Genomic DNA, 57,671 nt, shown 5'->3' with positions numbered 1-57,671 from the left:
ATAAGAGTAGATGAGAAACTTACCACGGATTGGAAAATCTTGCACTGTAGACTCTGTAAAAAAGTCTTTAGAGCTTAATTTAAGGGCTTTTAATTCTTCTGGAATCGTATTTAATTCTGTGTAAAATAGAAATAAAGAACTCCTTATTTTAACTTATGTTTGGTAAGCTTAAAATAATCTACTAGTACTACTTCTAATAATTATAATTTAGAAATAGCAATTGAAGTGTCCAAATTAGTAAGAATTAAAAAAACAAAGTTTTTATTTTTTATTCTACTCCACAATTTTTTGTTTTGATTCGGTTTGGAACATTATATTTTATTGTATTTAGCAATTTTTTATGCGCATTGTTGTGGATTGTTTTAAAATATTGAATATCCAAATATTATAGATAGATTCTTATAATCAGAACTCCAGAAATTATATTTGTTTAAAAGTTTTCTATTTGTATGATATCTCAATTCTATACTATATTTTTCATTAAACTTATAACCTAAACCTATAGCTGTGTTTCTAGCTGTCTGAATATTAAATGTATTTAAATTTGAGCCATCTAATCTAGATAGTTCAATTGATGAGTTTAAATTAAGATCAACTATAAAAGAAAAATTAATAAAAATTTTTGAATTTTCATTAACATAAAAATAATGTCTAAGTCCAATAGGAATGTCAATGGATTTATAATCTGAATTTATAATAAGTTTTCCTCCAGAAACATTGTTGGTTTCGATTATTTTTTTAGATATAAAATATTGATATGTTGGTTCTACTATGATAGCCCATTTATTTTTATTGAATGGTAAAATAAACTCAGCTTCAATTCCAAGTCCAAAGTTTAATTTATTATTAAAATTGGTATCACCATAAATAGAGTTAGAATGTTCTAGTGTTAATGAAGAATTATTAATGCTAGGCCTAATATTTAAGTTAAATAAATCCTTTTGTTTCTTTTTGTAAAAATTAACTATTTCCAAGTTATTGTATTTAACAAATAAATTAACCAAATCTCTCTTATTATAATTAATCTTTTCAATATCATTTTTTGAAATGTTTTCAGATTGTAAATTAATCCATAATTGCTGTCTGAATTTATTGTTATTTTTTTTTGCTGAATTATCAGCTAGTAAATAACTTTTGAAAACAAGCGGCTCAATTTTAGAGTTATTTTTTTTATAAAAAAATCGTTTTGAATTTTCGTTTTCAAAATAGTATAAGCATGCTTTCCCCTCAACTAATACTTTTAAAAATAAAAGTTCATCACTAAATATAGGATTTCTATCGTGACTTAAATGCTGCAAGTTTTCCGAGGACTTATCAAGTTTTACATTTTCTCTAATGTGTTTTGATACATTATAAATTGTTACTTCTTTTATGTTATCTATTGTAATTGTTTTAACATTATTATTTTTAGATAATTTAATTTGAAATTCAGTTGGATTATTCATCCAATCAATATTCTTAATTAGACATTCTGTTTTTTGCCCATCATTATTTACATAAAAGCCTTTTTCAAACTTTATTTGAGAGTAGCAATTAAAAGTTAAAATTAAGATATATAGAGTAATTAGATTCTTTTTCATGTAATTTTTAATTATTATTTTCTAACTTATGTATTATGCTTATATAGGTTGACCTTTTTTTAGGTTAATTTATACCGTTCAAACTATTTTTTTAGCCGTTTAGAAGGCAAAAAATATTTTGAACTATGTTTGTTTTTAAATTGTAAGTTCCGTCAAATTTACATTATTTTTTCGATACGATTTGTATTTGATGTTTGGATTTAAATGTACTTCTGCTGGTTTTCTTAAGTCTAGGCTAAAATGTGTTCTTAAATTATTGTAAATATCTACAGCTTGTTTAGCTGATTTTTGAGCAATATGAGTGTTTTTAAGACAGTTTCTAAGTCCGTATTCATATTTCAAAGTTCTATTGATTCTCTCAGCAATAGCGTTTTCATATGTGTCATATTGCTCTGTCATGCTCATTGTTATTCCATTATTTTCAGCAAACTGGGTATATTCAGGGCAACAGTATTGCATACCTCTATCAGAATGATGAATCAATTTTTTTGATGGATATTTTCTGTTTTTTAAAGCCATTTTTAAAGCATCTTTACAGAGTGATACCCTCATATGGTCATCTAATTTATATCCCATAATTTTCTTAGAGTATGCATCGGTTACAATTGCTAAATAGTTGTGTCCTTTTTCTGTTTTAATGTATGTAATATCGCTTACCCAAAGTTGTTCGGGTCTAGTAGGTATTTTGTTTTGAATGAGGTTTTTATATTTTTTAAATAGATGATTAGAGTTTGTGGTAGTTATGTAGTTTTTGAGTTTAGGGACGAGTAAATTATGCAGTCTTAATACATCAAAAAACTTATCTCTACCGATTTTAATTCTTTGTTCTATCAACTGATTTTTAAGTTCTTTATAGAGTTTTTTACCCCCAGTTCTGGAGCTTACTTTTTTACGATATTCTTTGACCATCGTAATTATTTTAGTGTCGTTTATCGCTTTAGTTTGTTTTACTTTTTCTCTTTTGTAAAAGGCTTGTTTACTAATCCCAAAACATTGATAGAGCCATTTTCTTTTAAAATTTTTTTCTTCTTTAGTTCTATCTCTTTTGCTAATGTTTTGGGTAGCGACTTTTTTGACAAATCGACGCCAGTAATGATTTCCATATCAGCAATAATATCTTGCTGAAAGTCCTTTACAAACTCCAGTTCTTCAATACGTTCCTTTAGTTTTTTAATTTCGTCTAGTTTACTCATACCTGCGTTTTGTTGGACTAAAGTACTATATTTTTTGATCCAATACCCAATTGTAGTTCTAGGAACGTCATATTTTTTGGAAGCAAAGTTAGTAGAAATCTGGCCATTTTGAATTTGGTCAACGACAGATAATTTGAGTTCAAGTGTTGCTTTTTGATAGCTTTTTTTTCGCCAGTGTTCTTTTTGTGTTTTCATAAGTGACTATAATTAAATGTTTAATTTTTAGTCAACCTATTTCAGGACGCTTCATTGTTCATATTATTGCCAACGTGTTTCTTTAGTTTGTATTAAATATCTTTATGTAGTAACAGAGGAGAACTATAACGTGTTTTAGATTTGAAGGTCCCTTACACGTACGAGTCCTCTGTTTCTATAAAGTTGCAAAGAACCATTTGGAATACCAGGCGTATAAAACCCCGATAAAGGAAGTAGTTTTTGCAACATATTTAATCATTCTAATTGTAAAAATATGAAAAATTACCAAGAAGTAGTAGGAATTGATGTGTCAAAAAAGACGATTGATGCTTATTGTTATCATGCCCAAGTACACAAAGAGTTTAAGAACGATTTAACTGGTTACAAAAGCCTAATAAAATGGGTTTTAAAAGCAACAAAAGAGAGTGCTGTTTTTTATTGTTTTGAGAATACCGGTTATTATTCCTTAAAGTTGGCACTTTATTTACACAGTAAAAAAGTTATTTACGTAGAGGAGAGTCCGTTAAAAATTAAACGTTCATCTGGCATTGTAAAAGAAAAAACTGATAAGTTAGATGCTCAGGTAATTGCTAGGTATGGTTGGCTTTACCGGGAGGAATTAACTCCAAGTACTGTTAAAAGTAGCGCTCATTTAGAGTTGGGTAGATTGTTAGCTTTAAGAGATCAGTTGGTTAGAAATAATTCAGGTTTAAAAGGTACTTTAAAAGAGATGAAAGTACTTTTAACAAGCTCTACAACAGATTTAGGTTGTATCAGTTTAAAACGAAGTATTGACTATCTCACAAAACAAGTCAAGGCAATAGAAATTAGAATTGAAGAAATAATTTTTGACGATATTTCTATGAGTAAAAACTACGAATTACTTAGAAGCATGAGAGGAATTGGCTTTGTTGTTGCTTGTCAACTTATTTATCATACAGGTAATTTTACGAGGTTTAAAAGCTGGCGATCGTTCTCTAGTTATTGTGGAACCGCACCTTTTGAACATAGCTCTGGAACCAGTATTCATAGGCGAAAACAGTGTCATTATTTAGGAGATAGAAAAATGAAAAGTTTGTTGAGTATGGCAAGTGTTTCTGCTATACAACATGATAGTGAACTAAAGTTATATTATCAAAAAAAATTAGCAGAAGGAAAAGATAAAATGTTAGCGATAAACAATGTGAGAAATAAACTAATAGCAAGAGCATTTGCGGTTGTTAAAAGAGGAACGCCCTATGTTGTACTTCAAAATCATATGGCTTAAAAAAAACTAAATTTTATTAGGATTTGATCTTGGAATACGTGTTATAAAAAGTTGCGGTTTTATGAACGGCAGATTTTCCGCAGGAAAATCAAAGTTTATAAAAATGCAACAAACTTTTGGTTAAGCTAAAATTAAGCAATTTTTTATACACGGTGTTGTGGTGTCGTTTTTTTATTCAATTCTTTTTCCAGTTTTATCAATTTTAAACCAACTTTCGCTTTTAGATCGTAAATGGTTATCTAAATCATAATATAAATAACAATCATAAGTTACTGTAGCAATTCCGTTTTCAAAGCTTGAAGCACATTCAAATTGAGGTTTAATTATAATTTCTCCATTTTCATTTGCAAAACCGATTTTTCCGTTTTTTTTGATTCTGAATAAACCTTCGGAAATATAATCAGGTCCATTGTCGTACATATAGACTTCAAAAATTCTTTGTCCTTTCCGATTTATTCCAATTAAATCATAAGTTTCTTTTTTAAGAACAATTCCGAATGTTGTGATTGTATCTTTAAATGTGTAGTATATTTTTTCAGACGTAATTATAGTATCTCCTTTCCGATTTACAAAAGCAAAATCATCTCCCATTTCATAAAATTGATTTTTCGAAATTCTAAATAATGTGTCTTTTGTATTTAATTCAGTTAGCTCAAAATATTCATTTTCATTTGTCCTTGGTTTGAATCTTTGTGAACAAGAAAAAAATGATAAAGTCAAGACTATAATTATTATTTCCTTCATTTTTTGGGTTCGAGTGAGAAATGCACCACAACGAATTGCGGTATGAAATCGTTGGGGATTGCGGGCTACTTTCCTTTCGAGTTACACCGAACTTGATGCGTGGTAGAATGTTTGAATAACCACCTAAACCCCAATGTTTTATACCGCGTGTTGTGCATTCGTTTTTTGTCAATCTCTATATTTAGGATTCAACTTTGTAGGAATTGGGGCATTAGTATCTTTCCACCATTTTTGTAAATCCTTTAAAAGTTCTTCTACCTTTTCAGGCTTGACTTCTGCTAAGTTGTTTTGCTCTCCAATATCTTCAGACAAGTTAAATAATTCAATGGCATCATCTTCAAAATAGTAATGCATTTTCCAATTGCCTTTGCGTATCACAGAACCAGGCCTTGTTCTAAATAAAGGGTCTCTGTTTTCGTTGTCTTTTCTATTATAAGCCTCCAAATAGATTGGGAAATGCCAAAATAATGGGCGTTCTAGTGTTTCCGTTTTTCCTTCTAGCACCGAAGAGATATTATCTCCATCTAATTCCAGTTGGGTATTCTCAATACCAGCATAATTCAAAATAGTTGGAAAGATATCGAGATTGGTTATTGGTACATCGCTCTTTGTATTCGGTTTAATTTTGTTATTATAAACAAAGAAAAAGGGCTCTCGAATACCGCCTTCGTAATAACTCCCCTTTCCTGCTCGTAAAGGTTTTTGTTTGGTTATTCCATACAAACCTCCGTTATCTGAAGTAAATACAATCAAAGTATTATCAAAAATATTTTTGTCTTTTAATTTTTTGATAAGCACCCCAATATTTCTATCTAGATTATCTACCATGGTAGCATACTCATAGTTTTTTTGACCATTCCAAGGTGCCTTATTCTTATATTTAGGTAACAAGCTATCTATTGGCATTATAGGGGTATGTACTGCATAGGGAGAATAGTATAAAAAGAATGGAGAAGCAATATTATCAACAAATTCTATAGCCTTTTCCATAACCAAATCAGTTAAATATTCACTTTTCCCATTAGCAATATTCACGTTTTTATAAGGCGGGTAGTAACTTTTTGGAAGGCCTGCATGACTACCACCTATATTTATATCAAAACCATCTTCAAGTGGGTTATGACTCAAGTGCCACTTACCTGCATGACAGGTAGTATACCCATTACTTTTTAAGACTTCAGGAATTACAGTGAATTTTGAAGCTAAGAGGTTTGTGTTTTTTGTTGGAATTAATTTACGGTCTTTAGCTTGTCCTCTTTCAGAAGAATTCACCGTATATATTCCATGACGTGGGGTCCACATTCCAGTCATTAAACAGGCTCTACTTGGTGCGCAGTTTGCTGATGCAGCATAACCATTGGTAAATACCATACCTTTGGTAGAGAGCGCATCAATATTAGGTGTTTCGTAATATTCACTTCCCATAAAACCAACATCTTTCCAACCCATGTCATCAATGTTTATAATGACTATGTTGGGCTTAGTCCTATTTTTATCTGTTAATCTAATGCTACAAGAACTAACTGATAAAACCAGAATAATAGAAATGACTATTATTAACCTCTTATTTTTATATTTATCTACACAAAATCTCATATTCTCTTTTTTTAAATGATGCACAACGTTGTTGTATAAGCTTTGTTGCGTTGTTTAAGCAGTGAATTTACTAAATAAAACACGAACGGCGAAATTCCGAAGGAATTTCCCAAGTGAGCAAAAACTAGCAATAAAGTTTATACGGTGTTGCAAGTAGTAGCTTTTTTATATTACAATTTATTTTTCCCATTTTTAGAAATTCAGAGATTGAGTAAATATTCCGCAATTTTAGTTTCTCTATAAACTGACTAATTCAGGTTAATGACAGAATTTGTACTGATTTTATTTCTAATTTTGATTTTCTCGCTTTGAATAAATTCCGTCTTCCAAAATTATAATACTTTATTAAATTTTATTAGCAAGAGAGTGTTCTATTCTTAGATTAATTTCTCTTTTTTATATATAATAAGGTTTCCTATTAGCATAATAAATGAGCTGACTAGCCACATCCAGTAACCAAAGCCATAAAAAATAACTTTTGATTTCGTACTTCCATCATTTACAATAATTTCATCTACAAATAAAAATGAAAGCATAGTAAGAAAAGTTAAAATACTCAGAATAAATGAAATATTTGTATTCTTATAAAATGTTTTCCAAGATATTAAAAGTATTAGGTTAGCAATCCAAGGAAAAGCAGGTAAGTGAAACTTAAATACACCAATCCAACCAAATATTAAGTTTAATAAACCGGAAAAATACTCACAAGTTCCTCCACTTGTACAATAACTTTTTTGAGTTAAAGAAATGATATATATTCCAATACTCAGAAGTAATATTTTTTTTTTCATATTTTATCTTAGTGAATGGAGAATTCTGTAATTCATTCCACCTATTACTTGCAACGTTGTTGTGTTATGAAAAGTTGCGATTAAAATGAACGGCTATTTTCCGTAGGAAAATAGAAGTTTATATAAATGCGACTAATTTTTATTAAGCTAAAATTAAGCAATTTTTTTTACACGGTGTTGCCTAAAGTTGTTTTTTGTTTTTCCTATTTTGGTTATTATTTTCGAGATTTAGCGTTCAAGAGATAATTCCGCCAATATTTTTAATTCCGCAATATTTGGAATTCAACATTTGAGTGTTTTTTCAAGTTTTGACTTACGAGATCTTTCCTAATTTTCAAATTTTGCGTTTGAGTGATAATTCCGCCAAGATTTTCATTCCGCAATAATTGGAAATTCAACATTTGAGTGGTTTCCTTTATTCTTGAAAAACGAGATTTCTCCGCCTTTTAAAATTTTGAGTTTGAGTAAAAATTCCACAAACTTTGTTTTAAGAATCTATATATTTTCAACCTTTTTAATTTTTATAAAAAACTAAATTTTTGACTCGCGAGAGAGTGTCTAACATTTCAAAATTCAAGAGTTTTATTGTTTTTTTTCCAACGGTTTGAGTGGTTCTGGACAATTTTTGGCAACGTTGTTGTGTTATGAAAAGTTGCGATTAAAGTGAACGGCTATTTTCCGAAGGAAAATAGAAGTTTATTAAAAAGCCACTAATTTTTATTAAGCTAAAATTAAGCAATTTTTTTTACACGTTGTTGCCTAAAGTTGTTTTTTGTTTTCCGATTTTGGTTATTATTTTCAAGATTTAGCGTTCGAGTGACAATTCCGCCAACATTTTCAATTCCGCAATATTGGTAATTCAACATTTGAGTGTTTTTTTCATGTTTTGACTTACAAGATCTTTCCTAATTTTTAAATTTTGCGTTTGAGTGAAAGTTCCGCAAAGATTTTCATTCCGCAATAATTGGAAATTCAACATTTGAGTGGTTTCTTTTATTCTTAAAAAGCGAGATTTCTCCGCCTTTTAAATTTTAAGTTTGAGTAAAAATTCCACAAACTTTGTTTTAAGAATCTCTATATTTTCACCCTTTTTAATTTTTATAAAAAACTAAATTTTTGACTCGCGAGAGAGTGTCTAACATTTTAAAATCCAAGAGTTTTATTGTTTTTTTTCCAACGGTTTGAGTGGTTCTGGACAATTTTTGGCAACGTTGTTGTGTTATGAAAAGTTGCGATTAAAATGAACGGCTATTTTCCGAAGGAAAATAGAAGTTTATATAAATGCGACTAATTTTTATTAAGCTAAAATTAAGCAATTTTTTTTACACGGTGTTGCCTAAAGTTGTTTTTTGTTTTTCCTATTTTGGTTATTATTTTCGAGATTTAGCGTTCAAGAGATAATTCCGCCAATATTTTTAATTCCGCAATATTTGGAATTCAACAATTGAGTGTTTTTTCATGTTTTGACTTACGAGATCTTTCCTAATGTTCAAATTTTGAGTTTGAGTGAAAATTCCGCAAAGATTTTCATTCCGCAATAATTGGAAATTCAACATTTGAGTGGTTTCTTTTATTCTTAAAAAACGAGATTTCTCCGCCTTTTTTAAATTTTAAGTTTGAGTAAAAATTCCACAAACTTTGTTTTAAGAATCTCTATATTTTCAACCTTTTTAATGTTTATAAAAAACTAAATTTTTGACTCGCGAGAGAGTGTCTAACATTTTAAAATTCAAGAGTTTTATTGTTTTTTTTCGAACAGTTTGAGTGGTTCTGGACAATTTTTGGCAACGTATTTTTGTATGGAAAGTTGCGATTTTTGTGAACGAGGAATTTCCAACGGAAATTCAGAAGTTTACAAAAATGCAACAGCCTTTGTTTAAGCTAAAAGTAGCAATTTTTTATACAAGTTGTTGGCAAATGCGTGATTTTTTTATTTCGTTCAACTTTTTCATAATTTTCTTTTTTTTCAAAATTCAAACTCTGAGTGAGAATTCCGTAAACTTTATAAATTCAGAGTTTGAGTAAGAATTCCACCATTTTGTTTTTCCGTATTTTGCTAAATTCCGCAAACTTGCTAAATTCAAGGCTTGAGTGAAAATTCCACAATTTTGGATTTTCAGGGTTTGAGTAAATTCCATTTTATTAAATTTTTCAAACTCTCCAATTTTTACAAAATTTCACGAGCGAGAGACTGTTCCATAAATTTTAAATTTCTACATTTTCCGAAATTGGGTTTCGAAAAGAGAGGAAAAGCAAGAAGTAAATTTATAAAACAGACTTTATTTCGGCGCCTTTCCCGAGTTTTTGCCAACGTGTTTGTGTATTGAAAGTTGCGATTTTTATGAACGGCTATTTTCCGCAGGAAAATAGAAGTGAGTAAAAAAGCAACAACTTTTGGTTAAGCTAAAATTAAGCAATTTTTATTACACGTTGTTGTGCAACGTAATTTTATTTAATTTTTAATTCCTAACTTTTCATATCTGTTAATTCTCCGTTCATTAAATTCAAAATAGAATTCTTTCTCTGTTATTTCTTCGTTGATTAAACTTTCAAGATTCTTTACGTTTTCTAATTTATAATAGATTCTTTTATGTTCATTATCTATACCTAATTCAAAACTGTTTTTTGTTTGCGTTAAGATATTTCCTTTGAAATTAGAGTCCATTTTTGAAAAGAAGAATAGTGAATCTTTTTCCAAAATTATATTTCTTGGAAACATCATTAAGACATATTCCGAGCAAATATGAACAGTATCGTTCTTTATAAAAATTTCTGCATAGTCAATTTCTCCATTTTCAAGTTTTATTAAACTACTCGAATACCAGTTTCCATCAATATTCCTTTCCTTTTTAATTCCATTACAGCTTAATAGTATAATAATTGAAAATAATAAAGTCAATTTTTTATTCATTTTCGTATTTCGGTTTATGTTGCACAACGTTGTTGTATATGGTTTGTTGCGTGGTTTAAGCAACTGATTTAGTAAATAATTACCGACCAAGAAAGACAGCGAGGACTTTTGTAAGTAGGCGATAAACCAGCAATAAATTATATACGGTGTTGTATGCCGTTTTATTTATATTTACTTATTAATTTTTTAAAAAGAGCTTTGGGTTTTTTATAATCAATTTTTAAATTCATAATATTCAATGTTATATTGAAAGGAGGTATAAAATCTAAATTGTAGCAATGTTTATTTAATATCTCAAATATTTTTTGAGGATTTTTATTTATATAGCCTTCCATACGCTCTAAGTCACTAATATGAATAATAGATAGTGGTTTTATCTTCAGCTTTCTATCTTTGTAGTCAGTAATTAATTCTTCAAATCTTTTTTGAAATATAATTGACATTAATGGAGTTTGAAGAGCTTTTTCATTGAAAACAATTATTGGATATATTATATAATAGCCTTTACTACTAATTTGATTATCAAACTTGTTAATTTCCGTTCTAAAATTTTTTATAGATTCTACAACTTGATTAATACCGAAATTTTTAAAAAATAAATTTCGATTTCCTTTATAAAAACTATCAATATCTAGAGAATATTTTTCTGCATCATATAAACCTGTAGATTTTACCTCTCCTAGTATTATTTTGTTTTTATTTCTGATATAAATATCAGAGAATTCTTTACCAGATTTTTCTAGATCTTCAAAAAGTTTTATTTTAAACTTACTAGCTTTTTGAAACGAATATTTAATTATACTATCAACATAATTTTCAAAAAAATATCCAACATTTGACCTAAAGTTTGCTATATTATATGTTTTTTTATTTTCTTTTGAAATATTAATTTTTATTTTCTCAAACCAAAAATCATTTATAAACTGAGAGTATGTTTTTTCTAATAAAAAAATATTATCAGTTAATACGTATGTGCTTTTATCAAATTTATAAAATGGATTTTTTCTAATATTTAATAGTTTATGAAAATCATTTGTTTCCATTTTTTCTGATAATTCTTCGAATAAAATTGAACGATGATCTTTTGGGTTTAGCGAATAGTGAAAATCTAACATTTCTTTGGAAGAATTATTAGCAATGAACATACTTAAAATTTCAAAAATAAACTTGTTAGGTTCTAAATTATATTTTTCTTTGATATATTCAGAGACTAATCCTTTGAAATGATCTGTGTTATCTAAATAGTTAAGTAAATGGTAACCTCTATAAGCAATATACATTGGTTCTGAATCAATAATAGATTCATTTAATGGAATAGATTTCGAGTTTAATGTTTCAAAATCTACAATAGATTCTTTTGATTTATCGTCTTCGATTTCAGTTATTGTAGAATTTATTAATAGAATATATCTAAATAAGGCATCCCAAACCTCTACCTTTCTCATTACAAACTTATCGTTGATAGGTATATCTGAGGAAATAATTTCTTCTAAGGCATATAGACAAGTTCGTCGAGTAAAAATAAGGGGGAAATCAGTACTACTATTTGAATATTTTTCTGTAACCTTTAAATAATCATTATATAGGTTTTCATCTATAGGACAGAAGTATTTTAATTCCTTACTTTGAGACTCCAAAGTTTTATCATAAAACAGTCGATTTTTAGGTTTAAGTCTATAGTTAAGTCCTGTAAATTCTGCAATTAAACTTTTTTTATCTATAAAACTGATAATGTCTAATCTATTTTCAGGAACTTCTTCACTAAAAAATTCATTATATCCTAGTATAAGTTGTGGTTTAGGTATCATCTTGGTATATTATCGGATCTTGGTTATAATGGCATACAACGTTGTTGTATATGGTTTGTTGCGTGTTTCAAGCAACTAATTTAGTAAATAATTACCGACCAAGAAAGTCCGCGAGGACTTTCGCAAGTAGGCAAGAAGCCAGCAATAAATTATATACGGTGTTGTAACACGTTTTATTCTGTTATATTATTTTCTGTTTTTATTATAGTATTCCAAATTTCATCTTTATCTGCTTTATTTTCTGCCTCTACTAAAAATTCCATTTCTTCTTTTGTGGCTTTTCTTCCATCTTCTGAAGAAAACTTAATAGTCACTTCAGCTTCTATTTCAAGTTTGTTCAGAGCATAAATATGTTTATTTGTTAGATTTCCAATTCGTGTTTTAATTCCGCTTGGAGTAGGTGGTTTTTCATTATATTCTTGACCATATAAAAATATTTTAATTTTCATATTTTATTTTTTACGAGGTTTTTTAGTTTGATTGATTTCGTCTCTTAGTTTTACTAAAGCATCTTTTTTATCTGTAAAAAGTTGTTCTAACGAATATTCTAAAAGTTCGTAGGCATCTAAAATGTTTTCTTTTGTTATATCAGCATAATGACTTCCTGCATTTCCAATCCATTTGATTGCCAGCAAAAAACCTCCAACTTCTTGATTCGTTTTTTCATAAACTTCAATTCTTTGGTGTAATTGAGTGTCCTTAAGTCCTTTTTTAGTTTGATGCTGTTTAGGAACGTTTAATTCATCTAAAAGTACTTCTACAACAATTCTTATTTTATTGGCACAAGAACTTAAATCCATCCAATATAAGCCGAATGATTTATTTAAGACATTTGAAACAGACTTTGGACAAGATTTTGGAATTGATATAATTTTAGGTGCTGGATAAAAGGAAACTGGCATAAAACTTCTTTGGATTCCAATTTCTTCATCTGAAGGATAATTTTCCTCAGACATTTCTCCAGAAGCTACAACAGTTTCTTTACATTCAGAACATTCATAGTGAATTGAAAAGACATAATCTGAATAATGATATCCTCCATATGAATTCATTTCTTCGGATTTATTCGTTTCATTCCGTAATTGATTGGCTTTATTATTAGATAACAAAACACCTGTTTCACAAGTTGGACAAGGTTTTTTTGTTTTCCAATTCAGCCATATTTTTCTGTTAAATCTCAATGTTTATTTTTAATGTGTTACAACGTTGTTTTGTATGGAAAGTTGCGATTTTTGTGAACGAGGAATTTCCGTAGGAAATTCAGAAGTTGGCAAAAAAGCAACAAGTTTTAGTTTAGCTAAATATAGCAATTTTTTATACAAGGTGTTGGGCACAGTATTTATTTGCATTTTTTTACTTTAATATCTCTTATTGAGTCAAATTTCCGTTCATATTTGAAATTAAACTTTTCTGTCAAGTCACTATAAGTTGATAAGTAAAACTCTGTAAATTTATATTGTTCATCTTCATTTGTCACAATTCCATTTTCGTCCCTTATAATTCCCGAACTTCCTGTTCGTCCGCAATAAAAAACTCCGAGTTTGTCTCTTGGTGGTTCATTAGGATTTTTCTCGGTTGTCCATTCTTCGTTAAAATCTCTGACATCCATTTTCGGTAATTCAGTTTTCTTTCCGTTTTGGTCAATTAAGTAATATTTATGGTCAATAAAGCCATATTTTTGGTCATTACTCAACAGTAAAATTCCGTCATTTGGAATTTCATAAATCAGTCCGTTTTCCGTTTTTTCGAGTAAGATTCCGCAATCTTTTTTGTGAATTATATTGACTCTTCCTCTATAGTCATTCGGTATTAAGAATGTTTCTGGTCCAACAGTATTAATGTTTCTCCAAATTGGCCAAAATGCAATTATTCCGACAATAAAAAGACCAATAGGAATTAATTTTTGTTTCCAAGTTTTTTTTGAAATTAAAATTAGTACAATTCCAATCACAAAAATTGGCAATCCAATTATTACAAAAAACGCAGCAAATGTCAATCCAAATGCTCCGATTGCAAGTAAAGAAATTCCACTGTAAAATAAAATGTTACTTGTCTTAACGTTCATTTTTTATATTGTGCCCAACGTTGTTTTGTATGGAAAGTTGCGTTTTAAGTCGACGGCTATTTTCCGAAGGAAAATAGGAGTTGACAGAAATGCAACAAACCTTTGATTAAGCCAAATTTAGCAATTTTTTATACAAGGTGTTGGCAAATGCGTTATTTTATTTCCATTTTCATATTTCGTTTAATATTCACGTTATTTTTAATTTACAAGTAGTAATTTCATTAAATTCCATTTTTCAGGCATTTCCAATTCCGCAAACTTGATAAATTAAATTCCGAGTAAAAATTCCGCAACTTTGGTTTTCAGCGTTTGAGTGTTTTCCTTTTTTGTAAAATTTAGAAAACTCTCCGATTTTTCAAAATTTTAATTCGCGAGAGAGTGTTTAACTTTTTTCAGAATTCCGATTTACAAACTAAAAAAAAAGCCAAAATTATACTTTATTAAACGACTTGTATTCGGCTCGATTCACCAGTTTTTGCCAACGTGTTTGTATATGGTTTGTTGCGTGGTTAAGCAACTAAGTTAACAAATAAAAACCGAATAGAAAATCCGCGAGGATTTTCGTAAGTAGGCTAGAACCAAGCAATAAATTATATACGGTGTTGTGTGTAGTGCTTTTCTATCCTTTCGTTATTAATACTTCCATCACATATTTTACAAAAGTATCTTTTATGTTTTTGTTCAAATCTCGCATATTTTTAAAATTACTTACATTGATTCTATTCAGGATATCGTTTGTTATATTCCTAGGAAGGTCAACCTCGTAATTTTCATTAAACTTTTCAATTATGTTTTTTATACGAAACTCCACAAATTTCTTTTTGTCACTATAAAATAATGGCATAAAGTAGCCTTTGTAATCAAATCTTGACCTTAATTCAGGTGATATTCTCTTTGGAAAATCTTCTTTACTTATGTTAGATGTGAAAATTATTATAAAGCCATTTAGGTCAATTTCTTCTGCCATAGAGCTTACCATTTTTCCGTTTTCTAAAACATCCAAAAAATAGTTGAAAAGCATTGAATTTGATTTTTCAAACTCGTCAATTAGAATTAAACCAGTATCAGATTCCTTTACTCTTATAAATATTTCTCCTTCATCACTTCCAATATAACCTCTAGGACTTCCGATAAGTGAATTTAAGGAATTATCGCTACTATAATTTCCAAAATTAATTTTAGCAATCTTCTTTTTTCCTCCAAGGGATTTGTGGATTGCTCTTGCAACTTCTGTCTTACCAACACCTGAATCTCCCATTAAAAAAAGAGATAAAATTTTGTGTTCTCCTAACTTATTAAAAACACCAAAATTCCTTATTAGTTCTGAAAAATCATCTTTAAATTTTTCGTGTCCATATATTTGTTTGGCGAATGTTTTTGAAAATTTATTTATATCATCTGAATCTAAATCTATAATTTTTTTATGCTTTAAAACATTTGATTTTATTGTGCCGTCAACTTGATTATATTCTATTTCAATATCTTCTACTACGTCGATATCTAAAAAACTGTCAAACAAATACCTTAAATTAAATTCAAATAGCTCCTTATGGTTTTTATCGGCAATAAAAATGGTGTCATAAGGATATTTTGGAATTACTAATTCAGCGTTGTATTGTAGTTTTTCAAGTCCAGCTAGAGAAGAAATATCAACTATTTGAGAATATTCATCTAGTTCATCAATTTTATTAAAATTATGTAAACCATCAGAGATACTTATTATTTCTTTGCCTTGTTCTTTTTTTAGTTTTTTGTAAAAGGCAAAATAGTTTTTATCAAAAAATAAAAGTTGTCTATCCATCTAATCAATTATTTTGGGATATCAACATTTTGAATTATAGCAAGTAAATCAATATAATGGAATTCTTTGTTTCCATCTTTTGAGCTAGCAAATATCAAATTAGAATCCTTATTTTGGGTTGTATATTGGCTGTCTTGAATTTCTTTTGTTTCGTCATTATTGTTGGTAGCCATATTTTGCATAGTTCCTAACTCTTGAAAGAATTCGAAAGAGTTTTTTAATGAATCAACTTTTATTTTTCCTTTATATAGACCTACGATTGAAACCTTTCCAATAAATAAATCATCAACGCTATAAGAACTTTCAAATTCACTTTCAAATGTTAGAGGTATTTTAACTAATAGTTCGTCATTACTATTTTCAAGTATTCCTTTCATTTTATATGAATAATCTTTGAACATAGAGTTGAATAAATTATTAATATCAAAACCATTAGCTCCTGGAATATTCATTCCTTTAAAAGAACCACTTGTGAACAGTTTTACTGTTCTTAATTCGGGTTCATTTTCTAAAGAAAGATTGACATTGTCAAGCTTAATTAAACTGCCTTCTTTCAAGTCTGTAAAACTATTTACGGATTGACTTTTTTCAATTATTTCACTTAAAATTACTGATTTTGTAGTTTTAATTTCAAAAGTTTCAAGAACTTTTTGAGAATCTGAATTAAAATTTTTTCGTCCAGCTTCGCCTTCAATCGATGCTCCTGCAATATTGAAGAAATTTAGAAAATTAATTCCTAGTTTACCTCTATAATCGACCTCTTTTCCATCACTACTGTCAGACTGTTTTTCACGACTTAAAGCAATAACATTACTTAACATCATTTTGATTTCGTAAACCTTTGGGAAATTGATGTAATATATGTTGAAAATCATAATTTAATTGTTATTACTGTTGTTTCTGTGCATTACACACAACGTTGTTGTGTTATGAAAAGTTGCGATTAAAATGAACGGCTATTTTCCGAAGGAAAATAGAAGTTTATATAAATGCGACTAATTTTTATTAAGCTAAAATTAAGCAATTTTTTTTACACGGTGTTGCCTAAATTTGTTTTTTGTTTTTCCTATTTTGGTTATTATTTTCGAGATTTAGCGTTCAAGAGATAATTCCGCCAATATTTTCAATTCCGCAATATTTGGAATTCAACAATTGAGTGTTTTTTCATGTTTTGACTTACGAGATCTTTCCTAATTTTCAAATTTTACGTTTGAGAGATAATTCCGCCAAGATTTTCATTCCGCAATAATTGGAAATTCAACATTTGAGTGGTTTCCTTTATTCTTGAAAAACGAGATTTCTCCGCCTTTTAAAATTTTGAGTTTGAGTAAAAATTCCACAAACTTTGTTTTAAGAATCTATATATTTTCAACCTTTTTAATTTTTATAAAAAACTAAATTTTTGACTCGCGAGAGAGTGTCTAACATTTTAAAATTCAAGAGTTTTATTGTTTTTTTTCCAACGGTTTGAGTGGTTCTGGACAATTTTTGGCAACGTATTTATATATGGTTTGTTGCGTGGTTTAAGCACTTAATTTAGTAAATAATTACTAACAAAGAAAATCCGCGAGGATTTTCGTAAGTAAGCAAAAAGCTAGCAATAAATTATATATGGTGTTGGCTGTAGTTTTTTTATATTTTTTCACTCAATTCTTTTGGTAGTAATTTTTCCAAAATCATCTTCTGTTTCTTTTCAATTACTAAAAATTTCCAGTTTTTTTCTCCACTTTCAGAAATTGCATAAACGTCTTTTTGAGACTGAATTTCAAAAAAATCAGTTTTTTCGTTATAAACGACATTTTCAGAACCAAAAGTGCTTTCCAATGACAATTTAGTCAAGTTTATTCTCGTTGTTTTTTCGTCTTTTGTTTCTCCTTCTTCTCCTTTTATTTTCATATTCATTTGATTTGAATAAGTCAGAAGTGAATAATATTTCTTTTCAATTTCCTTTTTGTCATTAACTTTCAAGATTTTTGGATTTTTTATTTCAAATTCCATATCTGGATTGTTAAAAGTCATTTTCATAACCTTAATCATTTGCGATTTCGGAATAATTTCAAAAAATTCAGGAACAATATATTCCATAGATTTTTCAAATTCCATATTTACAATTGTACTCAAATAATCATTAAATTCCTTTTTCAGTTCATTTTTATAATCTTGCGCAATTCCAATTGCACTAATTGTCAAAAATAGAATTGTAAATAAATTTCTTTTTAATTTCATATGTTAATTTTGATTTCGGTTTTTAATTACAGCCAACGTGATTGTGTATGGTTAGTTGCGTGTTTAAGCAACTAATTTAGTAAACAAAAACGAACGCGAGAAAATTCCGAAGGAATTTTCCAAATAAGCACTTGCCAAAGCAATTAATTATACACGGTGTTGGCAAATCGTTTTTTATTCCGTCTCAATTTTCCAGTTTTCAGTATTCAAAACTCCATCTATTATATCATAATCAGGTAGTTTCTCAAAATTAATTCTCAATTTCGTTCCGATATAATTTCTAAACACAATATTGTCAATTCCGAAATCGAGATTTAGATATTTTGTTTTAAAATCTTTGTCAATAATTCCAATTTGGTCATAATCCGCAATAATGAATTTGTCCTTTGTTGGTAATTCGGCTAATTCTCTAAATTCAGTTTGTTGGTCAAAAAAGAGAGTTTCTCTTTTGTCAATATCCAATATATAAAGTCCATCACTTGTCAAAACAGCCACTTGATTTATTTTTTCCGCAATTACAGTTTTCTTTGGTTCTCCACGAAAAGCTCCAATCCATTCAATTCCGTCTTTTGTTGTGAATTTTGTCCAACTCCAAATTTGACTTTTCCAAACTGTATTTAAGTCAAAAGTTTTCTCTTCATATTCTCCAGAAGTAGGTTGGTAAATAAATTCAGCTTTCAATTTTTTCTTTCAGTTTTGGGTTTGGTCAAAATGTTTGCCAACGTGTTTGTATATGGTTTGTTGCGTGTTTCAAGCAACTAATTTAGTAAATAATTACCGACCAAGAAAGTCCGAGAGGACTTTCGTAAGTAGGCGAGAAGCCAGCAATAAATTATATACGGTGTTACCACACGTTTTTTATCTTTTCAATTCGTTCAGGATATATTCCGTTTTCTAAAAACTCTTTAAATTCCTTTCCAAGAAATTTTACATTTCCAGAATTAATTGTTGTGTTTTTCCAATTTGAAACTATTAATTGAACGATTTTAAACAACTCTTTATTTTCATCTCCATTTTCAAATCCGATTCTTAATTCGCCTTTTTCAATTCCGACAAATTTGAAGAACAGACCTTTTTGAGTTTCACTTATTTTATTTAGAATTTGTATAAAATATCCACTATAATCTGGATATGGAACTTTTTCGGATTGAATAAGTTCGCTCTCAAAATATCTAAAACCTGTTTCAATTCCGTTTTTTTCAAATTGTTCAATCCAATATTTGGCTGTTGGAACTTCCTTTTCGGTTGCTGTGATATAAATCTCACGGTTACTAATCCAAGGTTTTGTATAGGTTTGAGTGATTTTCGGTTCGCTAATTTCTATTGATTCACAATTCAATTCAAACACACTTTCTGTATCGAATTTTAAACCAATTCCTCTTTCCGTTAAGTCAATTCTGTTAATACAAGATTCTTTTGTTGGTGAGAATTGTTCTTTTTTATAAGTCCAATTCGTAAGTCCGATTGGTTTTAAACTAAACTCTTTTAATTCTTGTTTTTCTCCTGCGACATATGTTCCAACTGTTTGATATCCGACTACAATTTCAAGTCCGTTTTTTGAATCATTAATTTCAGATATAAATCCGTCTTCGAACCAATAATTTTGGTCGAGCCATTCCTCTAATTTAGTTCTGTTTTCGATGTTCATTCAAATGTGTGGTAACGTTGTTGTGTTAAGGAAAGTTGCGTTTAAAGTGAACGGCTATTTTCCGCAGGAAAATAGGAGTTTACAAAAATGCGACTAACTTTGATTAAGCTAAAATTAAGCAATTTTTTTTACACGGTGTTAGCATACGTTATTTTTGATTCATTATTCGAACAAATGTTTCGTGTAAATAAATCCGTCTTAATTCGTTAGCTTTCCTCTTATTGTAAATCAAAATTTCAAATTCGGTTTCTGGTCTTACATCTTTTAAAGGACCAGCAAACATATCAGATTCCACTTTTGCAATTGTGTCTAAATAATTTGTTTTAGCAGATAATATTAAATTTCCGATAATTTGTTTGGCTTGACTTATTGTTTCGTTTTCTGAGCTTTTAAAATAATCATATTTTTCAATTTCTACTTTTTCTTTATTTAGGTCATACGTAAACCCATAAATACTATCTTTAGTGATTATCGCTCCTTTTTTTACAAAATCATATTCAAGGTTTACATTGGTCGAACGCTGTTCTATAAAAACAAGAGAGTCAAATTCCTTTAAGTTCAGTTTTAAATTCGAAAATATTTGAGAAATTTTTTCAGCTCTTTTTTTGAGGTTTTCTTTTGCTTTATATAATAATTCTTGTTCAGGACTTCTGCCACTCTTAAGTTTGTAAATAACAGTTGTGTCGATAAATTTTTTTACATAGTTTTCATCTTCGTACACTTTCCAATCGCTTTCAAATTTTTCGGTATAGAGTTCTTTGATATTTTGTCCATTTGCAAATGAACAGATGAATATTAATAAGAACGTAATTTTTTTCATAATGTATGCTAACGTTGTTGTATAAGCTTTGTTGCGTGGTTTAATCAGTGAATTTAGTAAATAAAACACGAACGGCGAAATTCCGAAGGAATTTCCCAAGTGAGCTAAAACTAGCAATAAAGTTTATACGGTGTTGTGCCCAGTTATTAGTTTGTATATTGTTTTATTTAGTTTTCCTGTTTTCTCAAATATTTTTAATTCTGTTCCTTTTTTCAAATCTCGACTTGCAGTTGCAGCAGAAATATCTTTAAATATATCCATATAATCTTTTCTAGTAAATTGAATTTTATTTAAAGAAACAAAATATTCTAATCTGTCTTTTTCATTTAATGTTCGATTATTGAAATTCAATAATTCACTTATTGAAATATCAATTACTCCTAACATATATTCAATAAACTTTGTTGATTTTCCAGATTTATCACTTTCAGCTAAAGCCTGGTAATATTTTTCTTGATCGTTACTAATTAAAGTTTCAAAAGGTAAAAATTCAAATATTGGATATTTTTCCATTAATATTAGAGTTTGCCATAATCTTCCCATTCTTCCATTACCATCTAAAAATGGATGTATAAACTCCATTTCATAATGGAAAACACAACTTTTAATTAACTCAATTTCGTCTGACTTTTTTAAATATTCAAAAAGGTCTTTCATTAAGTATGGAAGGTTTCCAAAAGGTGGAGCTACATGTTCTACTTTAGTGCCTTTTACAATTCCAACACTTTGTTTCCTATATGTTCCTGCATCTTCAACAAGGCCTTTCATTAAGCTTTTATGTGCTTTTAAAAATGACTTTTCATTAGATGGTTTGTAAATATCTAAATTCTCGTAGATTTCTATTGCATTTAAAACTTCAACAACATCTTTTTTTGGACCAATAACTCTTTTGTTTTCAAGAAGTGCTGTTATTTGTTCTTCTGTAAGTGTATTTCCTTCAATTCTTAGAGAGGAATGAATTGTTTTAATTCTGTTCTGTTTTCTTAATTTAGGAGAAGGTTTGTTTAATAAGTTAGCGTTTACTTCACCTATTTTTTCTGAAATAGAAGTTATTAATTTTAAAATTGAAGATGTTATTTCGTAAGGTGGTTTCATTCGTGATACTATCATTTGATATTATCAAAGATACAATCATTTAATTATATTTCTTTAATGTAACGGATTTTTTTAATTGGGCACAACGTATTTTTGTATGGAAAGTTGCGATTTTTGTGAACGAGGAATTTCCAACGGAAATTCAGAAGTTTACAAAAATGCAACAGCCTTTGTTTAAGCTAAAAGTAGCAATTTTTTATACAAGTTGTTGGCAAATGCGTGATTTTTTTATTACGTTCAACTTTTTCACAATTTTCTTTTTTTTCAAAATTCAAACTCTGAGTGAGAATTCCGTAAACTTGCTAAATTCAGAGTTTGAGTAAGAATTCCACCATTTTGTTTTTCCGTATTTTGCCAAATTCCGCAAACTTGCTAAATTCAAGGCTTGAGTAAAAATTCCGCAATTTTGGATTTTCAGGGTTTGAGTAAATTCCATTTTATTAAATTTTTAAAACTCTCCAATTTTTACAAAATTTCACGAGCGAGAGACTGTTCCATAAATTTTAAATTTCTACATTTTCCGAAATTGGGTTTTGAAAAGAGAGGAAAAGCAAGAAGTAAATTTATAAAACAGACTTTATTTCGGCGCCTTTCCCGAGTTTTTGCCAACGTTGTTGTTTATGGGAAAGTTGCGTTTAAAAGTGAACGGCTATTTTCCGCAGGAAAATAGGGGTTTACAAAAACGCGACTAGTTTTGATAAGGCACAATTTAGCAATTTTTTATAAACGGTGTTGCAAGTAGTTGGTTTTTTTTCAGTTTGTAGCACTTTTTCATTTTCAAAATTCAACGTTTGAGTGGTAATTCCGCCAAGTTTGTCATTCAAGGTTTGAGTGAATTTCGCGCTCTAGATTTTTCGTGTTTTGCTAAATTCCGCAAACTTATTAAATTCAGGGTTTGAGTGAAAATTCCGGCATTTTGCTAAATTCCGCAATTTTGGATTTTCAGGGATTGAGTAAATTCATTTTGATTAAATTGCTAAAACTCTCCAATTTTACAAATTTTGCCGAACGAGAGAGTGTCTAGCTTTTTTCCGTTTTTAAATTCAAGAGTTTTGAACCGCAAATTTCAAGTGTCTGAGTGGTTTCCGCCAATTACTTGCAACGTTGTTGTATATGGTTTGTTGCGTGGTTTAAACACCTAATTTAGCAAATAAAAACCGAATAGAAAATCCGCGAGGATTTTCGTAAGTAGGCTAGAACTAGCAATAAATTATATACGGTGTTACCTGCTGGCTTTATATTCGTTTAAATATTTATTTCCTTGTTCAATTAAGTATTTTGCATTTATAAAATCAGTTTTGGATTCGTGAATTATAAATCCATTATTTAGGTAAACCCGTTTTTTTTCATTTTCTCCATTTGATTGCTTGTTTACCCTTTCCGCATAGATTAATAAACCATTTTTGTAATAATAGTTTTCGGTCAGATAATTGTCTGTAGAGGCTGAATATTCAATTCGTATTAAGTCCTTGTTTTCAGGGTAATAATATTGGTAATATTCAAAACCACCAGTTTTATCAAAGTTTTTACCGTATTCAATTATTCCTTCCGTAATTGATGATTCCAATTCATTATCAATACTTCTATGGTAAGTATATTCGGTAATCTCTCGAATAATAGTTATATCTGGTAAATCTTGGCTTTTTACTCTTTTATATTTTGCTCCTTTTCTAATTTTTTCCTCTTTTCAATCGTAGTAATAAATAATATCTTCATCACTTATTTTATAACGTCCAACTTCGAAACTCTCGTTGTTTGGCTTAAAAAAATAAAACTCTCCGTCTTTTCTGAAAGTACCATTTGTCTCAATAGATTTAAAATATCGATAATCGTCTTTTTGTGATTTATCGTCGAGTCTAAAATTCCGATGACAATATGTAGAATCTGAATATATTATTATTTCTTGGATTGCATATTTTTTTTCGATTTCAAAAGTTTTGCTTTCAACTTTATAAATCCGAATTGCATTTTGTCCGTATGAACTGAAAAGTGGTAGAATTAATAATGTCCAAAAAATGTATTTCATTAGTTCGTAAGTTTTTTCAGCTTGCAGGTAACGGGTTTGAGCATGAAAAGTTGCGAGTTTTGAAATCGTAATTTTTCAGGCGTATAAATATATTATTTTTTTGATTTAGAACCATTCTATTTTACTGAATAAAGCAATTTTTTATGCGCATTGTTGTAAGCTGGCGTTTGTTTCTATTCAGGAATATATCCATATTGTATTAATTCCTCATTATTCTTAATTTCTTTTGTTCCTCCATCATAAATTATTACCGTTCTTGTTGCAATATCTAAAATATTTCGATAATCGTGGTCTGTTATTATAAAGCCTTTATTTTCAGATTGTTCAATTATTAACTTTTTTATTTCCTCTTTGTGAATAGGAGCAACGCCATTAAATGGCTCATCTATCAATATATATTTAGCATTTGATAAAACAATTAAAAATATCTCAATAATTCTCTTTTCCCCTCCAGATAGTTGATTGCTTTTTTTATCAAGGAATTGTTTTATTAAGTGATTATTAGAAATTATTGTTGCATTTTTCTTATCACAAAATAATTTTATAATTGTCTTAATCTTGATATGATTAGGTAGGAAATTATTTTGAGGTAAGTATTTTATTAAATTTCGATTGTAAAATATTCCTTTAATGTACTTATTATCAACTTTCACAAATTTATTCTCCGCTTTTATAGAACCAAAAATAATTTTTAATAAAGTCGATTTTCCTATACCGTTTCTACCAAGTAGCCCAATTATTTCGCCTTTCTCACAGGATATAAACACATCAGATAAGATTTGTCTATTATTATAACTTTTTAATACGCTGTCAACATGCATTTTTTTCATAAAGTCAGAATTAACAATGTTAACATTAGACTAATAATCAAATTACTAATCCATAATACATATTTGGTCAAGCCAAGGTTATAATAAAAATAGTATTCATTTGCGTTTTTTATCTCGTATATAAAGAATTGAAATGCAAGCGAAAAAATAAAATATGCTCCCGCAGCAGCACCAGAAGAAAATAATGGAATTGCATCAGAATCTATTTTCCCCATTGCAATTAAAACATACTTATATGCAAATCCACTTAATAGAGCCATTAATAACGAAGGTACAATCAGTTTTTTGTAAAATATCAAGAGCGAAGTAATTATTCTCATAGATTTTTTTTTGGACAGCTTGCTTACAACGTTGTTGTTTATGGGAAAGTTGCGTTTAAAAGTGAACGGCTATTTTCCGCAGGAAAATAGGGGTTTACAAAAACGCGACTAGTTTTGATGAGGCACAATTTAGCAATTTTTTATAAACGGTGTTGCAAGTAGTTGTTTTTTTTCAGTTTGTAGCACTTTTTCATTTTTCAAAATTCAACGTTTGAGTGGTAATTCCGCCAAGTTTGTCATTCAAGGTTTGAGTGAATTTCACGCTCTAGATTTTTCGTGTTTTGCTAAATTCCTCAAACTTGCTAAATTCAGGGTTTGAGTGAAAATTCCGGCATTTTGCTAAATTCCGCAATTTTAGGTTTTCAAGGTTTGAGTAAATTGATTTTGATTAAATTTCTAAAACTCTCCAATTTTACAAATTTTGCCGAGCGAGAGAGTGTCTAGCTTTTTTCCGTTTTTAAATTCAAGAGTTTTGAACCGCAAATTTCAAGTGCTTGAGTGGTTTCCGCCAATTACTTGCAACGTTGTTGTTTATGGTAAAGTTGCGTTTAAAAGTGAACGGCTATTTTCCGAAGGAAAATAGGGGTTTACAAAAACGCGACTAGTTTTGATGAGGCACAATTTAGCAATTTTTTATAAACGGTGTTGCAAGTAGTTGGTTTTTTTTCAGTTTGTAGTACTTTTTCATTTTTCAAAATTCAACGTTTGAGTGGTAATTCCGCCAAGTTTGTCATTCAAGGTTTGAGTGAATTTCACGCTCTAGATTTTTCGTGTTTTGCTAAATTCCTCAAACTTGCTAAATTCAGGGTTTGAGTAAAAATTCCGACATTTTGCTAAATTCCGCAATTTGGGGTTCTCAAGGTTTGAGTAAATTGATTTTGATTAAATTTCTAAAACTCTCCAATTTTACAAATTTTGCCGAGCGAGAGAGTGTCTAGCTTTTTCCGTTTTTAAATTCAAGAGTTTTGAACCGCAAATTTCAAGTTTCTGAGTGGTTTCCGCCAATTACTTGCAACGTTGTTGTGTTATGAAAAGTTGCGATTAAAATGAACGGCTATTTTCCGAAGGAAAATAGAAGTTTATAGAAAAGCCACTAATTTTTATTAAGCTAAAATTAAGCAATTTTTTTTACACGGTGTTGCCTAAAGTTATTTTTTGTTTTTCCTAGTTTGGTTATTATTTTCGAGATTTAGCGTTCGAGTGATAATTCCGCCAACATTTTCAATTCCGCAATATTTGGAATTCAACATTTGAGTATTTTTTCATGTTTTGATTTTCGAGATCTTTCCGTATTTTAAAATTAAGTGTTTGAGTGATAATTCCTCAAAGATTTTCACTCCGCAATAATTGGAAATTCAACATTTGAGTGGTTTCTTTTATTCTTAAAAAACGAGATTTCTCCGCCTTTTTTAAATTTTAAGTTTGTGTAAAAATTCCACAAACTTTGTTTTAAGAATCTCTATATTTTCAACCTTTTTAATTTTTATATAAAACTAAATTTTTGACTCGCGAGAGAGTGTCTAACATTTTAAAATTCAAGAGTTTTATTGTTTTTTTTCCAACGGTTTGAGTGTTTCTGGATAATTTTTGGCAACGTTGTTGTTTATGGGAAAGTTGCGTTTAAAAGTGAACGGCTATTTTCCGCAGGAAAATAGGGGTTTACAAAAACGCGACTAGTTTTGATAAGGCACAATTTAGCAATTTTTTATAAACGGTGTTGCAAGTAGTTGGTTTTTTTTCAGTTTGTATCATTTTTTTATTTTTTCAAAAATCAACGTTTGAGTGGTATTTCCGCCAAGTTTTTAATTCAAGGTTTGAGTGAATTTCAGGTTTTATATTTTTCGTGTTTTGCTAAATTCCGCAAACTTGCTAAATTCCGGTTTAGAGTGAAAATTCCAGCATTTTGCTAAATTCCGCAATTTTGGGTTTTCAAGGTTTGAGTAAATTGATTTTGATTAAATTTCTAAAACTCTCCAATTTTACAAATTTTGCCGAGCGAGAGAGTGTCTAGCTTTTTTCCGTTTTTAAATTCAAGAGTTTTGAACCGCAAATTTCAGGTGTCTGAGTGGTTTCCGCCAATTACTTGCAACGTATTTTTGTATGGAAAGTTGCGATTTTTGTGAACGAGGAATTTCCAACGGAAATTCAGAAGTTTACAAAAATGCAACAGCTTTTGTTTTAGCTAAAAGTAGCAATTTTTTATACAAGTTGTTGTAAAATGCGTGTTTAATTTTTCCATATTTTTGGTTTTTTTCAGCTTCTACTAATTCAGCTTTTATTTTTTTAGATTTATTTTTAAGAATTAATTCAGCAATTCTGATTTTTGGTATTTTACTAAATTTTCAAATTTATCGTTTGAGTAAGAATTCCAACATTTTTATTTTTTTTCCGCAATTTTGGTTTTCATAGTTTGAGTATTTTTTTTTTAATACTAAAACTTTCCAATTTTACAAGACTAGTTTTTAGTATTTTGCTGAATTTCTCAAACTTTATAAATTTAGAGGTTGAGTAAGAATTCCGCAATTTTGGTTCTCAAGCATTTGAGTAAAACCTTTTTATTAAATTTCTCACACTTTCCAATTTAGACAAATTTTCACTCGCGAGAAAGTGTTCCATATTTCTGAAAATTTATTTTCCAACATTTAGGTTTTCAAACTTAAAAGCCAAAAGTTAATTTAAAATAAATTAGTTGTTTATGGCGCGATTCAGTAGTTTTTTACAACGGTTTTGTGTATGGTTAGTTGCGTGGTTTTAAGCAACTAATTTAACAAAAATGGAACGAACCAGAGGAAATTCCGCAGGAATTTCCACGTAGACCTGAACCAAGCAATTAATTATACACGGTGTTGTAAAACGTTTTTTTCGTAATGTTAATCGATTATTATTAAATCAGTTAAATTAGTAAAATTACCTTTATCAGTTATTCTACCGGAAACTTTAAATTGCAAAGAGTCATTTTCAGGAACTACAGAAAATTTGTAAGTATGAGATACGGAAGAATTATTGTTTATAATAGTAGTATATGTTCCGCCAAGACCGTCTTGTCCTAAAAGTATATCGTTAACGTTACTTCCAGCAAGATAGTTGTCATTGAAATCATAAATGGTGATTACATTTAATGAATCTATATTATTTGTGTATATAACATCAGTTGGTCCGCAACCATCGCCCATTTCCATTCTATTTGTTATTGAATCCGCAGAAACTCCAATTCCTAATTCGTTTGGATTAAATTCATCTAAATACGGATATATTCCGTTTTCATCATAAGAATATATAAATCCTCGTGCAGATTCTATAGTATTTATACTTACATCTTCATCTCCATTACAACAAGAATTAATGGTAATAAGTATTAATGTAAACAATATTATTTTCTTCATTTTTTTTTAATGTTTTACAACGTATTTTTGTATGGAAAGTTGCGATTTTTGTGAACGAGGAATTTCCAACGGAAATTCAGAAGTTTACAAAAATGCAACAGCTTTTGTTTTAGCTAAAAGTAGCAATTTTTTATACAAGTTGTTGTAAAATGCGTGTTTAATTTTTCCATATTTTTGGTTTTTTTCAGCTTCTACTAATTCAGCTTTTATTTTTTTAGATTTATTTTTAAGAATTAATTCAGCAATTCTGATTTTTGGTATTTTACTAAATTTTCAAATTTATCGTTTGAGTAAGAATTCCAACATTTTTATTTTTTTTCCGCAATTTTGGTTTTCATAGTTTGAGTATTTTTTTTTTAATACTAAAACTTTCCAATTTTACAAGACTAGTTTTTAGTATTTTGCTGAATTTCTCAAACTTTATAAATTTAGAGGTTGAGTAAGAATTCCGCAATTTTGGTTCTCAAGCATTTGAGTAAAACCTTTTTATTAAATTTCTCACACTTTCCAATTTAGACAAATTTTCACTCGCGAGAAAGTGTTCCATATTTCTGAAAATTTATTTTCCAACATTTAGGTTTTCAAACTTAAAAGCCAAAAGTTAATTTAAAATAAATTAGTTGTTTATGGCGCGATTCAGTAGTTTTTTACAACGTGTTTTTGTATGGAAAGTTGCGTTTTATATGAACGGCATTTTTCCGCAGGAAAAATAGAGTTTATTAAAAATGCAACAAACTTTGATTAAGCCAAATTTAGCAATTTTTTATACAAGGTGTTGGCAAACGTTATTTATTATTTCCTAAATTTCTATATTTACTGATATAAAAAAGGCAACCTAAAATTCCGAATATTATTATTCCAATATTAGCATTTCCTGTATTCCAGTTGTTGTAGACATATTTAATTCCTAAAACTCCAGAAATTATGTAAATAAAAAACAATATTTTTCCAATATTAGATTTATAATGTTTTTCTTCTCTGTCTATTATTAATTCATTTTTTGTGCCTTTAATTTTATTTCCATTCAGATTTTCAGTTCTTCTTTTTCTCTTTTTGTTCAGATTTTCAATTCTTTTTTTAAATGTAAATAGGAAATTTTCAAATTCATCTTTTTCAGGATTCCAATTTGGAAGTCTCATAACAGTAATAACTTCTGAAGGATTGTAAATCTTAAAATAACGATATTGAAATTCAGTTCTATATTTCCAACTTTCAATATCTTCTATGTTAACAGATTCATTTTTTTGCATTGTCAAAATTGGTTTCTCAACCCACAAGAATTCTACTTTTTTATTTGATAATGTAATTTGTGCTTTTCCGAATGTTAATTTAGAAGCAATTAAATAAGATATTATAAACGTTGAAATTGTAAATAAAAATGCTGGAATAGATTCCATTATTCCAACTAATTTCATTCCCGTAATTCCAATAACAAGTATTAAGGTCAAAAGTACAGTTATGAAATAAAAAATTGAAATTGTTCTAAATTTGTATTCCATTTTTATGTTTGCCAACGTTGTTGTATAAGCTTTGTTGCGTTGTTTAAGCACTGAATTTACTAAATAAAACACGAACGGCGAAATTCCGAAGGAATTTCCCAAGTGAGCCAAAACTAGCAATAAAATTTATACGGTGTTGGCAATAGTTATTTCTTTTTTAAATTTCTGAATTTCATTATAATCCTCAATTTTCAAAATATTCAACAATTCCAACCAGCTTATAATTCCTTTTTTGTGATAATTCGTTAATACGTCTTTATAATATTTAATTTGTTCAGATTTGGTCTGTAAAAAATTGTATTCAATCTGTTTTCCGTTTTTCAAAGTCAAAATAAAACGATTATTCAAACCATTAGATAAATGAGGTGCAAATTCTAAAAGGTAATTTGTAAAATCTCCTTTAATGTCAAATGTTGAGTAAAATTCCAACTTCTGTATTTCTTCAAGGTCGTAATCTTTGTTCTCAATATTTATGTGATTTTCATAAAAAGATATTCTTCCACAATATTCTCCTATTTCTCTTTCATATCGAAAAAAAGTACTAATTAAAAGACCGATTATATAGATAGTTCCAATAATAAGAATTCCAGTTTCAATACCTCTAAAATTATAGTCGAAAGAATGTTTTAAATAATAAATTAGGAAAATCAAAGCAGTCCAAGAAATAGCAACAATATTTTCCGGCGAAATATAAATTCCTTTTTTTTCTCTAAATAAAGTTAGTTTTCTTGGGTTCATTTTTAATTATTGCCAACGGTCTTGTATATGGCTTGTAGCGTGCAAATTAGAAAATTATTTTCGGTTGAGCACAAGCCAGATTTTTAAATTTTACTAATTAATTTTTTTATTGGAAATCGTCAAATTTAAAAATTTGGCGACTTTCCAAATATGCCTTAACTTCGTTTAAGCAACTGATTAGCTATGAGCTATATACGTTGTTACCACACGTTTTTATGCACTTAGTTTATTCAAACATTTTTTCAAATCCGCAATCCATTCTTCTTTTATTCCGCTATCATTTTTAGCAGATTTTAAGTTGTTTTCTAAATGTGGTATAAATTCTTTGTCATTTAGCGTTTCGATTGCTTCAAACAATAAAGTTCCATATTTGCCACTTTTTAATTCGTCAATTATTTGGTCTTTAACAGCAACTTGTTTTCTATTTGCTAATCCAACTATTGCCTCAAGTTTTGTTTCTTGATGTTTGTCTTTAATTCTATTCCACAGAGCTTTAATAATTCGGTCATTATTTTGCTCACACAAAGTTCCGATTCCGAATGTTGCCCAATTCCGTATTGATGAGTATTTATCCTCCGAAAGTTCAATTAAAGTTTCGATAGCTTTTGGGTCTTCAACTGTCGATAGGGCAGATACTAAACTGTAACGAATATCTTTATTTTTAGAATTTTTGAATTCAGTCAGTTTTAAAACTTGCTTTTCTGTAAGATTTTCATTGTTATGACTTATTCCAAAAAATAGAGAAAAAAGAACGTCATCATTTTGTTCATTTTCCAATAACTTGAAATACAATTCTACAGTTTTCTGTTGTCTAATTCTTGGGTCAAAACCTAATTGAGCCAAAACATTTATTCCGATAATTTTCTTTTTATCAATTTCGGACTTTGCAAGTTCATAAGCTTTGTCATAAATTTCTTCGGTCGCTCTTTTTCTTAATTCCGAAATATTATTCCAATAGGTTTTCTCCGATTTGTTATTCACTAATCGCTCAAAAATCTTTTCACTTGTCCAATTTTCTCTTCCCATTTTAAATCAGCGGAATGTTTTTCTCAAATGTGTGGTAACGTTGTTGTGTATGGTTAGTTGCGTGGTTAAGCAACTAATTTAGCAAATAAATCATAAATAGAATATTCCGCAGGAATATTCGTAAGTAGGCTAGACCTAGCAATTAAATATACACGGTGTTGGCATTAGTTTTTTATTTATTTCAGTTTATTCATAAATCGACTTTTTTCCTTTTTTACTTTTTTTCGAAATAGGCTTTTAATTTCGGCTTGACTTATTTTGTCTTGAGTAATGAATATTTTTGAATCGTTATTCAGCATAATTTTTGAGTATCCTAAGTCAGAAGAGAAAGGGTTTGTGTTCCAAGAATAATATAATTCAATAGATTTTACATTGTCGTTATTAATTACTTCTGATTTTCCGTTTCCAGTATTTTTTATAACTAGCTGTTTATCCTCATTGTTGATTTTAATATTAATTCCTTTTTCGGATTTTCTGTATTCCATTCTGATTAATGACGTTGCAATAAATAAATAACTTAACCAATAGAAAATTATTAGAGAAATAATCGCTAAGGTCAAATTTCCAGAAGTGTTTTGTGCAATTTTTATCGTAAGAAAAACAGAGAATGAGAATATTAATATTCCAATTCCAAAAGTCAATATATTTCTAAAGTTTTTAATATTCACTCGATTTTGTTCAAATTAATGCCAACGTTGTTTTGTATGGAAAGTTGCGGTTTTGTGAACGAGGAATTTCCAACGGAAATTCAGAAGTTTACAAAAATGCAACAAACTTTGATTAAGCCAAATTAAGCAATTTTTTATACAAGGTGTTGCAAAATGCGGGTTTAATTTTCGTTTTTATGTTTTCAATTTCTATTTTTTGGGTTTAAGAGTAAATTCCGCCAAGATTTTAATTCCGCAATTTATTCAGTTTCTCATTTTAGTTTTTTCGTGCTTTTAGTCGCATTTAATTCCGAAAGTGAGTAAACCTTTTTGTTTGTTCTCTAAATCTCTCAGCCTTTCTAAAATTGTGTTTGAGAGTTATTTTCACCAACATTTATTCAACACTTTGCTTAATTTCTTAATTTTCTTTTCAAACAGTAAATAAGTTTCAAGTTTTCACTAATTTTCAAACTAGTTAAATTTGACCAACTTTTTCAACGTTCTGAAACACTAATTATTAATAAAATTCTTTCAGAATTTTCCAATCTCGAGAGAGTGTTCCGCAGCATTTTTTTCAAACTTTTTTCCGCCTTTTGAGTTTTCTAACTTGTAAAATAAAATATATTTTAAAATAACTTTTGTTCTTAAATTATATTTTCAGCCAGTTTTTTGCAACGTGTTATATGCAATCAAATATATTGATTATTGGTTAAATTCTTCCGGATAATAAAAGTTTTTACTTTTTATTATCATGTTCGTTTAGAATTTACTTTAGACTACAAACGTTCTTGTATTTTTGTGTAAACTGTAGTTTTTCTGTGAGTTTTTCATTCTTTTTCATTTAGAAGTTAAATTTAATGAAAATAAATGAAAGCAATTAAATATTATTTTTTTTCAGTTATATTATTATTCACTTTTTATCAATTTTTTCTGAATCTTGTTAAAAGTTAATTTTAAAGGAAACATTGTGGGGCGTTTGATAATATTAAATGTGGTTATAAATGGTCTTCTTTAATGGATATATTAAAAATGTCAATTCGACATTTTTTTAATAAAAATGGATTGTTTTTCTGTAAAATTGACAGTAAAACACAAAATTATAACTGAAATTTAATGATAAAATAAGAGGTAATCATTTTGGCATTTTTCTTGTTTTATTGAAGTCGAAATCATTAAAAGATTTCAAATTTGAAATAATGTTTAATTTAAAATCTTGTAATTATGAACAATTTAGTAAGTGTTCCTAAAAACGGAAGTTTAGCGAACAGTAATTCAAATCAAAACTTCCCAAATTTATCTAATTGGTTAGATGATATTTTTAATAGAGATCTACCATCAGTATTTACTTCAAACTTTAATTCTGGTCTTACGTTACCAAAAGTAAATATCAAAGAATCTGCTGATGCTTTTACGGTAGAAGTGGCAGTTCCGGGATTAAAAAAATCAGATTTCCATATTAATATAGATAATCAAGTATTATCTATTTCTACAGAAACAAAAGAAGAAAAAGAACAGAAAGAAGAAAATTATACTCGTAGAGAGTTTGGTTATTCTTCTTTTAAAAGAACTTTTACACTGCCAGAAAGTGTAGATGATGAAAAAATTAATGCCAGCTATAATGAAGGTATTTTAAATATTTTATTACCTAAAAAAGAAGAGGCAAAACAAAAGCCTGCAAGAAGCATTAAGATTACATAATTGATGCATTAAATTTTTAAATTTAAGGAGGTAGTAAATAGAGGGAGGCTGAGTAATTGGTCTCCTCTATATTGCTAAAAATGTTTAATTTTTTAATTTTTAATGTTATGGCTAGAAAATTTAAATCAGGAGATTGGGTAAGGGTTAAAGGAAAGTTAATTGCTCCTAAAATGCAAGTTCTTAAATATGTTCAAAAAAAAGATTCAGTTCTTGGTTTGTTTGATTACGATAGTTATTTAGAGTGTGTTTGGTATAAAAATGGTGAACGAAAATCTAAAGTATATCATCAAAATAAATTAACTAAAACAATAGAAACAGGTGGTTTGTTTAAAACTTTTTTAACAACACCTAGTTTAAGTTTAACTCAAAATTTAAAGTGATGAAAAAATATGTTTTATTAACTATAATTGGCTTATTAAGTATTAGTTGTAGTGGTCAAAAAAATGAATCTAAAAAAACAGAGTCTAAAGAAAATAATATAACAGAACAACCTAAAGGTGCTTGGAAAGTTGATAAAGAATTTGATGATAACGGTAATTTAATTAGATATGATAGTATCTATTCTTGGTCGTCTAATAGTAAATTAAACGATCTTTCTAATGTAGATAAAGATAGTTTGTTACAATCATTTAAATCAAGATTTTTTACCAATTTTTCTGGTTTCGAAAGTAAAGGTTTTAATGATATCTTCTCTAAAGATTCTCTTTTTAGCGAACATTACTTTAATAACGATTTTTTTAGAAGTGATTTTGGTAAGGATTTTATGGATATTGATAGAATAACTCAAAAAATGATGGAGAAACAGCAGCGTTTTTTAGAAAAATATCAATCAGAATTTAGTAAGCCAAAAGATAAAAATAAACAGTTATAGTTTTTATATGATTATATGAATTCTTCTTCTTTAGGGAGATGAGATTGTTTACGTATTGATAAAAAAAAAGCCTCTCTTAATGAGAAGCTTTTTTATTGAAAAAGGGGGGAGTAATATTTACAAACAGTCTTTGATCATTTTTACAGCTTGTTCTGCTGTAATATCTCTTTGTGGAGTTCCGAACATTTCATAACCTACCATAAATTTCTTTACAGAAGCGCTTCTTAATAATGGTGGATAAAAACTCATGTGCCAATGCCAATGCTTGTTTGCATTTCCATCTGTTGGCGCTTGGTGAATACCACTAGAATAAGGGAAAGAGGTGTTAAAAATCTTATCGTAAGCTTTGGTTAAAACAGCAATTGCTTCTCCGTATTGTAAAGCTTGTTCATCATTCATTTCTAAAATATTGGCTTGGTGTTTTTTAGGAACAATCATGGCTTCGAAAGGCCAAATAGCCCAAAAAGGAACTAAAACTACAAACCCATTATTTTCAAAAATAATACGTTCTTTCTTTTCTAATTCTTGCGTTAAATAATCACCTAACAAACTACTATTATTATTGTTGTAATAGTTTAATTGTTGTGTGTTCTTTTTATCAACTTCGTTTGGTAAAGAAGACTGACTCCAAATTTGTCCATGTGGGTGCGGGTTACTACATCCCATAACTGCACCTTTGTTTTCAAAAATTTGAACATAATTGATGTTTGGGTTTTTAGATAATTCTGTAAATTCTTTTTGCCAAGCAAAAACTACTTTTTGAATTTCTGATGCAGACATATCTGCTAAACTTTTTGAGTGATCTGGGCTAAAGCAAATTACTTTACAGATACCAGTTTCACTTTGTGCCTTTAAAAGTCCGTCATTTACATTAAATGTTGGTGAGTCGTTTTGTAAGGCTGCAAAATCGTTTGTAAAAACAAAAACATCTTTATACTCTGGGTTTATTTCTCCATTAATTCTTGTGTTTCCTGCACATAAATAACAAGATTTATCATAAGATGGTCTTTTTTCGTTATTTACCGCTTCATTTTGCCCTTGCCAAGGTCTTTTTGCTCTGTGTGGAGAAACTAAAACCCATTCTCCGGTAAGAATATTAAAACGTTTATGCGAATAGTCTTGTAAATTTGTATTACTCATCTTTTTAGTCTTGTAATTGATTATTTTACGATATGTGTTCCTTCAGAAAGTTCAATAAAATAAACTGAGCAATCGTGGTCGAATTTATTTTTATATGCTTTAGCTGCCGTTTCTGCAAATGCTTTTGCTTCACTTTTATCAATTAAATTAATAGTACAACCACCAAAACCGCCACCCATCATTCTTGCGCCTAAAACGTGTTTATTTTTCTTTGCTTGATCTACTAAAAAGTCTAATTCGTCACAACTAACATGGTATTGGTTAGACAAACCTTCGTGCGATTGATAAATTAAAGAACCTAATAACTCTAAATCATTATTTTCGATTGCTTTTGCTGCTTTTAGAGTTCTTTCGTTTTCTTGAATTACAAATAGTGCTTTTTGGTAGTTTGCAGGTGTTATCTTGTTTGCAATTGTTTCTAAATCTGCTTCAGTAGCATCTCTTAAGGCTTTTATACCTAATAATTCAGATACGCCTTCGCAAGCAGATCGTCTATCATTATAAGCGCTATCAGACAAACTGTGTTTTACGTTGGTGTTTATCAACATTAATTGATGATCTTTAAAATCTATTTTATAAGGTTTAGATGCTACCGTTCTACAATCTAAGTGCAAAGCATTGTCTTTTATACCAAACATACTTGCGTATTGATCCATGATACCACAATTTACACCCACATAATTATGTTCTGCTTTTTGAGATATTAAAATCATTTCGTGTTTAGTAAGACCTAAATTAAATATTTCATTTAATCCAAAAACCACACTATTTTCTAAAGCTGCAGAAGAAGACATACCTGCACCTCCAGGAATATTACCTTTAAAGATAATATTAAAATTACCAATTACTTTATTTTTATTCTGAATTTCGGCAACAACACCAAAAACATAATTTTCCCAGCTTCCTTCTTTAGAAGGTTTTAATTTATCTAGCGCAAACTCAATGGTACTATCTAAATCTAAGGCAATAGCTGTAGAACAACCAGAATCACTTTTTTGAATAGCTGCTGCTATTCCTTTATTAACGGCTGCCGGAAATACAAAACCATCATTATAATCTGTGTGTTCTCCAATAATATTTATTCTTCCAGGAGAAAAAATTAATAAAGGGTCTGTTTTAAATTTGTTGATAAATGCCTCTTTTACATCCTTAATTAGTTTTGCACTCATGTCTGCTTGGTTAATTGTTATTGATATTTATTTTCCAAACGATGGAATATTCTTCATTAGGGTTTAATGTTTGTAGCCCTATTTTATTATTAAAACTATCAGAAACTCCGGTTGTAGGTTCTATGGCTATTGTATTTAATCTAGGTGGCGTATAGGCTTGTAAAAAGTTATCTTTTACAGAAGAAGAAAAGTTTAATTGATATTTAGGAGTATTAAATTGAACCTTATCGGTATTTAAAACCCAACAATCATCTAATTGTTTGTTTTCTATATTTAAAACCACTTTAGATTTAACATCTTCAACACCTGTAGTAATATTTCTATCTCCAATAATTAGTTTTTGATTACAATCAAAATTTATAGAACTTTCAGATAAATTATCACTAATAAAATAAGGATGCCATCCTAAAGTAAAAGGAAAAATTTTAGTGTCTGTATTTTTTACATTTAGAGCTACACTTACATTATCATCATTAAAAATATAGGTTACTTGTATTGAATAAGTGTAAGGAAAACCGGCTGTTTTTTTTAGCTCTACATATTCTAAAGTTATTTTAGCAGTATTTTCTAAAGCTTCTTTTACTACTACTTTAAAGGTTTTATTAAAAACAAAACCATGAAGCGCGTTTCTTTCTTCTTTTTGATTGGTTTCTAGTTGAAAATCTTCATTATTAAAAGAGTATTTTCCATCTTTTATTCTATTTGCAAACGGAAATAGAATAGAGGAAGCATAGGTAGAATCGTATTCTAATGGATGTAAATCTTTAATAATTGCTTGTCCGTTTAAAGTTAATTCTTGCAAACTAGCTCCTAGGTCTAAGTAAATTTTACCGAAAACAGTATTTTTAGTGTTTTTAACTTCAATGCTGTTTGTTTCTGAGTTGTGATTTATAGTATACACTGTATGTTATATTGAGTTTCTAATTATTAATTTATTAGGGTTTTCTATTTTAATTTGTTCTTTATTTAAAATCATTTGAGCCAATCTTTTTCCCATTTTATTAAAATCTGTAGTAATTGTTGTAATACCTCCTTCTACAATTTCATGTAATATGGTGTCGTTAAAAGAAAGAACGCCAATGTCTTGCCCTAATACAAAGTTTTGCTTTTTCATTTTTTTGATAATTCGTAATAAACTTTTATCATCAGGAATTATAAATAATTCGCCTTTTATTAAAAGTTGTTCTGAGGTTTTTTCTACGATTTCAAATGGGATGTTTTTTTCTTCGCAGAACTTAATAAAACCTTTAATTAAAGTTTTAGGCTGATTATGATTTAAGGCAATAAAATTTAGTTTTTGGTATTTTTTTATAGATTTAGAGATTGTCTGTAAATTGGTATAGATCGTTTTTTCAAAATTTTGATAAATAGAAGAATAATCTTCTAAGTCTTCATGAATTTGATCTAAGATATAAACTTTCTCTTTTGGCAAAACATCAATAGTACTACTAGTGTTTTTAAAATTAGCAGGCATAATTACATATGCATGGTAATCACCAGCATTATCCTGAATTAGTTTTTTAAAAATAGTTTCATTAAAGTGATGAAAGAAAATATCTACCTGAATATTGGGTGTTAAGTTTTCTAAAAAAGAATTATATAAATCTTCTTTAAAAGAGTTTAACTCATCAAAAAGCAAAAATATTTTTTGTTGTACATCTATGTTTTCGCTAGATACATAATAACCTTTACCAACTACAGGTTTTATAATTCCTCTGTTTTTTAGTTCGTTAAAAGCCGTTAAAACAGTATCTCTAGAAAGTTTATTAAGTTTTTTGATTTCGTTAATAGAAGGTAGTTTATCTCCTTTTTTTAGTTGCCCGTTATTTATTGCATCCTCAATGTTGCGGATGATTTGTTTGTACTTTGGAACGCCTATTTTATTTTTAATTTCAATCATACAGTATACAAATGTACAAAATTTTACAACAAATAACTACCAGTACCTACTAGTTTGTTAAAAATACTAATTTTATTATTAATCTTAGATTAATGTTTATATATTTGAGCATTAAATAATTAATTTAAACAAAAATAACAATTATGACAGCAGGTTTTCATATGTGGGATTATGTAGTTTTTATTGCATATGCCATTTTAATCTTAGGTGTTGGTCTATGGGTTTCTAGAGATAAGAAAGGTCATCAGAAAAATGCAGAAGACTATTTTTTAGCAAGTAAATCTTTGCCTTGGTGGGCCATTGGTACCTCTTTAATTGCGGCAAACATTTCTGCAGAACAATTTATAGGAATGTCTGGTTCTGGTTTTGCGCTTGGTATTGCTATTGCTTCTTATGAGTGGATGGCAGCATTAACTTTAATAATTGTAGGTAAATATTTCTTACCTATTTTTATAGAAAAAGGATTATACACAATTCCAGAATTTGTTGAAAAAAGATTTTCTACCAACCTTAAAACAATTTTAGCTGTATTTTGGTTAGCGCTTTACATCTTTGTAAATTTAACTTCTGTATTGTATTTAGGTGGTTTAGCTATAGAAACAATAATGGGGGTTGATATGATATATGCAGTTATAGGTTTGGCCTTATTTGCTGCAGCATATTCTCTTTATGGAGGTTTGTCTGCTGTTGCTTGGACAGATGTTATACAGGTTGTGTTTTTAGTATTAGGTGGTTTAGTAACTACGTATTTAGCTTTAAATACGGTTTCTGGAGGAGAAGGTATGTTGGCTGGTTTTTCTAAAGTTTGGGAAGCTGCACCAGAAAAATTTCATATGATATTAGATGAGTCTAATGATAACTATATAAACTTACCTGGTATTTGGGTATTAGTTGGTGGTTTATGGGTTGCAAACTTATATTATTGGGGTTTTAACCAGTATATTATTCAAAGAACTTTAGCGGCTAAATCTTTAAAAGAATCTCAAAAGGGAATTTTGTTAGCAGCATTTTTAAAGTTAGTTATTCCGTTAATTGTTGTTGTACCAGGTATTGCAGCGTATGTAATGGTAAACGACCCAAGTATTATGGCTAATTTAGGGGGTGCTGGTATGTTAAATATACCATCTGCAGAACAAGCAGATAAAGCATATCCTTGGTTGTTGCAATTTTTACCTACAGGTCTTAAAGGTGTTGCCTTTGCTGCTTTGGCTGCTGCAGTTGTATCTTCTTTAGCTTCTATGTTAAACTCTACATCTACCATTTTTACAATGGATATTTACAAACAATATATAGATAAAAATGCAAATGATAAAAAGACGGTAAATGTTGGTCGTATTTCTGCGGGTGTTGCTTTATTAATTGCCGTAATTATTGCGCCAATGTTAAGTGGTTTAGATCAAGCGTTTCAATATATTCAAGAGTTTACAGGTATGGTAAGTCCGGGTATATTAGCGGTATTTATTTTAGGTCTATTCTGGAAAAAAACAACAAATAATGCAGCAATTTGGGGTGCCGTTTTATCAATTCCAATTGCATTGGCATTAAAGTTTATTCCTATTCCTGGTTTAGAACCTTGGATGCATCAAATGGGTATTACAGCTGTATTAAGTATGGTTATTATAATGGTTTTGAGTCAAATGCAAAATAAAGGTGCAGATGATTCTAAAGGAATTGAAATTACCAAAGACTTATTTAAAACAACACCATTGTTTAATATTGGGTCTATCGTTATTTGTATTTTATTGGTTGTGTTATACACTTTGTTCTGGTAGAAATTACAAATATTTAAAAACAAAAAAACGTCTAAAGAAATTTAGACGTTTTTTTGTTTTTAATTTAAAGCTACCTAACTTTTAGTAAGTGGTATAGCTTGGTAGTTATCACTTCGTTCTGCTATATCAAACAAGTGTTGTGCTTCTTTTGGAGGTACGGTAAGTTTTCTTTTTGTTAAATCTATCCAAGCTCCATATACTTTTATAATGGCAGATAGCTTGCCTGCTTCATTAAAAACCTGATGTGTAATTTTCCATCGTTCGTTTTTTTCTGATAAGCCAGAAACTTTAAAATCTACCGTAATGTTTTCTCCTAAATGAATTTCTTTTCTAAAAGAAGTTTCTTCTGTAAATAATATAGGACCAATATTGTGTTTTGTAAACTCTTCTATAGAAAAATTTTGATCTCTAAAATAGCGTACTCTTACTTCTGCAGCATAATCATTGTATGCCGTATGACGCATGTGTCTGTTTGGGTCAAAGTCAGACCACTTTGTGTGAAATGTTACTTTAAAACTCATCTTTATAGATATTTAAAAACCTGATAATATATGTGTACATTATCAGGTTTGTTATAATTAAATAGTTTGTTATTAGTGTTTTACAATCTGGTTTTTAGGGTTCATTTTTAATTCACTTAAAACATTTAAAGCTTCATAAACATAAACGTCTTTAGATAGGTTTTTATGCCATGCCAATCTTTTATCTGCTAATGCGGTGTCTTTTTTAAATAATGGAACTTCATACTCTGGAGAAGTAAACTTTAAATCAGATTTATAATCAAAAACTGCTTTAAATTTTTCAGCGTCTTTTTCATTAGCAGCATTTTCTTTTTCAAATACTTTATAATTTAAGGTATAAGAAGTGTCGTCTTGTTTCTTTTTTAACCATTTTGCATATTCGTTTATCAATTTAAACTTAGTATCTGTAGCAATTCTTTGTTTGCTATTATAAATTACATCAGAAAAATTTTGATAAGTATTTGTTTGCACATAGTCTGCTTGTTTAACCTTATCCCAAGCTAATGCACCACTTAAATCTCTTTCACCAAATTTCATATAACTATATCTGTCTGGCATTGCAATATCAGAATACACGCCTTCTATTTGAGTAGAACCACCATTAATTCTGTAGAATTTTTGGATAGTCATTTTTAAAGCACCTAAATCTTTGTCGTATTTAGTAAATTGATTAATAGGCAATACACTTTGTACTGTTCCTTTACCGTAAGTTTGATTTCCTCCCATAATTACAGCTCTTTTGTAATCTTGCATTGCAGCAGCAAAAATTTCTGATGCAGAAGCAGAAAACTCATTTACCAACACTACTACAGCTCCATCCCATTGAATTTTAGGGTCGATATCTTTTTTAATAATAGGGTTTTCTCCTCTGTATTTTACTTGTACAATAGGACCTTCATTAATAAATAAACCACTAATTTCTATAGCTGTTTTTAAAGATCCACCACCATTATTTCTTAAATCAACAATTAAACCAGTAACGCCTTCGCTTTTTAACCTTGCAATTTCTTGCTCCATATCTTTTGCAGAGTCTCTATAGTTTTGTTCGTCAAAATCTATATAGAATTTTGGTAAATCTATAATTCCGAACTTTTTACCATCTTTTTCTACAATACTAGATTTTACAAAAGTTTCCTCTAATTCTACAACATCTCTAATAATAGAAATTACTTTGGTAGAACCGTCTAATTTTTTCTTAACAGTTAATCTAACCTCTGTACCCTTTTTTCCTTTAATAAATTTAATTGCATCATCTAAACGCATGCCCACAATATCTAATGGTTCTTTGTCTGCTTGTGCAACTTCTAAAATAATATCACCAGGTTCTAAGCTTCCTTCTTTCCAAGCAGGACCTCCAGAAACCAATTCAAAAATTTCTGTATAAATTCCTTTTTTTACCAAACGAGCACCGATTCCTTCTAATTTACCAGACATATCTTGGTCAAAACGTTCTTTTATACTTGGTGCCATATACGTTGTATGCGGGTCAAAAGCACCAACTACAGTGTTTAAAAAAGTAGAAAACCAATCTTCATGTTCTAATTCTTCGATTCTAATATATAAATCATCCATGTTTTTAAGCACTTCTTCACGAGCTTCTTTTTCTAGTTCACTAAAGTTTTTAGTCTTATAATTTTTATCTTTTTCTACGCTAGCTTTTTGTTTTTCTAATTTGTCTTGTATTCTAATTAGTGTACTTAACTTTAGCTGTTTGCGCCAGTAGTCTATTAATTCATTTTCGTTTTTAGCAAACGGAACTTTTTCGTAATCAACATCAATCGTTTCGTTTTTCTTAAAGTTAAAAGGTTGTTTTAACAGATCACCATAATAAGATTTTGCATTTTTAATTTTGCTAGAAAAACGATCATATACCAAGTTATAAAAAGAAACATCTTCTTTTAATAGTTGGTTATCAATTTCATATTTAAATTTAGAAAATTCTTTAATATCCTCTTGTGTAAAATATCTTTTATTTGGGTCTAATCCGTCAATAAATTCATTAAAAACATATTCAGAAAAATCATCATTCATATCTTTTACAACAAAATGACTTCTTGTAAGAATGTTTCTTAAAATGTACACTAAAATTTTATCCTTTTCAGGATCTGAGTTGGGAGTTATGTTTGTGTTTTTAGCTTGCAAGCTAGTTACAAATAGCAAGGTTGCTAATAAAAATGTGGTAATTTTATATTTTGTCTTCATAAATTTTATGTCGTGATTCTAATTCTGTAATTACTCCTTCTGCTTTGCTAATCTACTAAAATAATGCCAAAATTATTTAGGAAGTTTTATTTCGTTCTCTTTTTATCGATTTTTATAAAATATTCAGAAATAATTTTTACAACTGTTTGATATTTTTTAATTAGAAAAACAGATTAGACTATTACAATATTACGTAAAAAAGAGAAATTCTATTCTTTACAAAATGTTAAAAAGAAAATCGTGTAAAATCAATTATATTTGCTTAAAATAATTCAAAATTTAAAGTTCAATATTTAAATTGAAAACTTCCTGTAATTTTGAATTCTTAATTTTGAACTTTAAACGAAAATGATGCAAGACAAACCTTTAATTTTAATTACAAATGATGATGGGATTACAGCTCCTGGTTTAAGAGCTTTAATTGGCATAATGAATAAAATTGGTGAAGTGGTTGTTGTTGCACCCGATAGTCCACAAAGTGGGATGGGCCATGCTATTACAGTAGATAATGTGTTAACCTGTAATCCAATAACAATTGATGAAGGCCCACAATTAGAATATACCTGTTCTGGTACACCTGCAGATTGTGTAAAAATGGCGGTAAATGAAATTTTAAATAGAAAACCAGATTTATGTGTTTCTGGGATTAATCATGGAGCAAATTCATCGATTAGTGTTATTTATTCGGGTACCATGAGTGCTGCTATAGAAGCAGGAATAGAAGGAATACCTGCAATTGGTTTTTCTTTATTAGATTTTAAATGGCATGCAGACTTTAAACAATCAGCAGATTTTATAAAAAATATTACCTTAAATGCCTTGTTAAACGGTATTCCAGAAGGGATTGTTTTAAATGTAAATATTCCAAAATTAAAAAAGGAAGAAATAAAAGGAGTTAAAATTTGTAGACAAGCAAATGGGTATTGGAGAGAGATTTTTGATAAACGAAAAAACCCAATGGGAAAAGAGTATTATTGGCTTTCTGGTGAGTTTGTAAACAAAGATAAAGGGCAAGACACCGATCTTTTTGCGTTAGAAAACGGATATATTTCTGTAGTTCCTGTTCAGTTTGATATGACAGCACATCACATGATTCAAAAACTAAACGCTTGGGAACTGTAAAAAAAGATATTTTAATAGGCATTTTAGTTTCCTTATTTGCCACCTTTGGAGGTGTCTTTTTGTATTTAGAATACATTTCTAAATATGGATTTTATGAAACCATAGATTTAATAAAAGATGGAGATTTATATGGTAAAGTATTGTCTTTAGCTGCTATTCCTAATTTGTTTGTATTTTTTATTTTTATTAAAAAGAAACAAGATAACAGGGCAAAAGGAGTTTTGTTGGCTACTATTTTAATAGCATTAACAACTTTGGTTTTAAAATTTATTTAATAGAGATAATGTCTCCTCGAGCGCAGTCGAGAGGTTTAATAAGGTCTCGACTGCGCTCGACCAGACAAGTAAAAACTTATGAAATATTATATTATTGCTGGTGAGGCTTCTGGAGATTTACATGGCTCTAATTTAATGAAAGCATTGTATAAAGAAGATACAAATGCAGACATTAGGTTTTGGGGTGGAGACTTAATGAAAAATATTGGAGGAACTTTGGTAAGTCATTATAAAGAAAGAGCCTTTATGGGTTTTTTCGAAGTGCTAATGAACCTATCTAAAGTGTTAGGTTTTATTAAATTTTGTAAAAAAGATATTACAGAATTTAAACCAGACGTTCTTATTTTTATTGATAATTCTGGGTTTAATTTACGTGTTGCCAAATGGGCAAAACAGCAAGGTTTTAGAACCAATTACTATATTTCTCCGCAAGTGTGGGCAAGTAGAGCAAGTAGAGTAAAAGACATTAAAAGAGATGTTGATAAAATGTTTGTAATACTTCCTTTTGAAAAAGAATTTTATGAAAAACATAATTATAAAGTATCATTTGTAGGGCATCCTTTAATAGACGGAATTGCAGGCAGAAAACAAGTAAGTGAAGTTGCTTTTAGAAAAGAATACAACTTAACAGACAAACCAATTATTGCTTTGTTACCCGGAAGTAGAAAGCAAGAAATTACCAAAATGTTGTCTGTAATGTTGTCTTTAATTGATGATTTTTCTGACTATCAATTTGTAGTTGCAGGTGCTCCGAGTCAAGATTTAAGTTTCTATAAACATATTATTGGCGATAAAAAAGTAAGCTTTATCAGCAATAAAACATACGATTTATTAAGTCTTTCTTACGCTGCTTTAGTGGGTTCTGGTACTGCAACTTTAGAAACCGCTTTGTTTAAAGTACCGCAAGTAGTTTGTTATAAAGGAGGTAATATTTCTTATCAGATTGCGAAAAGAATTATCACTTTAAAATTTATTTCTTTGGTCAATTTAATTATGGATAAAGAAGTAGTAAAAGAATTAATTCAGAATGATTTTAATAAAAAAAATCTAAAAGCAGAGTTAACAAAAATTTTAGATAATGACTACAGAGAAAAACTGTTTTTAGAGTATTTTGAATTAGAAAAGAAACTCGGTGGAAAAGGAGCATCAGAAAAAGTGGCCAAACAAATTGTTAGCGATTTAAAAAAGGAAGCAAACTAGCTTTAAAATGGATGAATTATAATTGTAAAAAATTTAGAGTAGTTCAGAATACCGATAATGGTGAAACATCAGGAGAAACCATTTTTAAATATCAACAAAAGGGTACTATTCTTACTTGTGAATACAAAGGCGGACAAATAGTAAAAGGTCATTTAATAGGTCTTGTTGATGCACAAGGGAATATAGAAATGCGTTACCACCAAGTAAATCTTAAAGGAGAATTAATGACAGGTATTTGTAATTCTACACCTAAAATATTGTCTAATGGAAAAATAAGGCTTTATGAAAATTGGCAGTGGACTTCTGGAGATATGTCAAGTGGGAAATCAGTTTTAGAAGAAGTTTAACTAAGTGTACACATTATACGTAAAAGAATATTTAATATGAAGAAATGGGGTTTTTTATTAGTTGTAATTTCTTTACTATTAAGTTCTTGTTCCTCTACTAAAACGGTTGTTAAAAAGACCACAAAACCAACTACAAAAGTAGATAGAATTGTATCTAATGCCTTAAAATATAAAGGGGTGCGTTATAAATTTGGAGGAACAACAAAAAAAGGAATGGATTGTTCTGGTGTTGTTCATGTTGCCTTTGATAGCGAAAATGTACAACTGCCAAGAATTTCTAGAGACATGGCTAAAAGAGGTGAAAAAATCTCTTTAAGTAAAGTTAAAAAAGGCGATTTATTATTTTTTAGAACCAGTAAAAGTAAACGAAGCATTAATCATGTTGGTTTGGTGGTTTCTCATACAAAAGGGCAAATTAAGTTTGTACATGCCACAACTTCTAGAGGTGTAATTGTTTCTAATTTATCAGAGAAATACTGGAAAAAAGCATTTGTAAAAGCAACAACCATCTTATAATTAGTAGTTAACGTTTTTTTTAGTAACTTTAGCTTGCTATGAAAAGGTTGTACAATTATATACCCTTGCACTTTGTTGTGCTTTTAATTATTGGAATTTGTTTTCAATTTTTCACTCAATTTTGGACTTTTAATTTTCTAAAAACCTCGTTATTTTTAGGGGTTTTGGCGATACTTGTTTTTCTGATAAAAAATAAAGTGATAAGAACAAGTATTGCGCTTGTTTTATTCTTTTTTGTAGGTGTTTCATCGGTTTATTTACATGATGATAGGAATTACAATTCTTTTTATGAACATCATTTAGAAGATAATGAGACTCTTGTTTTACAGATTCATAAAATTTTAAAACCTGGCAATTATTATCGAAAATATGAAGCTAATATTATTAAAGTAGATTCTCTAAGTACAATAGGAACCGTCTTGTTAAACATTCAAAAAGATAGTTGTTCTAGTTCTTTGCTTGTAGATGATCAATTACTCTTAAAACCAAGCTTAAAAGAGTTAATTCCTCCTTTAAATCCGCATCAATTTAACTACAAATCTTATTTAGCTAAACAAGGTATTCATCATCAGTTATTTGTTGCAGAAAATCAGTTTTTAAGGTTGAATTTTAAGTCTTTTACTTTATTTGGATTGTCAGCAAAGTTTAGAAATAAAATTCAAGTATCTTTAAAGAAATACCATTTTAAGGATAATGAGTTAGCGGTAATTAACGCTTTGTTGTTAGGACAACGACAAGATATTTCTAAAGAATTGATTGTAGATTATCAAAGAGCAGGCGCCATCCATATTTTGGCAGTTTCTGGGTTACACGTTGGTGTTATTTTATGGATTCTATCCTTTATTTTTAAACCTCTAGAAAGGATTAAATATGGATTGTTTTTAAAAACCGTTATCATTGTTTTATTACTTTGGATGTTTGCTTTTATTGCAGGACTTTCGGCATCAGTAGTTAGAGCCGTTACTATGTTTACTTTTTTAGCAGTTGGTTTATCCTTAAAAAGAAAAAATGTTGTAGAATTTTCATTCATATCTTCTATGCTTTTTTTACTTTTGATAAAACCCATGTTTCTGTTTGATGTTGGTTTTCAACTAAGTTACTTAGCTGTTTTTGGTATTCTTTGGGTGCAACCAAAATTGTATAAAGTTTACAATCCAAGATTTTTTATAGATGAAAAAATTTGGCAATTGTTTACCGTATCTATTGCAGCGCAAATAGGAATTTTACCCTTGAGTATTTATTATTTTCAACAATTCCCGGGGTTATTTTTAGCCTCAAATTTGGTCATCATTCCTTTTTTAAGTGCTATTTTAATCGGAGGAATTTTAGTCATTATTGCATCACTTTTACAAATTTTACCACAATTTTTAGCGGATATTTATGGAGGTATCATATCTGGAATGAATGACTTTGTAAGTTGGGTTTCTCATCAAGAAGAATTTTTGTTTAAAGAAATTTCAATTTCATTTATTGCAATGTTGTGTTGGTATGTAGTGCTATTTTTAGGCGTTTATTTTCTCATTGAAAAGTCATCAAAAAAACTCATTTACTTTTTTATTTCAATTTTATTATTACAAGGTGTTTTTCTAATTGAATCGAATCAAAATAATGTAAAAGAAGAATTAATTGTATTTCATAAAAGTCGATTTTCTATGATTGGAAAGCGGGTAGGAGCGCAACTATTTTTGCAACACGATATAGATAGTGTGAGGTTTAAAAAAGAAAATAGCATTAAATCGTATAGCGTTTCAGAAGGTATTGAGAAGGTAGAGGAAACCAATTTTAACAACTTTGTTAAGTTTTCTAATAAAGATATTTTGTTGATAGATAGTTTGGGCGTTTATAATATTTCGGGATTGCAAAGCCCAATTATTGTGATGCAATATTCGCCTAAAATAAACCTAACAAGGTTGATAAAAACAATAAAACCATCGCAAATTATTGCAGATGGTTCTAATTATAAAAGTTATGTAACACGTTGGGAAAAGTTGTGTTTAAAGAATCAAATTCCTTTTCATTATACAGGTCAAAATGGCGCGTTCATTATTGATTAAAGTTTCTATAAAGCTTTTTATTTTTCTTAAAAAAATATTTTCACCAAGAGTAAAATTTTATAGATTTCTGCCTTCGCAGGAATGACAAAATGGAAATAGTTTATAAGTATTATTACAAATTACTTTTAAACTCTTTATCAAATTCACCCCATTTCTTAGTTTCGTACAGTTTTTCAGAAAAATAGACCAATACCTTTTCCATTATTTCTGTATCTAAATACCCTGGAATTCTGTCTAATAATTCCTCTTTTTCTGATAAAAACAAAGTAGTTGGGTAAGACATTCTTCCGTTCATTAAAGTCGCTGCAAGTTGATGATAACCACGTCTTCCTTCTTTTTGAAATTTAAATGTGTGGTCATTAAAAACAATGTCCTTTTTGTATTCACCATCTAATTTAACCGCATAAAAGTTTTTATTAATATAATCGCGAATAGTTTTATTAGAATAAGTGTTTAAATCCATTTTTTTGCAATAGCCACACCAATCTGTATACACATCAATTAAAATAGGTTTAGGGTTTTCTTTGTTTAATTTAATGGCCTCTTCAAAACCTAACCATTTAATGTTTTCTTGTGCATTTGTATTTAAATAAAATAGTGAAATTGCAATAAGTAGAATAAGTTTTTTCATATGTAATCGGTCGAAATAGGGATGTCAAATTTACAAAAAAAAGTAAAGCACCGAATTTCGATGCTTTACTTAAGTCGTTATAAGAAAAGAAATTACTTTACTCCGTGCATTAGTTTATTCATGATTGGTGTTAAAGCCATTAAGATTACTCCTGCCGCAATTGGTATAATGGTAAAAATTAAAAAGAAGGTACTCATATCGTAAGCAGCCGTAATTTTATCAATCATTCCTCCCATAGAACCTGCTGTTTTGTTACCCATTCCAATAGCAATGTACCAAAGTCCAAACATTAACCCTATTTTACTTGCAGGCACTAATTTACTTACATAAGACAAGCCAACAGGAGATAAAGCCAGTTCTCCTAAAGTATGTAATAAATAAGCTAAAATTAAAAAGATCATACTAACAGAAGCGGTTTGAGCTCCTTGTGGTATGCTTGCAGAACCATATGCTAAAATACCAAACCCTAATCCTAAAAGTACCAAACCAAGGCCAAACTTAACAGTTGCAGATGGATTGTATTTGCTTTCCCATAGTTTAGAAAAAAGAGGTGCAAACGTAATGATGTAAAAAGAATTTAAAATAGAAAACCAAGATGCAGGAACTTCTGTTTCTACTTCAGAGAATTGAGATTTTAACATCCAAAGTACAATTGCCCAAATAATTACAAAACTAGTTCCTAAAAAGAGATTAGATAACGCATATTTTTTAAAAGTAATTTTAAATAATTTTAATAATACGTAGGTAATAATCATTAAAGGCACTACGGTAAGTAACGTGTTTGCTACTCTAAAAATATTTGCTGCATCGCCTTCTAGAACTCTATTGGTATAGTCCTTTGCAAAAATAGTCATAGACCCTCCGGCTTGCTCAAAAGCCGCCCAAAAGAATATTGTAAAAAAAGCTAAAACACCTACAACAATGTAACGGTCTCTTTGAACGTTAGTAGGTACTTTTTCTTGTGTATCTGTAGTTGTTTTTGTTTGAATAGCATCTTCGTATTCTACGGTTTTAGATGGAGATAAACCTACTTTACCAAAAATACCTTGTGCTAACCAAAATTGTAGAGTACCTAAGAACATAAATACACCTGCAAGACCAAAACCGAAATGCCAACCATGTGTTTCGCCAATATAACCACAAAGTAATATCCCTAAAAAGGCACCTGCATTTACTCCCATGTAATAGATGGTAAATGCACCGTCTTTTTTGTCTTGTGCATTTACATACATACCATTAATTATTGATGTCATGTTTGGTTTAAATAGCCCATTACCTGCAACTAACAATCCAATACCTATGTATAAGCTAAAAGGAGTGTCAAAAGCCATTGCTGCATGTCCAAGAGCCATAATTAATGCTCCCCAAACAACAGCTGTTCTGTAGCCAAGAAACTTGTCTGCTAACCATCCTCCAAGTATAGGAGAAAAGTACACTAACATGGTGTACGTTCCATAGAGTCCAAGAGCTTCTTCTCTAGACCAAGCCCAACCACCATCTATCAAAGCAGAAGTTAGAAAAAGTACTAGAATAGCGCGCATTCCGTAGTATGAGAAGCGCTCCCACATTTCTGTGAAAAATAAAACAAATAATCCAGATGGGTGTCCCATCAATAATTTACTGTTCATTTCTGAACCTTCAAACCTGTATTTAGCTGTATTCATAAAAAGTAATTGAAATTATAATAATATAAAACCTCATAAAAATTTAATTTATGAGGCTTTTTGTTTTTTAATTATTCTTCGGCTAATTCAAAGCCTTCAGCTTCTTTGGTGCTGAAATCTGTTTCATTATCTTCGGCGCCATGTGTAAGCGCTTTTAGTTTTCCTAAAAAGAGGTAAACTAAGAAGGCAAATACTACACAGAAAATTGCGATCCCTGTAAAAACTTTAAACTCTCCAAAAAGAGAAGAAGATTCTCCTAGTAAACCTGCGGCTTTATTTCCTAAACCTGTTGTTGCAAAATAAATTCCCATCATTATAGATGCATATTTGGCAGGTGCTAATTTGGTAACGAATGATAGTGAAACCGGAGATAAACATAATTCTCCAACTGTATGAAATAAATAAGCTAATACTAACCAATACATTGCAGAAGTTCCTGTACTATCATATTGAGCTGCGGCAGCAGACATAAATAAAAATCCGATACCAGTAATTCCTAAACCAAGAATCATTTTATATAAAGAAGAAGCTTCGGTTCCTTTTAATTTTCTTTTAGCCCAAAAAGCAGCAATTCCAACTCCTAAAGAGATAATAAAAAAAGAATTTAAAGATTGAAACCAAGTAGCTGGTACTTCCCACCCCATTAACATTCTATCTGTTTTTTCTCTAGCATAAATATTCATTAAACCACCGGCTTGTTCAAATGCTGCAAAAAAAGCAATGATCAATAGAAAAGAAATCATTAAAACAATAATTCTGTCTTTTTCAACTTTATTAAGAGGTCTTTTGTAGGCTTCTTGATCTTCTACGTTATCAGATTTACCTAAGTAATTACCTACGTGAACTAAATATTTTTGACCAGCAACAAATTGAATTAAACCTATAATCATTAGTAATCCAGCTAATCCAAAACCATAATGCCATCCATGAACTTCACCTACATAACCAACAACTAATCCAGATAAGAAAGCACCAACATTAATACCTATATAAAAAAGGGTAAATCCTTTATCTCTACGTACGTCTCCTTTTTTATAAAGTCCACCCACCATTGTAGAAATATTTGGTTTTAAGCATCCAACGCCAAGTATTATAAAAACCAATCCTGTGTAAAATGCCCACATAGCTTCATAGGCAAGCACGCAATGACCAAAAACCAAGAGTATTGCTCCTAAAATTACCGATTTTTTTTGACCTAAAAATTTATCTGCTAAAATACCACCCGGAATAGACATAATATATACGAGTGCTGTATACCATCCGTATAGAGCTAATGCATCTCCTTGAGACCATCCGAGACCATGATTTACATCTGTAGTTTTAGAGGTTAAGTAAAGAACTAAAAGGGCTCTCATCCCATAGTACGAAAAGCGTTCCCACATTTCTGTAAAAAATAAAACGTATAATCCAACGGGGTGACCAAATAATTCTTTTTGGTGCGGTAACTTAGCAGTATTGCTCATATATTTATTCTTTTTATTTGTTTTATTTGTTATTTAAATTCGCATCGATAAAGTTAGTCATTTTTGTGAACAAATTTAAACGCGTATTTCTTCCTTTATAAATTCCGTGTGTTCTGTCTGGAACAATAAACATATCAAATTGTTTATTCGCTTCAATTAAAGAATTTATCATTCTATAAGAGTTTTGTACGTGTACATTATCATCACCAGTTCCATGAACCAATAAGTAGTTTCCTTTTAATTTATCGGCATAATTAATGGGCGAATTATCATCATAACCACTTGCATTTTCTTGTGGAGTTTGCATATAACGTTCTGTGTACACAGAATCGTAAAAACGCCAAGAAGTAACCGGCGCAACGGCAATTGCTGTTGTAAAAACATCATTTCCTTTTAAAATACAATTGGTACTCATAAATCCACCAAAAGACCATCCCCAAATACCAACATTATTTTTGTCGATATAAGAACGTTCTACTAATTTTTTAGCAGCTGCAATTTGATCTTCAACTTCGTATTTACCCAATTCTTTCTGAGTAACCTTTTTAAAATCGGCACCTTTATAACCTGTTCCGCGTCCATCAATACAAACTACAATAATTCCTTTTTGTGCCAACATATTATGCCAGTAATCATTGCTCCCGTTCCAAGTATTTCCAACTTGTTGAGAACCAGGACCAGAATATTGAAACATTAAAAGTGGATATTTCTTTGTCTCATCAAAATCTAAAGGTTTTACCATCCACATATTTAAGTCGTTTCCATTAATGTTAATGGTAGAAAACTCCTTCGGACTCATTTTATATGCTGATAATCGTTCTTTTAAAGCAACATTATCTTTTATCACCTTTAACATTTTTCCTTTAGCTGTATATAAAGAATAAACAGGAGGAGTGTTTGCTGAGGAATGTGTGTTGATAAAGAAGTTTAAATTTTTACTAAATGCAGCCGTGTTTTGTCCGTTTACATTACTTAACAATTCTTTATGCTTTCCTTTTAAATTGATAGCATAAACACCTCTATTGATAGAGCCATTTTCTATAGATTGATAGTAAATGGTTTTCTTTTTTTCGTTAAAACCATAGTAATTAGTTACTTCCCAGTTCCCTTTTGTAATTTGGTTGATGAGTTTTCCGTTAAAATCATAATGATAAATATGGTTGTAACCATCCTTTTCGCTCGTCCAAATAAAACTGTTATCAGCTAAAAAAGTAAGGTTGTCTGTAATATCAATATATGCTTTGTCAGTTTCATTTAATAATAAAACTGTTGTTGCTTTTACAGGATTTACTTTGTGTAATTTTAAATTATTTTGATGACGGTTTAAAGTAGTTGCTACCAAAACATCTGCATCATTAGACCATTTAATTCTAGGGATGTATTCGTAATCGCCTAAAGAAATTTTCTTTGTACTTGCTGTTGATAATGTGTACATGTGTAACGTTACATCTGCATTTTTTTCTCCGGCTTTTGGGTATTTAAAAACTTGTTGTGTTGGGTATAATTCAGTACCAACAATATCCATAGAAAACGTAGGAACATTTGTTTCATCAAAACGTAAAAAAGCTAAGTGAGTTCCTGTCTTGTTCCATTCAAAAGCTCTTACAAAGGCAAATTCTTCTTCATAAACCCAATCTGTAATACCATTAATTACTTCATTTATTTTACCATCGTTTGTAACTTGAGTAATGTTATTTGAGGCTAGGTTTTTAATAAAAATATTGTTGTCTTTTGCATAGGCAATATTTTTATTATCCGGAGAAAAAACAGGTTCTTGAATATTTTCTTCAATTAATGTTAAACTTTTTGAAGCAATATCATACGCATAAAAAGTTCCTTTAAAAGAATGTCTATATATTTTCTTGAAGTTAGTACCTAGAATTAGTTTCGTTTCATCATTATTAAAACTGTAAGAAGAAAAGCTATTTAAGCCATTTAAATTGGCACTATTAACAATTGTTTCTACTTTTTCTAGCGTTTTGTAGCTGTATTTGTCTACAGATACCGATCTAGTTTGTCTATTATAGTCTAAAACAGCATAAAAATCGCCATTCATAGAGTTTAAAGAATTCATTCTTTCCGCAGAAAACGTTCCGTTCCAGATTTCTTCTAGCGTAATTTCTTTTAAATTTGATGTTTGTTTTGGTGTTGTTTGTGCTGTGGATATGTAACTTGTTAATAATAGAATAGTTACAAAAAAGATTCTTTTTTTCATTGTAGACCTTGAGATTTGATAAAACTTTGCCAAGTTTACGGAAAAATCCATAAAAAATATCTTAAAAAATCAGAAAACTTGAATATCCCTTAATGTTTTAACAGTTTGACTTATCTTTGTTCTTGATACTTTTATACCCAATTGAATGAACAAACTTATTTCAGGTTTTTCTAAGTTAACTAAAGATGAAAAGATTACCTGGTTAACCAAGAATTATTTCCATAATCAATCAGAAACTAAAGCTATTATTAAGCAGTATTGGAACAACAATAAAGATTTACAACAACTGCATGATGATTTTATAGAAAATACAATTTCTAACTTTTACATGCCTTTTGGTATTGCACCAAATTTTGTAATTAATGATAGAACTTACGTAATTCCGATGGTGGTAGAAGAAAGCTCTGTGGTTGCAGCAGCTTCTTTGGTGGGGAAATTTTGGAGTACAAGAGGTGGTTTTAAAACAACGGTTATTGGTACAACAAAAATTGGGCAAGTCCATTTTATGTATGCTGGCGATAAAACTGAAATTGAAACCTATTTCAATAAAAATAAAACAGAATTATTTGCAGCTACGGCTTCCATTACCAAAAATATGGAAAAACGTGGCGGCGGAATTTTAGATATTAAATTAGTTGATAAAACTGATCAATTAGAAAACTATTACCAACTACACGCAACCTTTGAAACGAAAGATTCAATGGGTGCAAATTTTATAAATTCTTGTTTAGAAGCAATTGCTAAAAAGTTTGAAAAAGACGATATAGAAATTGTAATGAGTATTTTGTCTAATTACGTTCCAGAATGTGTGGTTAGGGCAGAAGTGAGTTGTAAAATAGAAGAATTAGGAGGAGAGAATCCGCAGAAATTTGCAGAGAAATTTTACCAAGCAGTAAAAATTGCAGAAATAGAACCTTACAGAGCGGTAACGCATAATAAGGGAATTATGAATGGAATTGATGCCGTTGTTTTAGCAACTGGTAATGATTTTAGAGCAGTAGAAGCTGGTGCGCATGCCTATGCAGCAAAATCTGGACAATATAGAAGTTTATCTCATTGTTCTATTGATGATGGCGTTTTTAAATTTTGGATAGAAATTCCTTTAGCTTTAGGTACTGTTGGAGGCTTAACAGCTTTACATCCAATGGCAAAACTGTCTTTAGAGATGTTGCAAAAACCATCTGCAAGAACATTAATGCAAGTAATGGCTGCAGCAGGTTTGGCTCAGAATTTTGCAGCTTTAAGAGCGTTAACAACTAAGGGTATTCAGCATGGACACATGAAAATGCACTTGCAGAATATCTTAAATCAGTTTAATGCAACCGAAGAAGAAAAAGAAATAATTACTGCTTTTTTTGATAAAAGAACTGTTACGCATTCCGCTGTAGTAGATAAAATAGATGCCTTAAGAAAACCAACCATTAATTGGGTTGATTTTTCTGATAAAAATTTAGTGAGGTCTAAATTATCTATGATTGATAAAAATTCAAAACCTATTTTTGGAAAAATGAATGGGCAACAAATGATAGAACATTTAAGTTTTTTACTTCAGATTTCTAACGGAAAAGTAGCTGCCGATTATTATGTTTCTGATGAAAAATCGGCAAGAAGAAAACCTTTTTTAAATACAGAAGGTGAATTACAAGTTGGTTTTAAAGCGCCTTTGTTGTCTGAAGAACCAAATGATTTAAAATTTAATTCTGTAGGTGAAGCAATCAATGATTTATTTATTCAAATTGATGATTTTAAAATTCATTTTGAAACAGCGAAAGCTGAAAATCATCCTTTTTTTGGTGAATTAGATTATGCTTATTGGCAAAAATTTCATGTAAAACATTTTACACACCATTTTAAACAATTCGGATTGGTTTAAATGTTTTCTTTGCATTAATTGAATTTGAATTGCAATGGGCTATAGCCCATTGATACATATTAATTTACAAATAATAGGCTTTAACCAAAATATTTATAATGAGAATGTGTAGTTTGGCTAAAGCCATTTGTATGTAATTTGTTTATGTCATCCAGCTAAAGCTGGATGTAATTCAAGTTTTTAAATTAAATAGCAATGGGTTTCAACCCATTGTAATAAATAATAAAATTGATGATTGGCTTTAGCCAAATTCTAATATGAAATTAAAATTATGCCTTTTGTAAAAGTCTACATACATTTTGTTTGGAGTACCAAAAACAGAATTCCGTTTTTGGCTACAAAAGAAATTAGACAAAAAGTTTGGGCACATATTAAGGAGAATGCAAAAGAAAAAGGAATTTTTATAGATTTTATAAACGGGTATACAGATCATTGCCACTGTTTAGTTTCTCTAGGTTCTAATCAAACAATAGAAAAAGTGATGCAATTAATAAAAGGAGAATCTTCTTTTTGGATCAATAAAGAAAAGTTAACTGTAGAAAAATTTCAATGGCAAAGTGAATATTTTGCAGTTTCAGTTTCTGAATCTATACTTGACAAAGTTAGAACCTATATTAAAAATCAAGAAGAACATCACAGTAAAAAAACTTTTCAAGAAGAGTATGAAGAGTTTATTAAAAAATATAATTTTAAGAGATTTGATGATTAATAATAAAATACAATGGGTTCCAGCGATTGTTTTTGAATTGCAATGGGTTTCAACCCATTGTAAAATTTAATTTACAAATAATAGACTTGAGCCAAAATATTTTAATTAGAATGTTTAATT

The 57,671-nt window shown here is 29.3% G+C and carries 50 protein-coding genes and 1 pseudogene; 14 read left to right on the top strand and 37 right to left on the bottom strand.

Annotated elements, in window-relative coordinates:
- Positions 1–362 precede the first annotated feature (362 nt).
- The 3 genes from WG951_RS08680 to WG951_RS08670 form a co-directional block, all read right to left on the bottom strand.
- Positions 363–1,580, bottom strand: a complete 1,218-nt coding sequence (locus WG951_RS08680) for an autotransporter outer membrane beta-barrel domain-containing protein (RefSeq protein WP_105050176.1) — start codon at positions 1,578–1,580, stop codon at positions 363–365.
- Positions 1,581–1,715: 135 nt separating this feature from the next.
- Positions 1,716–2,564 (bottom strand): IS3 family transposase, encoded by an 849-nt coding sequence (locus tag WG951_RS08675; RefSeq protein ID WP_245893561.1) that lies wholly within the window; start codon positions 2,562–2,564, stop codon positions 1,716–1,718.
- Entirely contained in the window at positions 2,528–2,968 is a 441-nt protein-coding gene (locus WG951_RS08670) for a helix-turn-helix domain-containing protein (RefSeq protein ID WP_105050178.1), read from the bottom strand. Before WG951_RS08670 ends, WG951_RS08675 begins: the two co-directional genes overlap by 37 nt.
- A gap of 274 nt (positions 2,969–3,242) precedes the next feature.
- On the opposite strand from WG951_RS08670, the gene WG951_RS08665 reads away from it, so the two are divergent.
- Positions 3,243–4,235 (top strand): IS110 family transposase, encoded by a 993-nt coding sequence (locus tag WG951_RS08665; protein ID WP_340914023.1) that lies wholly within the window; start codon positions 3,243–3,245, stop codon positions 4,233–4,235.
- Positions 4,236–4,406: 171 nt separating this feature from the next.
- On the opposite strand, the gene WG951_RS08660 is transcribed toward WG951_RS08665, so the two are convergent.
- From WG951_RS08660 to WG951_RS08545, 24 genes are all read right to left on the bottom strand, one after another.
- Positions 4,407–4,979, bottom strand: coding sequence for a WG repeat-containing protein (locus WG951_RS08660; protein WP_146105304.1), 573 nt, complete (start codon positions 4,977–4,979; stop codon positions 4,407–4,409).
- A 168-nt stretch (positions 4,980–5,147) separates the two neighbouring features.
- Positions 5,148–6,575: a sulfatase gene (locus WG951_RS08655; protein WP_105050180.1), complete on the bottom strand. Its 1,428-nt coding sequence runs from the start codon at positions 6,573–6,575 to the stop codon at positions 5,148–5,150.
- 377 nt (positions 6,576–6,952) lie between these two features.
- The gene (locus tag WG951_RS08650) at positions 6,953–7,366 is read right to left on the bottom strand and encodes a hypothetical protein (RefSeq protein ID WP_105050181.1); all 414 of its coding nucleotides are present in this window, start codon (positions 7,364–7,366) and stop codon (positions 6,953–6,955) included.
- 2,452 nt (positions 7,367–9,818) lie between these two features.
- Complete coding sequence (locus WG951_RS08645) at positions 9,819–10,277, bottom strand: hypothetical protein (protein ID WP_105050182.1); 459 nt, start codon at positions 10,275–10,277, stop codon at positions 9,819–9,821.
- Positions 10,278–10,438: 161 nt separating this feature from the next.
- Positions 10,439–12,085, bottom strand: a complete 1,647-nt coding sequence (locus tag WG951_RS08640) for a hypothetical protein (protein ID WP_105050183.1) — start codon at positions 12,083–12,085, stop codon at positions 10,439–10,441.
- A gap of 173 nt (positions 12,086–12,258) precedes the next feature.
- Positions 12,259–12,534: a hypothetical protein gene (locus WG951_RS08635; protein ID WP_105050184.1), complete on the bottom strand. Its 276-nt coding sequence runs from the start codon at positions 12,532–12,534 to the stop codon at positions 12,259–12,261.
- 3 nt (positions 12,535–12,537) lie between these two features.
- Positions 12,538–13,266 carry a DUF4145 domain-containing protein gene (locus WG951_RS08630; protein WP_105050185.1) on the bottom strand — a complete coding sequence of 243 codons (729 nt, stop codon included), beginning with the start codon at positions 13,264–13,266 and terminating at the stop codon, positions 12,538–12,540.
- A 158-nt stretch (positions 13,267–13,424) separates the two neighbouring features.
- Complete coding sequence (locus WG951_RS08625) at positions 13,425–14,150, bottom strand: DUF6843 domain-containing protein (RefSeq protein WP_105050186.1); 726 nt, start codon at positions 14,148–14,150, stop codon at positions 13,425–13,427.
- A gap of 619 nt (positions 14,151–14,769) precedes the next feature.
- Positions 14,770–15,951, bottom strand: a complete 1,182-nt coding sequence (locus WG951_RS08620) for an AAA family ATPase (protein WP_105050187.1) — start codon at positions 15,949–15,951, stop codon at positions 14,770–14,772.
- A gap of 8 nt (positions 15,952–15,959) precedes the next feature.
- Positions 15,960–16,826 (bottom strand): hypothetical protein, encoded by an 867-nt coding sequence (locus WG951_RS08615; protein WP_245893546.1) that lies wholly within the window; start codon positions 16,824–16,826, stop codon positions 15,960–15,962.
- Between the two features lie 757 nt (positions 16,827–17,583).
- Positions 17,584–18,177, bottom strand: coding sequence for a hypothetical protein (locus WG951_RS08610; RefSeq protein ID WP_340915794.1), 594 nt, complete (start codon positions 18,175–18,177; stop codon positions 17,584–17,586).
- Between the two features lie 174 nt (positions 18,178–18,351).
- A complete protein-coding gene (locus WG951_RS08605) occupies positions 18,352–18,858 on the bottom strand; it encodes a hypothetical protein (RefSeq protein WP_340915792.1) in 507 nt (168 codons plus the stop codon).
- A gap of 163 nt (positions 18,859–19,021) precedes the next feature.
- Positions 19,022–19,825 (bottom strand): hypothetical protein, encoded by an 804-nt coding sequence (locus tag WG951_RS08600; protein ID WP_105050193.1) that lies wholly within the window; start codon positions 19,823–19,825, stop codon positions 19,022–19,024.
- Between the two features lie 148 nt (positions 19,826–19,973).
- Entirely contained in the window at positions 19,974–20,645 is a 672-nt protein-coding gene (locus tag WG951_RS08595; RefSeq protein ID WP_146105306.1) for a hypothetical protein, read from the bottom strand.
- A 123-nt stretch (positions 20,646–20,768) separates the two neighbouring features.
- Entirely contained in the window at positions 20,769–21,740 is a 972-nt protein-coding gene (locus WG951_RS08590; RefSeq protein WP_282147553.1) for a Fic family protein, read from the bottom strand.
- A 1,222-nt stretch (positions 21,741–22,962) separates the two neighbouring features.
- A complete protein-coding gene (locus WG951_RS08585) occupies positions 22,963–23,307 on the bottom strand; it encodes a hypothetical protein (RefSeq protein ID WP_105050189.1) in 345 nt (114 codons plus the stop codon).
- Between the two features lie 120 nt (positions 23,308–23,427).
- On the bottom strand, positions 23,428–23,766 hold the full coding sequence (locus WG951_RS08580) for a hypothetical protein (RefSeq protein ID WP_105050190.1): 339 nt from the start codon (positions 23,764–23,766) through the stop codon (positions 23,428–23,430).
- A 173-nt stretch (positions 23,767–23,939) separates the two neighbouring features.
- Positions 23,940–24,596, bottom strand: coding sequence for an ATP-binding cassette domain-containing protein (locus WG951_RS08575; protein WP_105050191.1), 657 nt, complete (start codon positions 24,594–24,596; stop codon positions 23,940–23,942).
- Positions 24,593–24,916, bottom strand: a complete 324-nt coding sequence (locus WG951_RS08570; protein WP_146105305.1) for a hypothetical protein — start codon at positions 24,914–24,916, stop codon at positions 24,593–24,595. Before WG951_RS08570 ends, WG951_RS08575 begins: the two co-directional genes overlap by 4 nt.
- A gap of 2,870 nt (positions 24,917–27,786) precedes the next feature.
- Entirely contained in the window at positions 27,787–28,299 is a 513-nt protein-coding gene (locus WG951_RS08565) for a hypothetical protein (RefSeq protein ID WP_105050194.1), read from the bottom strand.
- 785 nt (positions 28,300–29,084) lie between these two features.
- Entirely contained in the window at positions 29,085–29,813 is a 729-nt protein-coding gene (locus tag WG951_RS08560) for a hypothetical protein (RefSeq protein ID WP_211296749.1), read from the bottom strand.
- A 111-nt stretch (positions 29,814–29,924) separates the two neighbouring features.
- The gene (locus WG951_RS08555; RefSeq protein ID WP_105050196.1) at positions 29,925–30,536 is read right to left on the bottom strand and encodes a hypothetical protein; all 612 of its coding nucleotides are present in this window, start codon (positions 30,534–30,536) and stop codon (positions 29,925–29,927) included.
- Positions 30,537–30,749: 213 nt separating this feature from the next.
- A complete protein-coding gene (locus WG951_RS08550) occupies positions 30,750–31,562 on the bottom strand; it encodes a hypothetical protein (protein WP_105050197.1) in 813 nt (270 codons plus the stop codon).
- 176 nt (positions 31,563–31,738) lie between these two features.
- Complete coding sequence (locus WG951_RS08545) at positions 31,739–32,230, bottom strand: hypothetical protein (RefSeq protein WP_146105308.1); 492 nt, start codon at positions 32,228–32,230, stop codon at positions 31,739–31,741.
- A gap of 1,200 nt (positions 32,231–33,430) precedes the next feature.
- Between WG951_RS08545 and WG951_RS08540 the strand changes: the two genes are divergently transcribed.
- From WG951_RS08540 to WG951_RS08530, 3 genes are all read left to right on the top strand, one after another.
- Positions 33,431–33,907, top strand: a complete 477-nt coding sequence (locus tag WG951_RS08540; protein WP_105050199.1) for an Hsp20/alpha crystallin family protein — start codon at positions 33,431–33,433, stop codon at positions 33,905–33,907.
- A gap of 80 nt (positions 33,908–33,987) precedes the next feature.
- Positions 33,988–34,287: a hypothetical protein gene (locus tag WG951_RS08535; protein ID WP_340916118.1), complete on the top strand. Its 300-nt coding sequence runs from the start codon at positions 33,988–33,990 to the stop codon at positions 34,285–34,287.
- Positions 34,287–34,778 carry a hypothetical protein gene (locus WG951_RS08530; RefSeq protein WP_105050200.1) on the top strand — a complete coding sequence of 164 codons (492 nt, stop codon included), beginning with the start codon at positions 34,287–34,289 and terminating at the stop codon, positions 34,776–34,778. Before WG951_RS08535 ends, WG951_RS08530 begins: the two co-directional genes overlap by 1 nt.
- Positions 34,779–34,895: 117 nt before the next feature.
- Here the strand turns inward: WG951_RS08530 and WG951_RS08525 are convergent, their stop codons facing one another.
- From WG951_RS08525 to WG951_RS08510, 4 genes are read right to left on the bottom strand one after another with little or no spacing between them, the layout of a single operon-like run.
- Positions 34,896–35,918 (bottom strand): UDP-glucose--hexose-1-phosphate uridylyltransferase, encoded by a 1,023-nt coding sequence (locus tag WG951_RS08525; protein WP_105050201.1) that lies wholly within the window; start codon positions 35,916–35,918, stop codon positions 34,896–34,898.
- A 20-nt stretch (positions 35,919–35,938) separates the two neighbouring features.
- The gene (gene galK / locus WG951_RS08520) at positions 35,939–37,087 is read right to left on the bottom strand and encodes a galactokinase (RefSeq protein ID WP_211296750.1); all 1,149 of its coding nucleotides are present in this window, start codon (positions 37,085–37,087) and stop codon (positions 35,939–35,941) included.
- Between the two features lie 10 nt (positions 37,088–37,097).
- On the bottom strand, positions 37,098–37,988 hold the full coding sequence (locus tag WG951_RS08515) for an aldose 1-epimerase (RefSeq protein ID WP_105050203.1): 891 nt from the start codon (positions 37,986–37,988) through the stop codon (positions 37,098–37,100).
- 6 nt (positions 37,989–37,994) lie between these two features.
- Positions 37,995–38,987, bottom strand: a complete 993-nt coding sequence (locus WG951_RS08510; protein WP_105050204.1) for a GntR family transcriptional regulator — start codon at positions 38,985–38,987, stop codon at positions 37,995–37,997.
- A 143-nt stretch (positions 38,988–39,130) separates the two neighbouring features.
- Here WG951_RS08510 and WG951_RS08505 point away from each other — a divergent pair, with 143 nt between their 5' ends.
- Positions 39,131–40,759, top strand: coding sequence for a sodium/sugar symporter (locus WG951_RS08505; RefSeq protein ID WP_105050205.1), 1,629 nt, complete (start codon positions 39,131–39,133; stop codon positions 40,757–40,759).
- A 74-nt stretch (positions 40,760–40,833) separates the two neighbouring features.
- Here WG951_RS08505 and WG951_RS08500 read toward each other — a convergent pair whose 3' ends face one another.
- Together WG951_RS08500 and WG951_RS08495 are read right to left on the bottom strand one after the other, a co-directional pair.
- Complete coding sequence (locus WG951_RS08500; RefSeq protein ID WP_105050206.1) at positions 40,834–41,280, bottom strand: acyl-CoA thioesterase; 447 nt, start codon at positions 41,278–41,280, stop codon at positions 40,834–40,836.
- 72 nt (positions 41,281–41,352) lie between these two features.
- Positions 41,353–43,482 carry a carboxy terminal-processing peptidase gene (locus tag WG951_RS08495; protein ID WP_105050207.1) on the bottom strand — a complete coding sequence of 710 codons (2,130 nt, stop codon included), beginning with the start codon at positions 43,480–43,482 and terminating at the stop codon, positions 41,353–41,355.
- Positions 43,483–43,833: 351 nt separating this feature from the next.
- Between WG951_RS08495 and surE the strand changes: the two genes are divergently transcribed.
- The 6 genes from surE to WG951_RS08465 all read left to right on the top strand — a co-directional run bounded on the left by surE (position 43,834) and on the right by WG951_RS08465 (position 48,996).
- Positions 43,834–44,604: a 5'/3'-nucleotidase SurE gene (gene surE / locus WG951_RS08490; RefSeq protein WP_105050633.1), complete on the top strand. Its 771-nt coding sequence runs from the start codon at positions 43,834–43,836 to the stop codon at positions 44,602–44,604.
- On the top strand, positions 44,592–44,879 hold the full coding sequence (locus WG951_RS08485) for a hypothetical protein (protein ID WP_105050208.1): 288 nt from the start codon (positions 44,592–44,594) through the stop codon (positions 44,877–44,879). The genes surE and WG951_RS08485 overlap by 13 nt, the downstream gene beginning before the upstream one ends.
- Before the next feature lie 78 nt (positions 44,880–44,957).
- Positions 44,958–46,079 (top strand): lipid-A-disaccharide synthase, encoded by a 1,122-nt coding sequence (gene lpxB / locus WG951_RS08480; RefSeq protein WP_105050209.1) that lies wholly within the window; start codon positions 44,958–44,960, stop codon positions 46,077–46,079.
- Positions 46,080–46,090: 11 nt separating this feature from the next.
- On the top strand, positions 46,091–46,426 hold the full coding sequence (locus WG951_RS08475) for a n-acetylglutamate synthase (RefSeq protein WP_105050210.1): 336 nt from the start codon (positions 46,091–46,093) through the stop codon (positions 46,424–46,426).
- A gap of 36 nt (positions 46,427–46,462) precedes the next feature.
- Positions 46,463–46,942 carry a C40 family peptidase gene (locus WG951_RS08470; RefSeq protein ID WP_105050211.1) on the top strand — a complete coding sequence of 160 codons (480 nt, stop codon included), beginning with the start codon at positions 46,463–46,465 and terminating at the stop codon, positions 46,940–46,942.
- Positions 46,943–46,980: 38 nt separating this feature from the next.
- The gene (locus tag WG951_RS08465; protein ID WP_105050212.1) at positions 46,981–48,996 is read left to right on the top strand and encodes a ComEC/Rec2 family competence protein; all 2,016 of its coding nucleotides are present in this window, start codon (positions 46,981–46,983) and stop codon (positions 48,994–48,996) included.
- Positions 48,997–49,108: 112 nt separating this feature from the next.
- Here WG951_RS08465 and WG951_RS08460 read toward each other — a convergent pair whose 3' ends face one another.
- The 4 genes from WG951_RS08460 to WG951_RS08445 all read right to left on the bottom strand — a co-directional run bounded on the left by WG951_RS08460 (position 49,109) and on the right by WG951_RS08445 (position 54,969).
- Entirely contained in the window at positions 49,109–49,627 is a 519-nt protein-coding gene (locus tag WG951_RS08460; RefSeq protein WP_105050213.1) for a thioredoxin family protein, read from the bottom strand.
- A 92-nt stretch (positions 49,628–49,719) separates the two neighbouring features.
- Entirely contained in the window at positions 49,720–51,291 is a 1,572-nt protein-coding gene (locus WG951_RS08455) for a peptide MFS transporter (RefSeq protein ID WP_105050214.1), read from the bottom strand.
- Positions 51,292–51,362: 71 nt separating this feature from the next.
- Positions 51,363–52,754, bottom strand: a complete 1,392-nt coding sequence (locus WG951_RS08450; protein ID WP_105050215.1) for a peptide MFS transporter — start codon at positions 52,752–52,754, stop codon at positions 51,363–51,365.
- A 22-nt stretch (positions 52,755–52,776) separates the two neighbouring features.
- Positions 52,777–54,969, bottom strand: a complete 2,193-nt coding sequence (locus tag WG951_RS08445; RefSeq protein WP_105050634.1) for a S9 family peptidase — start codon at positions 54,967–54,969, stop codon at positions 52,777–52,779.
- 145 nt (positions 54,970–55,114) lie between these two features.
- Between WG951_RS08445 and WG951_RS08440 the strand changes: the two are divergent.
- The 3 genes and pseudogenes from WG951_RS08440 to tnpA form a co-directional block, all read left to right on the top strand.
- Positions 55,115–56,383, top strand: a pseudogene (locus tag WG951_RS08440) (hydroxymethylglutaryl-CoA reductase, degradative); the annotation flags it as partial.
- Between the two features lie 57 nt (positions 56,384–56,440).
- Entirely contained in the window at positions 56,441–56,842 is a 402-nt protein-coding gene (locus WG951_RS17265) for a DUF1569 domain-containing protein (protein ID WP_422897632.1), read from the top strand.
- 271 nt (positions 56,843–57,113) lie between these two features.
- Positions 57,114–57,551 (top strand): IS200/IS605 family transposase, encoded by a 438-nt coding sequence (gene tnpA, locus WG951_RS08435; protein WP_105050217.1) that lies wholly within the window; start codon positions 57,114–57,116, stop codon positions 57,549–57,551.
- Positions 57,552–57,671 lie beyond the last annotated feature (120 nt).

Source organism: Polaribacter butkevichii (assembly GCF_038024105.1).
Taxonomy (GTDB): domain Bacteria; phylum Bacteroidota; class Bacteroidia; order Flavobacteriales; family Flavobacteriaceae; genus Polaribacter; species Polaribacter butkevichii.
This window is presented reverse-complemented; position numbering and strand designations above follow the sequence as displayed.

Excerpts from the sequence above, each read along its gene's own strand:
- WG951_RS08600 (WP_105050193.1), bottom strand. The coding sequence starts at position 19,825 with ATGAACATCGAAAACAGAACTAAATTAGAGGAATGGCTCGACCAAAAT.
- WG951_RS08495 (WP_105050207.1), bottom strand. The coding sequence starts at position 43,482 with ATGAAGACAAAATATAAAATTACCACATTTTTATTAGCAACCTTGCTA.
- WG951_RS08445 (WP_105050634.1), bottom strand. The coding sequence starts at position 54,969 with ATGAAAAAAAGAATCTTTTTTGTAACTATTCTATTATTAACAAGTTAC.
- WG951_RS08575 (WP_105050191.1), bottom strand. The coding sequence starts at position 24,596 with ATGAAAAAAATGCATGTTGACAGCGTATTAAAAAGTTATAATAATAGA.
- WG951_RS08570 (WP_146105305.1), bottom strand. The coding sequence starts at position 24,916 with ATGAGAATAATTACTTCGCTCTTGATATTTTACAAAAAACTGATTGTA.
- WG951_RS08655 (WP_105050180.1), bottom strand. The coding sequence starts at position 6,575 with ATGAGATTTTGTGTAGATAAATATAAAAATAAGAGGTTAATAATAGTC.
- WG951_RS08625 (WP_105050186.1), bottom strand. The coding sequence starts at position 14,150 with ATGAACGTTAAGACAAGTAACATTTTATTTTACAGTGGAATTTCTTTA.
- WG951_RS08505 (WP_105050205.1), top strand. The coding sequence starts at position 39,131 with ATGACAGCAGGTTTTCATATGTGGGATTATGTAGTTTTTATTGCATAT.
- WG951_RS08525 (WP_105050201.1), bottom strand. The coding sequence starts at position 35,918 with ATGAGTAATACAAATTTACAAGACTATTCGCATAAACGTTTTAATATT.
- WG951_RS08465 (WP_105050212.1), top strand. The coding sequence starts at position 46,981 with ATGAAAAGGTTGTACAATTATATACCCTTGCACTTTGTTGTGCTTTTA.
- WG951_RS08615 (WP_245893546.1), bottom strand. The coding sequence starts at position 16,826 with ATGATTTTCAACATATATTACATCAATTTCCCAAAGGTTTACGAAATC.
- WG951_RS08650 (WP_105050181.1), bottom strand. The coding sequence starts at position 7,366 with ATGAAAAAAAAAATATTACTTCTGAGTATTGGAATATATATCATTTCT.
- WG951_RS08475 (WP_105050210.1), top strand. The coding sequence starts at position 46,091 with ATGAATTATAATTGTAAAAAATTTAGAGTAGTTCAGAATACCGATAAT.
- WG951_RS08610 (WP_340915794.1), bottom strand. The coding sequence starts at position 18,177 with ATGAAATTAAAAAGAAATTTATTTACAATTCTATTTTTGACAATTAGT.
- WG951_RS08535 (WP_340916118.1), top strand. The coding sequence starts at position 33,988 with ATGTTTAATTTTTTAATTTTTAATGTTATGGCTAGAAAATTTAAATCA.
- WG951_RS08460 (WP_105050213.1), bottom strand. The coding sequence starts at position 49,627 with ATGAAAAAACTTATTCTACTTATTGCAATTTCACTATTTTATTTAAAT.
- lpxB (WP_105050209.1), top strand. The coding sequence starts at position 44,958 with ATGAAATATTATATTATTGCTGGTGAGGCTTCTGGAGATTTACATGGC.
- WG951_RS08510 (WP_105050204.1), bottom strand. The coding sequence starts at position 38,987 with ATGATTGAAATTAAAAATAAAATAGGCGTTCCAAAGTACAAACAAATC.
- WG951_RS08590 (WP_282147553.1), bottom strand. The coding sequence starts at position 21,740 with ATGAAACCACCTTACGAAATAACATCTTCAATTTTAAAATTAATAACT.
- WG951_RS08645 (WP_105050182.1), bottom strand. The coding sequence starts at position 10,277 with ATGAATAAAAAATTGACTTTATTATTTTCAATTATTATACTATTAAGC.
- WG951_RS08635 (WP_105050184.1), bottom strand. The coding sequence starts at position 12,534 with ATGAAAATTAAAATATTTTTATATGGTCAAGAATATAATGAAAAACCA.
- WG951_RS17265 (WP_422897632.1), top strand. The coding sequence starts at position 56,441 with ATGATTGATAAAAATTCAAAACCTATTTTTGGAAAAATGAATGGGCAA.
- WG951_RS08450 (WP_105050215.1), bottom strand. The coding sequence starts at position 52,754 with ATGAGCAATACTGCTAAGTTACCGCACCAAAAAGAATTATTTGGTCAC.
- WG951_RS08530 (WP_105050200.1), top strand. The coding sequence starts at position 34,287 with ATGAAAAAATATGTTTTATTAACTATAATTGGCTTATTAAGTATTAGT.
- WG951_RS08660 (WP_146105304.1), bottom strand. The coding sequence starts at position 4,979 with ATGAAGGAAATAATAATTATAGTCTTGACTTTATCATTTTTTTCTTGT.
- galK (WP_211296750.1), bottom strand. The coding sequence starts at position 37,087 with ATGAGTGCAAAACTAATTAAGGATGTAAAAGAGGCATTTATCAACAAA.
- WG951_RS08540 (WP_105050199.1), top strand. The coding sequence starts at position 33,431 with ATGAACAATTTAGTAAGTGTTCCTAAAAACGGAAGTTTAGCGAACAGT.
- WG951_RS08620 (WP_105050187.1), bottom strand. The coding sequence starts at position 15,951 with ATGGATAGACAACTTTTATTTTTTGATAAAAACTATTTTGCCTTTTAC.
- surE (WP_105050633.1), top strand. The coding sequence starts at position 43,834 with ATGCAAGACAAACCTTTAATTTTAATTACAAATGATGATGGGATTACA.
- WG951_RS08500 (WP_105050206.1), bottom strand. The coding sequence starts at position 41,280 with ATGAGTTTTAAAGTAACATTTCACACAAAGTGGTCTGACTTTGACCCA.
- WG951_RS08640 (WP_105050183.1), bottom strand. The coding sequence starts at position 12,085 with ATGATACCTAAACCACAACTTATACTAGGATATAATGAATTTTTTAGT.
- WG951_RS08665 (WP_340914023.1), top strand. The coding sequence starts at position 3,243 with ATGAAAAATTACCAAGAAGTAGTAGGAATTGATGTGTCAAAAAAGACG.
- WG951_RS08580 (WP_105050190.1), bottom strand. The coding sequence starts at position 23,766 with ATGAAATACATTTTTTGGACATTATTAATTCTACCACTTTTCAGTTCA.
- WG951_RS08680 (WP_105050176.1), bottom strand. The coding sequence starts at position 1,580 with ATGAAAAAGAATCTAATTACTCTATATATCTTAATTTTAACTTTTAAT.
- WG951_RS08565 (WP_105050194.1), bottom strand. The coding sequence starts at position 28,299 with ATGAAGAAAATAATATTGTTTACATTAATACTTATTACCATTAATTCT.
- tnpA (WP_105050217.1), top strand. The coding sequence starts at position 57,114 with ATGCCTTTTGTAAAAGTCTACATACATTTTGTTTGGAGTACCAAAAAC.
- WG951_RS08555 (WP_105050196.1), bottom strand. The coding sequence starts at position 30,536 with ATGAACCCAAGAAAACTAACTTTATTTAGAGAAAAAAAAGGAATTTAT.
- WG951_RS08595 (WP_146105306.1), bottom strand. The coding sequence starts at position 20,645 with ATGAAAAAAATTACGTTCTTATTAATATTCATCTGTTCATTTGCAAAT.
- WG951_RS08455 (WP_105050214.1), bottom strand. The coding sequence starts at position 51,291 with ATGAATACAGCTAAATACAGGTTTGAAGGTTCAGAAATGAACAGTAAA.
- WG951_RS08550 (WP_105050197.1), bottom strand. The coding sequence starts at position 31,562 with ATGGGAAGAGAAAATTGGACAAGTGAAAAGATTTTTGAGCGATTAGTG.
- WG951_RS08470 (WP_105050211.1), top strand. The coding sequence starts at position 46,463 with ATGAAGAAATGGGGTTTTTTATTAGTTGTAATTTCTTTACTATTAAGT.
- WG951_RS08670 (WP_105050178.1), bottom strand. The coding sequence starts at position 2,968 with ATGAAAACACAAAAAGAACACTGGCGAAAAAAAAGCTATCAAAAAGCA.